The sequence below is a fragment of the Anaerocolumna aminovalerica genome (assembly GCF_900115365.1).
Taxonomy (GTDB): Bacteria; Bacillota; Clostridia; order Lachnospirales; family Lachnospiraceae; genus Anaerocolumna; species Anaerocolumna aminovalerica.
In genome coordinates this window covers 1-54900 of sequence record NZ_FOWD01000030.1, presented here as the reverse complement: position 1 = coordinate 54900, position 54900 = coordinate 1, and the positions used below count along the sequence as shown (strand labels likewise).

General features: G+C 34.9%; 51 protein-coding genes, 2 tRNA genes, 1 rRNA gene and 1 riboswitch. Of the genes, 50 read left to right on the top strand and 4 right to left on the bottom strand.

Annotation, left to right across the window (positions count from 1 at the left end):
- The first annotated feature begins 476 nt into the window (after positions 1-476).
- From mreB to BM183_RS15075, 8 genes are all read left to right on the top strand, one after another.
- Positions 477-1466: a rod shape-determining protein gene (gene mreB / locus BM183_RS15110; protein ID WP_091687704.1), complete on the top strand. Its 990-nt coding sequence runs from the start codon at positions 477-479 to the stop codon at positions 1464-1466.
- A 118-nt stretch (positions 1467-1584) separates the two neighbouring features.
- Positions 1585-2358, top strand: coding sequence for a flagellar basal-body rod protein FlgF (gene flgF, locus BM183_RS15105; protein ID WP_091687703.1), 774 nt, complete (start codon positions 1585-1587; stop codon positions 2356-2358).
- A 69-nt stretch (positions 2359-2427) separates the two neighbouring features.
- Positions 2428-3243: a flagellar basal-body rod protein FlgG gene (gene flgG / locus BM183_RS15100; protein ID WP_091687702.1), complete on the top strand. Its 816-nt coding sequence runs from the start codon at positions 2428-2430 to the stop codon at positions 3241-3243.
- Positions 3244-3275: 32 nt separating this feature from the next.
- Positions 3276-3608, top strand: a complete 333-nt coding sequence (locus BM183_RS15095) for a rod-binding protein (protein ID WP_091687701.1) — start codon at positions 3276-3278, stop codon at positions 3606-3608.
- Positions 3609-3702: 94 nt separating this feature from the next.
- The gene (recD2, locus tag BM183_RS15090; protein WP_091687700.1) at positions 3703-5925 is read left to right on the top strand and encodes an SF1B family DNA helicase RecD2; all 2223 of its coding nucleotides are present in this window, start codon (positions 3703-3705) and stop codon (positions 5923-5925) included.
- Positions 5926-6050: 125 nt separating this feature from the next.
- Entirely contained in the window at positions 6051-6962 is a 912-nt protein-coding gene (locus BM183_RS15085) for a nucleotidyltransferase family protein (protein WP_091687699.1), read from the top strand.
- 11 nt (positions 6963-6973) lie between these two features.
- Positions 6974-7723 (top strand): ComF family protein, encoded by a 750-nt coding sequence (locus BM183_RS15080; RefSeq protein WP_091687698.1) that lies wholly within the window; start codon positions 6974-6976, stop codon positions 7721-7723.
- Between the two features lie 60 nt (positions 7724-7783).
- The gene (locus BM183_RS15075) at positions 7784-8233 is read left to right on the top strand and encodes a flagellar protein (RefSeq protein WP_091687697.1); all 450 of its coding nucleotides are present in this window, start codon (positions 7784-7786) and stop codon (positions 8231-8233) included.
- Positions 8234-8321: 88 nt separating this feature from the next.
- Here the strand turns inward: BM183_RS15075 and BM183_RS15070 are convergent, their stop codons facing one another.
- Together BM183_RS15070 and BM183_RS15065 are read right to left on the bottom strand one after the other, a co-directional pair.
- Positions 8322-9158, bottom strand: coding sequence for a CvfB family protein (locus tag BM183_RS15070; RefSeq protein WP_091687696.1), 837 nt, complete (start codon positions 9156-9158; stop codon positions 8322-8324).
- A gap of 111 nt (positions 9159-9269) precedes the next feature.
- Positions 9270-9974, bottom strand: a complete 705-nt coding sequence (locus tag BM183_RS15065; RefSeq protein ID WP_091687695.1) for an acyl-[acyl-carrier-protein] thioesterase — start codon at positions 9972-9974, stop codon at positions 9270-9272.
- Positions 9975-10327: 353 nt separating this feature from the next.
- Here BM183_RS15065 and BM183_RS15060 point away from each other — a divergent pair, with 353 nt between their 5' ends.
- A complete protein-coding gene (locus tag BM183_RS15060) occupies positions 10328-10924 on the top strand; it encodes a class I SAM-dependent methyltransferase (RefSeq protein ID WP_091687710.1) in 597 nt (198 codons plus the stop codon).
- A 73-nt stretch (positions 10925-10997) separates the two neighbouring features.
- Positions 10998-12071 (top strand): CPBP family intramembrane glutamic endopeptidase, encoded by a 1074-nt coding sequence (locus BM183_RS15055; RefSeq protein ID WP_091687694.1) that lies wholly within the window; start codon positions 10998-11000, stop codon positions 12069-12071.
- A 66-nt stretch (positions 12072-12137) separates the two neighbouring features.
- Here the strand turns inward: BM183_RS15055 and BM183_RS15050 are convergent, their stop codons facing one another.
- On the bottom strand, positions 12138-12314 hold the full coding sequence (locus BM183_RS15050; RefSeq protein WP_091687693.1) for a YjfB family protein: 177 nt from the start codon (positions 12312-12314) through the stop codon (positions 12138-12140).
- 351 nt (positions 12315-12665) lie between these two features.
- On the opposite strand from BM183_RS15050, the gene trxB reads away from it, so the two are divergent.
- The 10 genes from trxB (at position 12666) to BM183_RS15000 (ending at position 25888) form a co-directional block, all read left to right on the top strand.
- Positions 12666-13589, top strand: coding sequence for a thioredoxin-disulfide reductase (gene trxB, locus BM183_RS15045; RefSeq protein ID WP_091687709.1), 924 nt, complete (start codon positions 12666-12668; stop codon positions 13587-13589).
- A 232-nt stretch (positions 13590-13821) separates the two neighbouring features.
- Positions 13822-15126, top strand: a complete 1305-nt coding sequence (locus BM183_RS15040) for an NlpC/P60 family protein (protein WP_170848035.1) — start codon at positions 13822-13824, stop codon at positions 15124-15126.
- Between the two features lie 749 nt (positions 15127-15875).
- A complete protein-coding gene (gene hpf / locus BM183_RS15035) occupies positions 15876-16403 on the top strand; it encodes a ribosome hibernation-promoting factor, HPF/YfiA family (RefSeq protein ID WP_091687691.1) in 528 nt (175 codons plus the stop codon).
- Positions 16404-16745: 342 nt separating this feature from the next.
- Entirely contained in the window at positions 16746-19313 is a 2568-nt protein-coding gene (gene secA / locus BM183_RS15030; protein WP_091687690.1) for a preprotein translocase subunit SecA, read from the top strand.
- Between the two features lie 253 nt (positions 19314-19566).
- Positions 19567-20704 (top strand): peptide chain release factor 2 gene (gene prfB, locus BM183_RS15025; RefSeq protein WP_097014369.1). Its coding sequence is split into 2 segments (ribosomal slippage): positions 19567-19641 and positions 19643-20704, totalling 1137 coding nucleotides; the frame shifts between segments, so codons are not numbered across the junction.
- 37 nt (positions 20705-20741) lie between these two features.
- A complete protein-coding gene (locus BM183_RS15020) occupies positions 20742-21212 on the top strand; it encodes a chemotaxis protein CheW (protein WP_091687688.1) in 471 nt (156 codons plus the stop codon).
- A gap of 211 nt (positions 21213-21423) precedes the next feature.
- A complete protein-coding gene (locus tag BM183_RS15015) occupies positions 21424-21864 on the top strand; it encodes an ACT domain-containing protein (protein ID WP_091687687.1) in 441 nt (146 codons plus the stop codon).
- Between the two features lie 93 nt (positions 21865-21957).
- Complete coding sequence (locus BM183_RS15010) at positions 21958-23175, top strand: homoserine dehydrogenase (RefSeq protein WP_091687686.1); 1218 nt, start codon at positions 21958-21960, stop codon at positions 23173-23175.
- A gap of 242 nt (positions 23176-23417) precedes the next feature.
- On the top strand, positions 23418-24620 hold the full coding sequence (locus tag BM183_RS15005; protein ID WP_091687685.1) for a cofactor-independent phosphoglycerate mutase: 1203 nt from the start codon (positions 23418-23420) through the stop codon (positions 24618-24620).
- A gap of 59 nt (positions 24621-24679) precedes the next feature.
- Positions 24680-25888: an aspartate kinase gene (locus BM183_RS15000; protein WP_091687684.1), complete on the top strand. Its 1209-nt coding sequence runs from the start codon at positions 24680-24682 to the stop codon at positions 25886-25888.
- 892 nt (positions 25889-26780) lie between these two features.
- Here the strand turns inward: BM183_RS15000 and BM183_RS14995 are convergent.
- Complete coding sequence (locus BM183_RS14995; RefSeq protein WP_091687683.1) at positions 26781-27233, bottom strand: 8-oxo-dGTP diphosphatase; 453 nt, start codon at positions 27231-27233, stop codon at positions 26781-26783.
- Positions 27234-28092: 859 nt separating this feature from the next.
- Between BM183_RS14995 and BM183_RS14990 the strand changes: the two genes are divergently transcribed.
- From BM183_RS14990 to BM183_RS14850, 30 genes are all read left to right on the top strand, one after another.
- Entirely contained in the window at positions 28093-30237 is a 2145-nt protein-coding gene (locus tag BM183_RS14990) for a Tex family protein (protein WP_091687682.1), read from the top strand.
- Positions 30238-30742: 505 nt separating this feature from the next.
- Entirely contained in the window at positions 30743-31630 is an 888-nt protein-coding gene (locus tag BM183_RS14985; protein WP_091687681.1) for an ATP-grasp fold amidoligase family protein, read from the top strand.
- Positions 31631-31700: 70 nt separating this feature from the next.
- Positions 31701-32105, top strand: coding sequence for a hypothetical protein (locus BM183_RS14980; RefSeq protein WP_091687680.1), 405 nt, complete (start codon positions 31701-31703; stop codon positions 32103-32105).
- 7 nt (positions 32106-32112) lie between these two features.
- Positions 32113-32442: a hypothetical protein gene (locus tag BM183_RS14975; protein WP_091687679.1), complete on the top strand. Its 330-nt coding sequence runs from the start codon at positions 32113-32115 to the stop codon at positions 32440-32442.
- A gap of 85 nt (positions 32443-32527) precedes the next feature.
- Positions 32528-32689 carry a hypothetical protein gene (locus BM183_RS20775; protein ID WP_170848034.1) on the top strand — a complete coding sequence of 54 codons (162 nt, stop codon included), beginning with the start codon at positions 32528-32530 and terminating at the stop codon, positions 32687-32689.
- 11 nt (positions 32690-32700) lie between these two features.
- Positions 32701-33504 carry a sugar transferase gene (locus BM183_RS14970; protein ID WP_091687678.1) on the top strand — a complete coding sequence of 268 codons (804 nt, stop codon included), beginning with the start codon at positions 32701-32703 and terminating at the stop codon, positions 33502-33504.
- A gap of 46 nt (positions 33505-33550) precedes the next feature.
- Entirely contained in the window at positions 33551-34069 is a 519-nt protein-coding gene (gene pssD / locus BM183_RS14965; protein WP_242961017.1) for a PssD/Cps14F family polysaccharide biosynthesis glycosyltransferase, read from the top strand.
- Positions 34066-34578: a glycosyltransferase gene (locus BM183_RS14960; RefSeq protein WP_091687677.1), complete on the top strand. Its 513-nt coding sequence runs from the start codon at positions 34066-34068 to the stop codon at positions 34576-34578. The genes pssD and BM183_RS14960 overlap by 4 nt, the downstream gene beginning before the upstream one ends.
- 26 nt (positions 34579-34604) lie before the next feature.
- Positions 34605-35714, top strand: a complete 1110-nt coding sequence (locus BM183_RS14955; protein WP_091687676.1) for a glycosyltransferase family 4 protein — start codon at positions 34605-34607, stop codon at positions 35712-35714.
- 64 nt (positions 35715-35778) lie between these two features.
- Positions 35779-36717 carry an ATP-grasp fold amidoligase family protein gene (locus tag BM183_RS14950; protein ID WP_091687675.1) on the top strand — a complete coding sequence of 313 codons (939 nt, stop codon included), beginning with the start codon at positions 35779-35781 and terminating at the stop codon, positions 36715-36717.
- A complete protein-coding gene (locus BM183_RS14945) occupies positions 36710-37783 on the top strand; it encodes a glycosyltransferase (protein WP_091687674.1) in 1074 nt (357 codons plus the stop codon). The genes BM183_RS14950 and BM183_RS14945 overlap by 8 nt, the downstream gene beginning before the upstream one ends.
- Positions 37784-37794: 11 nt before the next feature.
- On the top strand, positions 37795-39003 hold the full coding sequence (locus tag BM183_RS14940; protein WP_091687673.1) for a sugar-transfer associated ATP-grasp domain-containing protein: 1209 nt from the start codon (positions 37795-37797) through the stop codon (positions 39001-39003).
- A 115-nt stretch (positions 39004-39118) separates the two neighbouring features.
- Complete coding sequence (locus BM183_RS14935) at positions 39119-40300, top strand: O-antigen ligase family protein (protein ID WP_170848033.1); 1182 nt, start codon at positions 39119-39121, stop codon at positions 40298-40300.
- Between the two features lie 4 nt (positions 40301-40304).
- Positions 40305-41786, top strand: a complete 1482-nt coding sequence (locus BM183_RS14930) for a lipopolysaccharide biosynthesis protein (protein ID WP_091687671.1) — start codon at positions 40305-40307, stop codon at positions 41784-41786.
- Positions 41787-41827: 41 nt separating this feature from the next.
- Positions 41828-43120, top strand: a complete 1293-nt coding sequence (locus tag BM183_RS14925) for a UDP-glucose dehydrogenase family protein (RefSeq protein WP_091687670.1) — start codon at positions 41828-41830, stop codon at positions 43118-43120.
- Positions 43121-43152: 32 nt separating this feature from the next.
- A complete protein-coding gene (locus tag BM183_RS14920) occupies positions 43153-44154 on the top strand; it encodes an SDR family NAD(P)-dependent oxidoreductase (protein ID WP_091687669.1) in 1002 nt (333 codons plus the stop codon).
- Between the two features lie 75 nt (positions 44155-44229).
- Positions 44230-45648 (top strand): tyrosine-protein kinase domain-containing protein, encoded by a 1419-nt coding sequence (locus BM183_RS14915; RefSeq protein ID WP_091687668.1) that lies wholly within the window; start codon positions 44230-44232, stop codon positions 45646-45648.
- Positions 45649-45908: 260 nt separating this feature from the next.
- Positions 45909-46646 carry a CpsB/CapC family capsule biosynthesis tyrosine phosphatase gene (locus BM183_RS14910; protein ID WP_091687667.1) on the top strand — a complete coding sequence of 246 codons (738 nt, stop codon included), beginning with the start codon at positions 45909-45911 and terminating at the stop codon, positions 46644-46646.
- Positions 46647-46820: 174 nt separating this feature from the next.
- Positions 46821-46972: riboswitch (FMN riboswitch) on the top strand.
- A 130-nt stretch (positions 46973-47102) separates the two neighbouring features.
- Entirely contained in the window at positions 47103-47753 is a 651-nt protein-coding gene (locus BM183_RS14905; RefSeq protein ID WP_139221539.1) for an ECF transporter S component, read from the top strand.
- A 103-nt stretch (positions 47754-47856) separates the two neighbouring features.
- Complete coding sequence (gene tsaE / locus BM183_RS14900) at positions 47857-48285, top strand: tRNA (adenosine(37)-N6)-threonylcarbamoyltransferase complex ATPase subunit type 1 TsaE (protein ID WP_091687666.1); 429 nt, start codon at positions 47857-47859, stop codon at positions 48283-48285.
- A 2-nt stretch (positions 48286-48287) separates the two neighbouring features.
- Entirely contained in the window at positions 48288-49013 is a 726-nt protein-coding gene (gene tsaB, locus BM183_RS14895; protein WP_091687665.1) for a tRNA (adenosine(37)-N6)-threonylcarbamoyltransferase complex dimerization subunit type 1 TsaB, read from the top strand.
- Positions 49014-49135: 122 nt separating this feature from the next.
- Entirely contained in the window at positions 49136-49564 is a 429-nt protein-coding gene (rimI, locus tag BM183_RS14890) for a ribosomal protein S18-alanine N-acetyltransferase (RefSeq protein ID WP_091687664.1), read from the top strand.
- Positions 49565-49649: 85 nt separating this feature from the next.
- Positions 49650-49916, top strand: coding sequence for a hypothetical protein (locus BM183_RS14885; RefSeq protein WP_242961015.1), 267 nt, complete (start codon positions 49650-49652; stop codon positions 49914-49916).
- Between the two features lie 354 nt (positions 49917-50270).
- A complete protein-coding gene (locus BM183_RS14880; protein WP_091687663.1) occupies positions 50271-51185 on the top strand; it encodes a ribonuclease Z in 915 nt (304 codons plus the stop codon).
- Between the two features lie 94 nt (positions 51186-51279).
- A complete protein-coding gene (locus tag BM183_RS14875; RefSeq protein ID WP_091687662.1) occupies positions 51280-51906 on the top strand; it encodes a DUF6715 family protein in 627 nt (208 codons plus the stop codon).
- Positions 51907-52289: 383 nt separating this feature from the next.
- Positions 52290-53312, top strand: coding sequence for a tRNA (adenosine(37)-N6)-threonylcarbamoyltransferase complex transferase subunit TsaD (gene tsaD, locus BM183_RS14870; RefSeq protein WP_091687705.1), 1023 nt, complete (start codon positions 52290-52292; stop codon positions 53310-53312).
- A 69-nt stretch (positions 53313-53381) separates the two neighbouring features.
- Positions 53382-54086: a 2-C-methyl-D-erythritol 4-phosphate cytidylyltransferase gene (gene ispD, locus BM183_RS14865; RefSeq protein ID WP_091687661.1), complete on the top strand. Its 705-nt coding sequence runs from the start codon at positions 53382-53384 to the stop codon at positions 54084-54086.
- A 75-nt stretch (positions 54087-54161) separates the two neighbouring features.
- Positions 54162-54247 (top strand) — tRNA-Ser (locus BM183_RS14860).
- Between the two features lie 68 nt (positions 54248-54315).
- Positions 54316-54404 (top strand) — tRNA-Ser (locus tag BM183_RS14855).
- 373 nt (positions 54405-54777) lie between these two features.
- A 16S ribosomal RNA gene (locus BM183_RS14850) occupies positions 54778-54900 on the top strand; the annotation flags it as partial.

The following is a 54900-nucleotide window of genomic DNA, read 5'->3' as shown; positions in this document are numbered from 1 at the left end:
GTAAAGTTGCTACTATCGTTGAGTAATGTAACCTTTTCATTTACGAATTTCGTTAATGAATTTAGATAACTGATAAAAATGAAATCCCCTGCTTTTGCAGGGGATTTTTTTGAATATTCTAATGTCTCTACAGCTAGATATTTCCTTATTTCTAACAGAAAACTTAAATTTGTCAAATTTCTTCGAAAATATAAAAATTTCCTTTGAATTATTCCAAAAATATGTATATAATGATATAGAGTATGTTTAAACGGTATGGTATTGGAAAAAATAGAAAAGAAGACAAAAACGAATAATGAAATTTTGTGTAATTGAAGTCCAATTAATAATGTAACCAACTATATTTAAACAGCGTAAAAGAATAGATTTGAAAAATAAAAAACTAAAAAATTGATAAATCCGATAGACAAGCTAGTTATACATTTATACTCAGAAGAAAAAACGGGTATCACAAGAATTGAAAGGAGAACTATAATATGCTAGGCAGTGATATAGGAATTGATTTAGGTACCGCAAGTGTTTTAGTTTATATGAAGGGCAAAGGTGTTGTATTAAAAGAGCCCTCAGTTGTTGCATTTGACAGGGATACCAATAAGATAAAAGCAATTGGTGAGGAAGCAAGATTAATGCTTGGTAGAACACCCGGTAATATTGTTGCAGTAAGACCTTTAAGACAAGGTGTTATTTCTGATTATACAGTTACAGAAAAAATGCTTAAGTACTTCATTCAAAAAGCTGTAGGTAAGCAACGCTTCCGCAAACCCAGAATCAGCGTTTGTGTTCCAAGCGGTGTTACTGAAGTTGAGAAGAAAGCAGTAGAAGATGCAACCTATCAGGCTGGTGCAAGAGAAGTTGCGATTATAGAGGAACCAATTGCAGCTGCTATTGGTGCTGGTATTGATATATCCAGACCATGCGGTAATATGATTGTTGATATAGGCGGCGGTACTTCTGATATAGCGGTTATTTCTTTAGGCGGAACAGTAGTAAGTACTTCCATAAAAATAGCCGGTGATGATTTTGATGAAGCTATAGTTAGATATATGCGCAAAAAGCACAATTTATTAATTGGTGAGAGAACAGCAGAAGATATTAAAATTAAAATAGGTTCTGCTTATAAAAGACCGGAAACCGTAACAATGGATGTTAGAGGCCGTAACCTGGTTACTGGTTTACCTAAAACCATTACTGTTTCCTCCGATGAGACAGAAGAGGCTTTAAGAGAAACCACCTCTCAGATTGTAGAAGCTGTTCATAGCGTGTTAGAAAAAACCCCCCCTGAATTAGCAGCAGATATTGCTGACAGAGGCATTGTGTTAACAGGCGGCGGATGCTTATTGTATGGTTTGGAAGAATTGATTGAAGAAAAGACCGGAATTACAACTATGACGGCAGAAGATCCTATGACCGCAGTTGCTATTGGAACCGGTAAGTTTGTTGAGTTTTTAAGTGGGAAAAGAGACTAGCAGATATAATAAGTTAAAAGAGATAAAATCATAAAAAGATTAATAAAAATTTCATTTTGTACGATATATATATTAAGTTATTTTAATACGAAAGCATAACCATGGAAAGGGAGAGCATATGGTAAGAGGATTATATACTGCATGGACCGGAATGGCAAATGAACAGAAACGTTTAGACATTATATCAAATAACTTAGCCAACGCTGCTACAGTAGGATATAAACAAGACAATGTTACTACACAGTCATTTGACGATGTTCTGACTATTAAGATTAAAGATGCATCTGAATTATACCATGAAAGACCAATAGGTAAGATGAATTTAGGTGTAAAATTAGGTGAGGTTTATACTAATTTTGAACAAGGTTCTTTACGAGAAACCGGTAATACCTTTGATATAGCTTTAGAAGGAAAAGGATTCTTTCAGGTAGCCGTAGCCAATAACAATGGTAATGAACAAATCTTTTACACTCGTGACGGTTCATTTACTATGACCCATGAAGGGAATATTGTTGACATGAACGGTAACAGGCTGATAGGTGAAGGCGGTAACATTTCAGTTCCTGTTGATGCATCGGATATTGTAATAGACAGGGACGGCTCCGTGTATGCAGATGGTGTACTTGTAGATAAAATTTTAATTACTGATTTTGAAGATTATAATTATCTTAAAAAATATGGTGAAAATATGTACAGTATGGTTGAGGGTGGGACCCAGATACCCGCAGAGGCTTCCGTACACCAGGGATTTACTGAACAATCCAATGTGAATGTAGTATCTGAAATGGTTAATATGATTGCTATAACAAGAGCTTATGAAGCAAATCAAAAAGTAATTCAAACCGTAGACAGTACGCTGGACCAGGCAGTTAATTCAGTGGGTAAGGTTTGATAATTAGTACAATAAAGTGACTTGAGATAATATTTAATAGATGTACAAAAGAAAGGACTTGAGAGGATTATGATGCGTTCACTTTGGACAGCAGCATCTGGTATGCAGACACAGCAAACCAATGTTGATACTATATCTAATAATTTAGCCAATATTAATACAACAGGTTATAAAAAAGAAGCAGCACAATTTAAATCTTTATTATATCAAACCATTCAGGCAAACTCTACGGATGCCAATGGTGAATTAAAGCCGGTAGGAATTCAGGCAGGCTTAGGTGTAAGAACCTCAGCTATCCTATCCCAGTATTCCCAGGGAACATTGCTCGAAACAGGCAATGATTACGATTTTGCAATACAAGGTAATGGATTTTTCATGATCCAAATGGAGGACGGTAGTGTGGGATATACCCGAAACGGTTCCTTTATTCTTTCCATCGGAGCAGAAGGTACAACTCTGGCAACCGCAGAAGGACGCCCTGTATTAGATAAGGAGGGGAATCCAATTGTATTTCCTTCCGATTATAATACTTCTTTAATTGAGGTAGATGATAAAGGCAACTTTACTTATAAAGGTGAAACCGGAGATGAAGAGCAACTTAAAATGCGAATCGGACTTGCCCAATTTAATAATCCGGCTGGCTTGGAAAAGGTATCAAATAGTATATTAAAACCTACAGATAACTCGGGAGAAGCCAGACTGGAGACTGAAGATCCTAACCTGGCAGAAAGTAAAGTGGTTCAAAGATATTTGGAAGGTTCTAATGTGCAGGCAGTTAATGAGATGGTAGATCTAATTGTTGCCCAAAGAGCTTATGAAATGAATTCAAAGACAATAATAGCAACAGATGAAATGCTGCAACAGGCCAACAATTTACGCAGATAATATACGATAAGAGGAAAGTCGGGGTTACTATTATGAGTATATCAATCGGAAGCGGTTCCATGTTTCAGCTCCCTGTTTCCAATATGGAGAATTCAGGCACAAAGAAACTGGAATCCAAATTAAAAGATAATAATATAGATAAGATGCCGGACGAAGATTTAATGGAAGCTTGTAAGAGCTTTGAAACATATTTTGTAGAGCAAGTAATCAAAGCAATGAGAAAAACTGTTCCAAATAGCGAAGAAGAAAATGATTATATGAATTATTTTGGTGATATGCTCTATCAGAAGTATTCGGAGAATATTACGGAAAGCGGAGAATTAGGCATCGCACAAATGCTTTATGAATCAATGAAAAGAAGCTAAAAAAGTATGCTATCAGATAGTATGCTAATAGGATACATAAAAGGAGCAGTTATCTACATAGCTGTTCCTTTTTTACTCTTAAGGAGGTGACTCGGTGGCTGAAATTTTAGAAGGCTGTGTGGAAAAAATAGTCTTTCGGAATACGGAAAACGGATATACGGTACTGTCTTTGGTAAACGATGATACGGAGATTACTTGCGTTGGTTCTTTTACTTTTATTGGTGAAGGGGATTTTATCAAAGCCAGTGGAAGTTATATAGAACATCAAATATATGGAGAACAATTTCAGGTAGAAAGTTATGAATTTAAGAAGCCGGAAGATATACAGTCTATGGAGCGTTATTTAGGCTCCGGAGCCATTAAAGGTATCGGAAATGCCCTTGCTGCCCGCATTGTCAGAAGGTTCAAGGAGGATACCTTTCGAGTAATGAAAGAGGAACCGGAAAGACTTTCAGAAGTAAAAGGTATCAGCGAGAAAATGGCAAGAGAAATAGCAAATCAGTTTGAAGAAAAACAGGATATGCGTGATGCCATGTTATTTTTACAACAATATGGCATATCAAATACTTTTGCAGTTAAGATATATAAAGAATACGGACAAAAGATGTATGATGTGGTAAAAGAAAATCCCTATAGATTGGCAGAGGATATCAGTGGGATTGGTTTTAAGTTAGCCGATGAAATTGCCGCTAAAGTAGGAATTGGAATTAATTCGGATTATAGAATTAAGGCAGGCCTTTTGTATGTGCTTTTGCAGGCCAGCGGTGCTGGGCATGTCTACTTACCAGAAGAAATACTAAAATATAAGACCACAGAGTTATTAGGAATAGCTGCCCAGAGCATGGATTATCATATTACAGATCTGGCTATGGATCGGAAGATCATGATCCGTGAAGCTGAAGGTAAGAAATTAATCTATGGCACCAGCCTTTATTATATGGAACTAAATACAGCAAAGATGTTGTGTGACTTAAATATAAAGCATGATTTTACAATTACAGAAATTGAGCAAAGGTTAGTTTCTGTAGAGAAACAGTTTAAAATTGAACTGGATGAGTTGCAAAGGACTGGGGTAATAGAAGCTGCCAGAAATGGCATTTTAATACTTACTGGCGGACCCGGTACCGGTAAGACCACCACCATAAATGCCATAATCCGTTTTTTTGAAGCGGAAGGAATGGATATTCTATTAGCTGCACCTACCGGAAGAGCAGCCAAGCGAATGACCGAAACCACAGGCTATGAGGCCAGAACCATTCACCGATTGTTAGAAATTTCAAGAATGTCCGGTGATTTAGACAGTAAATTACTTTTTGAAAGAAATGAAGCAAATCCACTAGAAACGGATGTTATTATTATAGATGAGATGTCAATGGTGGATATTACTCTTATGAATTCCTTATTAAAGGCTATTACCGTAGGAACACGTTTGATATTGGTTGGGGATGTTAACCAACTTCCTTCCGTTGGTCCAGGAAATGTATTAAAGGATATTATAAATTCCCATAATTTTAACGTAGTTAAGCTTACTAAGATTTTCAGACAGGCATCTGAAAGTGATATTATTGTTAATGCACATAAAATAAATGCAGGAGAAAGTATAAAGCTGGATAATAAAAGCAAAGACTTTTTCCTGCTAAAAAGAGATAATACCAATATAATTATCCAAAATATAATTACCTTAGTCAGCCAGAAAATCCCGAAGTACGTTAATGCCACTACCTTTGACATTCAGGTATTAACCCCCATGAGAAAAGGGGAATTAGGAGTAGAGCGGCTAAATCAAGTATTGCAGCAGTACATTAATCCACCTAATTCAAATAAAAAAGAAAAAGAATTCCACAACTGTATCTTCCGGGAAGGGGATAAAGTGATGCAGATTAAAAATAATTATCAGCTTACTTGGGAATCGAAGAGTAAATATGGTATTACAACAGAAAGTGGAACCGGTGTATTTAATGGTGATATGGGAATCATTAAAGAAATCAATCTTTTTGCAGAGCTGGTTATCATTGAATTTGATGAAGGAAGAATGGTGGAGTATACCTTTAGCCAGTTAGAAGAGCTGGAATTGGCATATGCCATTACTATTCATAAATCTCAAGGCAGTGAATATCCTGCCGTTATAATGCCGCTATTATCAGGACCTCGAATGTTGTTTAATCGAAATCTTCTGTATACTGCTGTAACACGTGCCAAAGACTGTGTAGTTATAGTTGGCAGTGAGAATACGGTACAGGTAATGATTGATAACGAAAGCGAACAGCATAGATACTCCAGTTTATCTGATCGGATAAAAGAATTAGAAGCCATATAATAGAATGTAATTATGGGCCAGTGACTAAAAATATAGGTGCATTTTTAATGATAATAAGGTATAATATAATGAAATAGCAAGGTATTAATAAAATGATATAACAAGGATTGGAAAGGAATAGTATTATGAAAAAGACAGCATTGGTTATAATGGCTGCTGGATTAGGCAGCAGATTTGGAGGAATTAAACAGTTAGAACCTGTAGGACCCAGTGGAGAAATCATTATGGATTATTCCATTCATGATGCTATAGAAGCTGGATTTAATAAGGTAGTGTTTATTATAAGAAAAGATCTGGAAAAAGATTTCAAAGAAGTTATAGGCAATCGTATAGAAAAAAAAATTGAAACAGAATACGTATTCCAGGAAATTGACAATCTTCCTCAGGGCTTTACAAAGCCGGTTGAAAGAACAAAACCATGGGGAACAGGACAAGCTGTATTAAGCTGTATTGATGTAGTAAAGGAACCATTTGCAGTTATTAATGCAGATGATTATTATGGTAAAGATGCTTTCGTTAAGATTCACGATTATTTAGTAAACAGTACAAACAATTCTGATAAATATGATGTATGCATGGCTGGTTTTATACTTGGCAATACCTTAAGTGAAAACGGTACTGTTACCAGAGGTGTATGCAAGGTAAATGAACAGGGAATCTTAGTAGACATTGTTGAAACAAGCGGAATAAAACAAGAAGGGGATAAGGCAGTAGCTGTTGATAAAGCAGGAAATCCAATTGAAATTGATATTGAAAGTGCTGTATCAATGAACATGTGGGGCTTTACTCCGGATTTCTTAAAAGAGTTAAAAACAGGATTTGTTGAATTCCTTCAGAAGAACGGAACAGAATTAAAAGCAGAATATTTACTTCCGGAAGTAGTTGGTTCACTCATTAAGGAAGATAAAGCAGTGGTACACGTGCTAAGAACTACAGACAAATGGTTTGGTGTAACATATAAAGAAGATAAGGAATTGGTTGCAGAATCAATTCAGGCGTTGGTTGATAAAGGGGTTTATCCTGCTAAACTTTATTAGAATAGGTGAAGATGAGGGAGAATATTTTACTAAAGACAATTACCAATATACTGTATCCAAGAAGATGTCCCATTTGTGGGAAAATAGTAGTTCCTAGGGGAGAATTAGCTTGTCCCCCATGTAAATCAAAATTAATACCTATAGAAGAACCTCGATGTAAAAAATGCAGTAAACCTATAGATTCAGAAGAAATTGAATATTGTCTGGACTGTTTTACAAAACATCACCAGTATGAAAAAGGTTTTGCATTATGGGTTTATGACGCCAACATGAAAAAATCCATTGCGGAGTTTAAGTTTCATGGGAGGCAGGAGTATAGTGATTTCTACGCAGAAGAATTAGTTAAAAAATTTCGTGCAGAAATCCAAAAAATTGCACCAGATGTTTTAGTTCCAATTCCCATTCATAAATCCAAACAAATTCAAAGAGGATACAACCAAGCTGAAGTCCTGGCAAAAGGAATCGGTGAAAAGCTAAATATACCGGTTATTTCTCATCTTCTAAAAAGAGACCGTAAAACGTTGCCTCAGAAACAATTAAATGATAAAGAAAGATTAAAGAATCTTTTGAAAGCATTTACTTTTTCTAAAAAAGAGCTGCTTCAATACGAAGTGAAATATAATAGAAAAGTTCGTAAAGTATTGTTGGTCGACGATATATATACTACAGGAAGCACCATGGAAGCGTGTACAGGAATTTTACTGCAAAATGGAATAGAAGAAGTTTATTTTATTAGTATTTGCATTGGGAAAGGATACTAAGGAGAAAAGGTTGAAAGAATTTTGTTCTTTCAATACTTTGAAAGGAGCAAGGTTATAGAAATGGATGTTAGAAATTGTAATGAATGTGGTAAATTATTTAATTATATAGGGGTATCAAGTTTATGTCCTAATTGTTCAAAAAAACTGGATGAGAAGTTCGGGCAAGTAAAATCATATCTATATGATCATCCTGGTGCCGGTATACAAGAAGTTTCCGAAGAAAATGATGTAACACCCGGTCAAATCAGAAAATGGATAAGAGAAGAACGCCTTGCCTTCGCTGATAATTCAGTAGTAGGAATAGAATGTGAAAAATGTGGTACCATGATTCGTACCGGACGTTTTTGCCAATCCTGCAAAGATAAACTGGCAAATAATTTAAGTAATATTTATAGAGAACCGGAACCACAACCGAAACCAAAAAGAAAAGATTATAAAGACAATGCCAAAATGCGTTTTCTGGATAATAAAGATGTGGAAAAACCAAAGAACAATAACAATATGAGTTAAATTATAAACTCCGAAAGTGCAGAATTGCTTTATAAGCAGGAACAGCATTTTCGGAGTTTTATTTCATTTATGGAATTATAGCAAAATTTTATTTTATTTCACTAATACCGGAATCGGTAATATGGATGCGGCCTTCTTTAAGAAGGCGGCCGATTCCGCGTTTAAAAGCATTTTTACTCAGATTGAATTGATCCTTAATTACTTCGGAATCTGTTTTATCATGGTAGGGTAAAAAGCCGCCGGCTTCTTGAAGCTTTTTGAAAATCATTTCAGCATCTGCGTCCATTTGTACATAGGCTTTTTCACGAAGGCTTAAATCTAATTTACCATCCTCTTTTACATGGATTACTCTTGCTTCTACACTATCACCTGGTTTTAACGGACGATGCAATTCTTTTAAAGGTATTAAACCGCAATAAAGGTTATCAACAGCAACAAAAGCGCCAAATGCATCTATGATTTCGTATACAATTCCTATAACACGGTCATCTTTTTTATATGGAGAATCACATGAAAGATAATCATATACTTTCATGGTAGCACATAGACGGTTACTTTTGTCGATATAGAGGGCAACTAACACATCTTCCCCCGTATGAACTCGTGCAGTCTGTTCTTTAAATGGAAGTAATAAGTCTTTTGCCAGTCCCCAATCAAGGAATGCACCAATGGAGGTTACTTCTTTTACTCTTAATAGCGCTGTTTTACCCAATGTTAATTGGGGAATGGTAGTTGTTGCTATGATTCTGTCTTCAGAATCTTTGTATATAAATACTTTAATTTCCTCACCAATCTTTATATCCTTTGGTACCTGATTTTTTGGTAAGAGTACTTTTTCTTCACTGTTTGCAAATTCTCCTAGATATACTCCAAAATCAGAAGTTTTAATAACCTTCAGAATTTGAATTTCTCCTAATTTTATCATAAAGCCTCCTATTGTAACATTTTATTATGAAATACTATAACTAATATGTGTTCAAAAAACAATCTAAATGCGGTTTTCCGAAGATTTTCTAACGTAGATTAGTATTATTCCTCACTGTGTAAATTCTATTATGGCATAAGGCTTGTCCTCTGTGTTTGACAGCACTAGGGTACATTTATTATCTTCTTTTGAAATGTAAGGTATTATAGTATCACCCAGAACAGCAGGCATTTTATATTCTGCACGCATTTGTTTGATCTGAAAGCCCAAAGGTAAAAATTCTTCTGCCATTTTAATATATTGCCCATTGTTTACATGATTATTAGTATCGATATTAGAACGGATAACAGGGAATGATGTTAATCTGGTGAGCTTCTCAGGTATATCTATTTTACGGGGGGCATATTCCATATTGTATTTCTCTTCAGCTAAGTAACCACGCACCTCTTCCTCAGTAACCTTAACAGGGCGGTAGGTTTCAGAGTCAAGATATACCCAGATGGAATTGGCAACCGCTGCAACTTCTCCATGAGAATCCTGAATCATAAAATTACGATAGCCGTACATACTTTTAAAATCATAAGCCCAGGTTGAAGTAGTAATATCCTCACCTAAAACAGGATAGCGGTTCACAATAATCTGCCAGGAATTTAATAACCATACACGTTTCTTATCTGAAAGATAGCCTATACCTAATCCAATGTCTTCTGATTGAAATGTACTACAATCTTGAAAATAATTTATTATTGAGGTTAAATCCATTTTTCTATTTCTATCAACCTCGCTATAGCGAACACGGCTTTTGAAACTATACATTGTAATACTCCTTTTATTATTTACCATGTATTATTGAAGTAAAGTGTGTTTATAACCTTGACACATCCCTTACTCCCTTTCTATTATATTCATGGATAAAAAGTCGTTCATGATCATGGTACTCCACTTAGAATTGCATATAAGGGTGCAATTTTTTCATTTCCCTTCTATTATATCATTATTCTAAATTATTTGATATATTTTTTTAAAAGAAGAAGGTATATTTAGGAATTATATAGATAAGACTAAATTTATTCCATAAAGTTAATGAAATTCTTGACCATATAGTATATAATTAGAATATCGTATCAAAATAATAGGAGTATTGGTTTAATTTGAAAGGATGGTTTTGGTTGGACTCGATTGATTATTATAATAAGAACGCCAGTATATATTTTGAAAATACAGTGGATTTGAATATTGAAGATATCTTGGAGAAGTTTATTTCTTACCTGCCGGAAGCGGGTAATATATTAGATTTAGGCTGCGGTTCAGGAAGAGATAGTCTTTATTTTATTAATAAAGGTTTTGACGTTACTGCAATGGATGGTTCAGAGGAATTATGCCAGCTTGCATCCATACATATTGGACAGGATGTACTTCATATGCAGTTTAGTGAGTTGGATTTTCAGGAAGTTTTTGATGGTATTTGGGCCTGTGCTTCTTTATTACATACTACGCCGGAACAATTACATGAAATCTTGGGCAAGATATCGGACAGTTTAAATCCTGGCGGAGTATTATATATGTCTTTTAAATATGGAGATTTCCAAGGATATCGTAATGGCCGTTATTTTGCTGACTATAAATTTCATGATATTGAAGAAATTTTGGAAGAACATAGAGACTTGACAATTATGGAGATATGGAAGACTTCCGATATTAGAACAGAGCGTGATGAAAGCTGGTTAAATATTATAGTAAGGAAAGCAGAGAAAGAAGTACTATAATGAAAGGTTTCTATATAAGCTTATGTTATAATTAAAATACGCAGTTACAAAATGGGAAGACAGGAGTAAGTCAATGAATAGAGTAAGAACAATTAATTTCGTGTTTTTTGCCACAGTATTACTTTCTTTAGTGGGAAATTTCATAAACCAATGGATTTTTAATTATACAGATAATTATTTTATAATACTGCTGGTTTCGCAAATAATTTTAGTGCTTCCCTCAGCAATATATCTGGCACTTAGCAAAAACAGCATAGGAAAAGCCATTCGGTTTAATAAAATTAAAGGGTCTAATATAGTTTTAATTATTATATTTTCTTATTTAATTTCGCCTTTGATGACTTTAATCAATGCTATATCAATGCTTTTTGTAAAGAATGATACAGCCGGGCTTATGGAGAATATTGTTACAAATAATGGCTTTATCATTAGTTTGTTTATTATTGCCTTTATACCATGTGTACTGGAAGAAACGGTTTATCGCGGGATATTTTATAATGAGTATAGAAAAGTCAGTCCCATAAAAGGCATCCTATTAAGTGCATTTCTTTTTGGCATCATGCATATGAATTTTAATCAATTTTCTTATGCATTTATTATGGGTATTATATTTGCCCTTCTGATAGAAGCTACGGATTCCATCTTGTCAACTATGATAGTACATTTCTTTATCAATGGAAACTCCGTATTAATTATGTTTTTATACCCAAAGATGATGGAATACCTTGAAAAAGTTTATGGATCAGGATATTTTAATTCTGCAGAAACCATAGAAGGTATTCAGGCAAACTTCCAAATGGATTTTAGCTTAGTTTTACGGACTTACGCTTTTCCCGCACTTGTTGGAAGTGTTCTGGCATTTATTGTTTATCGTGCCATAGCAAAGAATTCAGGAAGATGGACCTTTATAAAAGGATTATTTAAACCAGGCGGAAACATGGAAATGAGTTCTTTTCAGGATACCGGGGAAAACAACCTGTCTTATCAACAAAAGAAGCGGTTAATGACAGCAAGTCTGTTAATAGGTATTCTTGTATGTGTAACCTTGATGATTTGGGGAGAGATCATCAGTCAGATGCCCAGTCCCTCTATAAACGAGGTAAATAATACATCCCTGTCAATTTATATCAATCATATTCTTTCATAATATATGAAAAGGCTATTGTAATAACATTTGTTATTACAATAGCCTTTTTACCTAACATTTTCGATATTATAATTTAATATCAATAGTTTGACCTACGTTAGGGGTAACAGACTGTTCCATCATTTTTATCATGCTGTCTGCGGAGACCTCCACCGTATCCATACTATTTTTCAGTACTGCAATACTAACGCTGGTCATTAATTGAGATTGACTAAGTGCCATTGATGCCAATGCAACATCCATGAGTACACCTCCTCTTTAGTAGAAAATTAGGTACTGCGAAACATACATCAAAGAAAAATCGAATAGGATTGTTCTTGATTGTTATAATATGTTATAATATATTATATCATGAACAAGAGAGTGTTCATAATCTTTGTAAACTACGCTCAGGATTTTGCAAGCAAGCTTGCAAATCCTTTACTCTATTTTTATTATAATATATTTTCTATAATAGGAAAAGAGTTTTTTAGTCCCAGAAGAAGGTGTTAAAACACCAGGGCGGAGGTAGTGAGAAAAATTGTTGATTTTTCTCACACCAATTTGTGCCTGGGCTTAAAGTTTGCAGGTATTGAAGAAAGGCGGGTTATTTATATGAATAAAATTTATGATTTAATTATTATAGGATCCGGTCCTGCAGGTCTGGCAGCAGCAATTTATGCAGGAAGAGCAGAATTAGACACTATAATTATTGAGAAGGCCCCTATGAGCGGGGGACAAATTATCAATACCTATGAAGTGGATAACTATCCTGGAATTCCAGGCATCAGCGGGTTTGATTTAGGTACTAAATTCAGGGAGCATTGTGATAAGTTAAATATGAATTTCATTACCGGCGAAGCAGTGAAATTTGAGGTAGAAGATGATATTAAGAAAGTAACCCTGGATGAGGGTACTTCCTATTCTGCTAAAGCAGTAATTATTGCAGCAGGTGCAAAACCACGTAAGCTAATGGTAGAGGGAGAAGAAAAACTATCCGGTTTAGGTGTATCTTATTGTGCTACATGTGACGGTGCTTTCTTTAGAAATAAAGTAACTGCAGTAGTGGGCGGCGGAGATGTAGCGGTGGAGGATGCAATTTTCTTGGCAAGGCTATGTAAAAAAGTATATGTAATTCACAGAAGAGATGAATTCAGAGCTGCAAAAAGCTATACCTCCAAACTGGTTTCTATGGAAAATGTTGAAATACTTTGGGATACGGTAGTAGAAAAGATACTTGGTCAGGAACAGGTATCTCAAATAGAAGTAAAGAATGTAAAAACAGAAGAATCTAAGGCCCTGGAGGTAGATGGCATATTTATTGCAGTTGGCAATATTCCAACCTCAGAAGTTTATAAAGATATCATTAATATGGACAAAAACGGATATATTATTGCAGGGGAAGATTGCAAGACCAATGTATCCGGTGTTTTTGCAGCAGGGGATATCCGTACAAAAGAACTGAGACAAATCATAACTGCAGCATCAGATGGTGCCAATGCCATTACAGCGGTAGAAAAGTATTTAAATACTCTTTAATCTAATTTTTTGCATTATAACTAGAAATATTCTGAATAATTAAAATAATTGGTCATAATTAACCATGTTTTTACCAGTTTAATAGTTGACAGACGTAGTATAGTTTGATATAATGACCTCAGAAATTTAATAGATTTGTAACAATTAATTTTAATTTGTAAAACTTATTTAAACTAATGAGATGATTTTAAGATTTTCACTTGTGAAATCTTTTAAGGAGGTCAACTTTCATATGATAAATGGAACTGTGGTTAAAGTATCCCTTTTCGCTGCCGGAGCATTTCTGTCACTAGGTACTACAGTAACTGCGAAAGCTTCTACAATTACATCTGATAAACCTATAGCCGGAATTACACAAAAGATTGATGAGTATTATGATGTGGTTCCGGAAGACCAGGTAGGAGAAGCGGAAGCAGTATTAGAAACTATATCTTCAAAAGAAAATCCTAAAGAGAAGATGACAGAAGTTGTTTCCCCATATGCCAATTTGGGTATATCCGTTGCCAATGATTATGTTAATATAAGAACAGAACCGAATACAGAAAGTGAAATTGTAGGTAAATTATATCGTGGCTGTGCAACGGATATTTTAGAAACTGAAGGGGAATGGGTTAAAATTCATTCCGGTAAAGTGGATGGCTATATTAAGGCAGAATATTTAGCAATCGGAGAAGAGGCAGAAAGCTTAATCGAAGAATTTGCAACTAAGTATGCTACGGTCAATACAGAAACTCTTTTTGTAAGAGAAGGGCAAGGTACCGATACTAAGATAATTAATATGGTTCCATTAGGAGAAAGTTATTATATTATTAAGGAATACGAAGAATGGGCGGAAATCATGATTGATGATGTGGAAACAGGCTTCGTTTCTAAAGAACTTATTAATATAGATGTTAAATTTGATTATGCAATCTCCATAGAAGAAGAACAGGCTAAGCTGGCAGCAGAAGAAGCAGCTAAGCAAGCTGAGATAGAAAGATTAGAAGCCCTTGCTAGGGAACAGGAAGCAGAAAGAGCGGAAGCAGCAGCCAGAAAGGCAGAAGCCCAAAGGCAGGCGGAAGCAGTTCAGAAAGCGGCAAATTCAAATACTACTAATACTACTAATACATCCAATACATCCAACACTCCAAAAGAACCAGCAAAGGAAACACAGAAACCTTCCAGCAGCGGTTCCGGAAACGGTCAGCAGATAGCGGACTACGGTGTTAAATTTGTTGGTAATCCATATGTTTATGGTGGAGAAAGCTTAACCAATGGTGCAGACTGTTCCGGTTTCGTTCGAGCTATTTATTCCCATTTTGGAAAGAGTATTAGACGTACATCAGGTGAACAATCTCAGTCAGCAGGATATGTTGTGGATATATCAGAACGTCAGCCGGGAGATTTGATTTTCTATCGTAACAGCAGTGGTAATGTAAACCATGTTGCAATCTATATTGGAAATGATAGAATTGTACATGCCTCTAACCAAAGAGATGGAATTAAGATATCCAATTATAAATATCGTACACCTTATATTGTAAGAAGAGTATTTTAGGGTATATAGATGGTAATTAACGAATAATATACAAGTAATAAAACATAATAAAAGAACAATATATAAATGTCATTCTAGGCTTAGGTTTAGAATGACATTTTTTTATTTAAAACTGTTTCGACCCATAAAAGGGAAATAATCGTGGATAAAATGGTATAAAGGGCAGAGTTTTTTGAATTGTAGTTAAATATTTTGAAAATTGATTAATATTTGGCAAATAGTATATAATTTTGCTTTTTACAAAAAGAAAAAAAGCCCTATTGACAAATAGGGACATGTACAAAGTGCACAAATAATAAAAAAGTGCTCTTAAAAAATAAAGTTGGACAAAAATGGTTCCCCATTCATCCAAAAGTTATCCACAATTTTAAGCGTTCATTTTTAACGAAAAGAGAGTTATACACCGAGTTATCCACATTATCCACATTTATCAACCACCCCTGTCGAATATAAAATCCTTGTCAAGGACGAAAATCTGTTTTGTAAGTAATGATAAATATGACAAAAATAAAGGAAAATGAATTGTTGAGACAGTTAACCTATATTGTCAAATAAAAAGATAATTTGTTTTCTAATTATTCGAATTTTGGGTAAATAATGACAGATTAAATAGAATTATCAATAATAATAAAATAAAATGGAAGAAAGAAAGATAGGAGGGGTGTTTTTTATTTGCTTGTCACATAATCAGCCATGTGATATAATACTTATATAGTAATACAATATGAATTAAAAAGGAGTTGGTCATAATGCGTTATATAATTAGCGGTAAAAATATTGATGTGACAGAAGGTTTAAAATCAGCTGTTTATGAGAAGATTGGCAAGCTGGAACGATATTTTACTCCTGATACTGAAATTCATGTAACTATGAGTGTGGAAAAAGAAAGACAGAGAATTGAAGTAACTATCCCTATGAAAGGAACTATTATTCGTGCCGAACAAGTTAGTAATGACATGTATGTTTCCATCGATTTAGTAGAAGAGATTATTGAACGTCAATTAAGAAAATACAAAAATAAATTAATAGAACAAAAACAAGCGGCAGTTAATTTTAATCAGGCTTTTATTGAAGACGATTATGCAGAAGATGATTCTATTAAAATTGTTAAAACGAAAAAGTTTGCAATCAAACCTATGGATCCGGAAGAAGCTTGTATTCAGATGGAATTATTAGGCCATAATTTCTTCGTATATCGTAATGCGGAAACAGACGAAGTTAATGTAGTTTACAAACGCAAGGGGAACACTTACGGTCTAATTGAACCAGAATTCTAATAGTGGATTTAATTACAACAAAACAAAATTTAATTGCTAAGGATTAGTAATGAGCTGTCGTATCAGAAGCTTTGCTGGAGACAACCAATCAGTTGAATCCGTAAGTTCAATACGGCAGCTTTTTCTGTTGTATGTTTCATTATAATTTGATATATTTTAAACAAAAGATTACGGTATTGTGTACAGAAAGAAAAAATGTGAACGGAAAATGAACAATTATAAAAAGAGTTGATTACTATCTATGTAAATGTTACAATATATGCTGAAATGTAAAATATATAAATATAATGAGGGAAGTTGTAATTTAGCGAACCAATCCAAATAATACAGGAGTGAAAAAATATGGGTTTTTTAGAAAAGATATTTGGTACACACAGTGAAAGAGAATTAAAATTAGTTTATCCAATCGTTGATAAAATAGAAGCATTAGAGCCTTCAATGGAAAAACTTTCAGATGAAGAATTAAGAAATAAAACAGTAGAATTTAAAAATAGACTAAAAAATGGGGAAACGCTAGACGACGTATTAGTAGAAGCTTATGCCGTAGTAAGAGAGGCGGCAAAAAGAACTCTGGGCATGAGACATTACCGGGTACAGTTAATAGGTGGTGTGATTCTTCACCAGGGAAGAATTACGGAAATGCGTACCGGTGAAGGTAAAACATTAGTTTCTACTTTACCGGCTTATCTGAATGCTTTAGAGGGTAAAGGTGTTCATATCGTTACCGTTAATGATTACTTAGCAAAACGTGATGCTGAGTGGATGGGACAAATACATGAATTCTTAGGTTTAAAAGTAGGCGTAATTTTAAACAGTATGAATAATGATGAGAGAAGAGAAGCCTATAATTGCGATATTACCTATGCTACCAATAACGAGTTGGGATTTGATTACTTAAGAGATAACATGGTTATTTATAAGGAGCAATTAGTACAAAGAGGCTTACCTTATGCCATCATTGACGAAGTGGACTCTGTATTAATTGATGAAGCAAGAACACCTCTTATAATTTCCGGCCAAAGCGGTAAATCAACCAGATTATATGAAGCATGTGATATTCTTGCAGGACAGTTAGTTCGTGGTAAGGAAAGTGCAGAACTTACCAAAATGGCTGCAATTATGAAGGAAGAAATTGAAGAAACCGGTGATTTTATTGTAAATGAAAAAGACAAGAATGTTAACTTAACCGAAGAAGGTGTAAAGAAGGTAGAAGAATTCTTCCATATAGAAAACCTTGCTGATCCTGAGAATCTTGAAATACAGCATAATATCATATTGGCATTACGTGCCCATAATTTAATGTTTAGAGACAAAGACTATGTAGTAAAAGATGACGAGGTTTTAATCGTAGATGAATTTACCGGACGTATTATGCCCGGAAGACGTTATTCCGATGGTCTTCATCAGGCTATTGAAGCAAAGGAAAAAGTTAAGGTAAAAAGAGAAAGTAAAACTTTAGCTACGATTACATTCCAGAATTTCTTTAATAAATATGATAAAAAATGCGGTATGACAGGTACAGCATTAACAGAGGAAAAAGAATTCAGAGAAATATATGGAATGGACGTTATTGAGATTCCAACCAATTTGCCGGTTGTCCGTAATGACAGACAAGATGCGGTATATAAGACTAAGAAAGAAAAACTGAATGCAGTTGTTAATGAAATCGTGGAATCACACAAGAAAGGTCAGCCGGTATTAGTAGGTACTATTACTATCGAAGCTTCCGAAGAATTAAGTGATTTATTAAAGAAAAAAAATATTCCTCATAAAGTATTAAATGCGAAATTCCATGAATTAGAAGCAGAAATCATAGCAGATGCAGGTCAGCTTGGAGCAGTTACTATTGCAACCAATATGGCCGGCCGTGGTACTGATATTAAACTTGGTGAAGGGGTAAAAGAAGCCGGAGGCCTTAAGATTATTGGTACAGAACGTCATGAATCCAGACGTATTGATAATCAGTTAAGAGGACGTGCCGGACGTCAGGGAGACCCGGGTGAATCCCGCTTCTTCATTTCCTTGGAAGATGATTTAATGCGTCTATTCGGTTCTGAAAGATTAATGGGTATGTTCAATTCCTTAGGCTTACCGGATGGAGAACAAATTGAACATAAGATGTTAAGCAGTGCTATCGAAAAAGCCCAGAAACGTATTGAAAATAACAACTTTGGTATCAGAAAGAATTTACTTGAATATGATCAGGTAAATAATGACCAGCGTGAGATCATCTATGCAGAAAGAAGGCGCGTACTGGACGGCGAAAGCATGAGAGATGCTATCTATAAAATGATTACTGATACAGTTGAAAAGGCAGTAGGCAGATCTATCAGTGATGATCAAAGTCCGGAAGAATGGGATTTAGATGATTTAAATAATCACATTCTGCCTATTATACCTTTAGAGCCAATTACCTTAGACCAGGTAACCGGATTAAAGAAGAATGCATTAATGCAAAAGTTAAAAGAAGATGCAGTAAAACTTTATGAAGCAAAAGAAGCAGAATTCCCGGAAAAAGAACAGTTAAGAGAAATTGAACGTGTTATTTTGCTTAGAGTTATTGATAGAAAATGGATGGATCATATCGATGATATGGATCAATTACGTCAAGGAATTGGTTTACAGGCATATGGACAAAGAGATCCACTGGTAGAATATAAATTCATGGGATTTGAAATGTTCGATGAAATGACAGAAGCAATCAGTGAAGATACGGTAAAAGCTTTAATGCATGTAAGAATCGAGCAGAAAGTAGAACGTGAGCAAGTTGCTAAAGTGACCGGAACCAACAAGGACGATTCTGTTCAACAAGGACCGGTTCGCAGAGTCGGTAAAAAGATTCAGCCAAACGATCCATGCCCATGCGGCAGCGGCAAGAAGTATAAGTATTGCCATGGAAAGAGTGCTTAACCATATTTATGCTCCGTGAAAGCATTTAGTTTAGTAAAGTATATAAGCTGACATGTTATGTCAAGGAGAGTAAAGTATGCTGATCCGGGCAATATATCAACCGGAATAAGCCATTAATCTGAGTAAAAACGATGTCATTCTGAGCGAAAATTTAGCGTTGCTGAATTTTCGCTCAAATCTCTCAATCGTTGGATTCTTTGATTAAAATCAGTCTTTAGAATGAGAATAATAATATAATGAAAGTGGTGATATATTGGTAGAATTAGATCAATTAAAATATACTCTTAATTCTTATGAAAGGCCATTAAAAGAAGTGGGGGATTCACTTTGACCTGGTAAATAAACAGGAGAGAGTGACCATGCTTGAGCATATTATGGAGGAACCTAATTTTTGGGATTCAGCAGAGAAGGCTCAGGGCTATGTAAAAGAATTAAAAAATTTAAAAGATATAATAGACGGATACTGTTTTTTAAAAGGTCAATACGAAGATATTGAAACTTTAATAGAGATGGGCTATGAAGAGAATGATGAATCCCTTATACCTGAGATAGAAGAAACATTAAAGAAATTCATAGAGAATCTGGAAGAATTACGCCTTAATACCCTTCTATCGGATGAATATGACAAATATAACGCTATACTGACTCTCCATGCAGGTGCAGGAGGAACAGAAAGTTGCGACTGGGCAAGTATGCTTTCTAGGATGTACCAGAAATGGGCGGATAAAAAAGGCTATACTACTGAAGTACTGGATTATTTAGATGGAGAAGAAGCAGGCATTAAGTCCATAACCATACAAATCAACGGAGTCAATGCTTATGGGCACCTAAAGTCTGAGCATGGAGTTCACCGTTTGGTGCGTATTTCACCATTTAATGCAGCAGGAAAAAGACAGACCTCCTTTGTATCCTGTGATGTTATGCCGGATATTGAAGAAGATACCGGTATCGAAATTGATGAAGGTGATTTGAGAATAGATACCTATCGGTCCAGCGGTGCAGGAGGACAGCATGTAAACAAAACCTCCTCTGCAATCAGAATTACTCATATACCTACAGGAATTGTTGTACAGTGCCAGAATGAAAGGTCTCAGTTTCAGAATAAAGATAAGGCAATGCAAATGTTAAAAGCAAAATTATATTTATTGAAGAAACAGGAAAATCAGGAGAAGGAATCTGGAATCCGTGGTGAAGTGAAAGAAATCGGATGGGGCAATCAGATACGTTCCTATGTTATGCAGCCATACACTATGGTAAAAGACCACCGGACCAATGCAGAAGTTGGAAATGTTTCTAACGTATTGGACGGCTATATAGATCCTTTTATTAACGAATATTTAAAATGGATTAATATAAAAAGTACTAATGAAATCCAAAATCAAAATATATAAATAGTAACTTGCAGTATATGAGATAGGAGGAACGCAAATGATAAAGTCAGCACAAACAAAGCAGGTAATATTTGCATTGGGAGACGAAGAATACGGTTTGGATATTATGATTGTGAATGCTATTGAAAAATACACCGATATTGTCAGAGTTCCCAATGGACCAGAATGTATAAAAGGAATTATTAACCTTCGCGGAGATGTAATTCCTGTTTACAGCTTACGCAAAAAGTTTGGATTGGAAGAAAAGGGAATTGATGAAAATACCAAACTGGTAATTACCAAATCCAATAATATTATGATGGCATATGAAGTGGATGCGGTGAAAGAAATTATTGAAATTCCAGATGAAAATATCAGCGAAACGCCCATTATAGTAAAAGGCAAGAATACATCCTATATAAAAAGTATTGCTAATATAAACGGGCGTATGATTATACTTCTTGATCACAATGGAATATTAACGGAGAAAGAGCAAGAAAATATAGAACTTTTAATGGAAAATCAATAGTGAACTTTTCCGAATTCAAAAACCATATTTATAAGAAGGGTTGTCTCAATACGCAATTGGGATAACTCTTTTTGTATATTCTGCATATAGAATGAAAATTTATTCAAAAATTAGTTGAAATTTAAAATAAAGTGTGATAGTATATCTTTCTATGAGAGACATGTGTACTTCCTGCAAAAACAAACCTCCCAGAGGATGAAGGGTGAATAGAATGAATGAAGGTAAATATTATATTGTAAAGAAAAAAGCAGTACCAGAAGTATTGCTGAAAGTGGTAGAAGCAAAAAGACTATTAGATTCTGAAAAAGTTATAACAGTTCAAGAAGCAGCAGATATAGTGGGAATTAGCAGAAGTTCTTTTTATAAGTATAAGGATGATATATTTCCATTTCACGAGAATGCAAGAGGTAAAACAATTACCTTTATGTTACAGGTAGATGATATTCCTGGCCTCCTATCCTGTGTATTAAACTGCGTTGCAAAGAATAACGCCAATATACTAACTATACATCAAAGTATTCCGGTAAATGGTATTGCTTCCTTAACTTTAAGTATTGAAATTCCACCCCAGATATTAGATGCCGCAGTCATATTTGATGAAATCGAAGCTTTAGATGGAGTTCATTATATTAAGATACTAGCAAGAGAATAATAAGTAATAAATAGATCAGATAATCAATTAGCAGGAATAATGACATTTTATAGAGCTTGGCAATAATTTGTCTTATGCAGAAAAGAGGCGAATATGGTAAATATAGCAATACTAGGTTATGGCACTGTAGGATCAGGTGTTGTTGAAGTGTTAGATATAAATGGAGACAGTATTAATAAGCGGTGCGGAAAAGAAATAAATATAAAATATATTCTAGATTTAAAGGAATTCCCAGGAACCCCTATAGAAAATAAGATCGTCCATGATTATAATATTATTGTAAATGATCCGGAAATTCAAGTGGTAGTGGAGGTTATGGGTGGTGTAGAACCGGCTTATTCCTTTGTAAAAGAAGCTATTTTAAAGGGAAAAAGTGTATGTACCTCCAACAAAGAGCTGGTTGCAAAACATGGTGCTGAATTATTAGCACTTTCCAAAGAGAAAAAGGTCAACTTTTTATTTGAAGCAAGTGTTGGTGGAGGCATCCCAATTATTCGTCCTTTAAATCAATCTTTAACAGCAGACGAAATAGAAGAAATCACCGGCATCTTAAATGGAACTACCAATTACATCTTAACCAAAATGAGTGAAGAAGGTGTGGATTTTGAGTCAGCATTAAAAGAAGCCCAGGAGAAAGGATATGCTGAACGTAATCCGGAAGCAGATATTGAAGGATATGATGCATGCAGAAAAATTGCAATTCTTTCTTCTCTTGCATTTGGCATGCAGGTGGATTTTGAAGATATTTATACAGAAGGGATCTCCCAAATAACAGATATTGATTTTAAATATGCGAAAGAATTAGATGCAAGAATAAAACTCCTAGGTACAAGCAGAAAAGAGGGAGAAGGGGTTTGTGCAATGGTGGCACCAATGATGATAAATGCCAATCACCCACTCTATAGTGTAAATGATGTATTTAATGGAATATTTGTCAGAGGTAATGTAATTGGCGATGTTATGTTTTATGGCAGCGGTGCCGGCAAACTTCCTACCGCCAGTGCAGTAGTAGCTGATGTAGTGGATGCAACAAAACATCTGGGCACTAATATTATGACTATATGGAGCAGTAAGAAACTAGATTTAATAAGTATAAAGGAAAGTTCCCATAGATTTTTTGTACGAATTGGCAGAGATAATGAAGAGACCAAAGCAGAAGTTTCTAAAATTTTTGGCCAGTTTCAAGTGGTAAAACCCAAGGATGTTATGGGAGAATTTGCATTTATTACAGAACCTATGACGGAAGCGGAATATAGTGAAAAAGCAGCTGCATTAAAAGATATTGTAAGCATGATTCGGGTTAGATTCTAGAATTACTGTTGTGGATAGAGAATGGATTGAAGTTATATCCATGGAAATATGCGGATATGTAAATATCCGCTTGACTTAACTATGTCTGAAGTGATAAAAATTACTTGTAAAAGAATACATTAATAAAATATAAGGATATTTAAAGAAGAAGTTTTCATAAAGAATAAGTAAGCAAGTAAAAGTAAAGTTAACTGTATAAAAGGTAAACTAAGATACATAAAGGGAGAAGGAAGGATTTCATCATGAAATATATTATTGTGCTAGGTGACGGTATGGCAGACGAACCCATTGAAGGGCTGGGTGGAAAAACGCCTTTAGAGTATGGAGAGACACCAACCATGGATGAATTATCAAAGAAGTCTGAGATTGGATTATGTTATACCATACCGGAAGGAATGAAACCGGGAAGTGATACTGCCAATTTATCGGTGCTGGGATATAATCCGAAAGTATATTACACTGGACGTTCTCCTTTGGAAGCATTAAGTATTGGAGTTGACATGAAGGATGAAGATATTGCTTTAAGATGCAATATAGTAACCCTGTCTGATGATACTCTTCCTTATGAAGACAAGAGGATTTTGGACCATAGTGCAAGTGAAATATCTACGGAAGATGCGAAAGTTTTGTTGGAAGCGGTTCGCAAAGAATTAGAAAATGATATTTATAAATATTATTTAGGCACAAGTTATAGACATCTGACCATATGGGACAAAGGGGAGGTTGTTGATTTAACAGCTCCTCATGATATATTAGGTAAGGTAATAGGCACATATTTACCGAAAGACGCATATTTAAAAGATATGATGAAAAAAAGTTATGATATATTGAACAACCACCCATTGAATATGGAGAGAGCTGAAAAGGGACTAAATAAAGCCAATTCCATATGGTTTTGGGGTGCAGGGACAAGGCCTCAATTAACATCTTTTGAAGAAAAGTTTCATAAAAGAGGAGCAATGATTTCGGCAGTTGACCTTTTAAAAGGCATTGCTGTTGGTGCCGGAATGAAGGTGGTTCCTGTAGAAGGTGCAGATGGTACCTTACATACCAATTATGAAGGGAAAGCTATAGCAGCAGTAAAAGAACTTACCGAGAACAATCAGGATTTTGTATATATTCATGTGGAAGCCCCGGATGAAATGGGCCATCAAGGTAATATTTCCAATAAAATAAAGGCCATTGAATATTTAGACCGCAAAGTTATAAAAGTGGTAAAGAGCCAAATGGAGGCTGCCGGTGTGGAATACAGAATGCTGATTATGCCGGATCATCCCACTCCAATCAGTTGCAGAACCCACACAAGCAATCCGGTTCCTTACATGCTTTACGATAGTTCAAACCAATTGGATAAAAAGTGGAATTACAATGAAAAGGAAGCTGGAAACAGCGGTAATGTAGTCAAATACGGATATGAAATAATCAATAAATTATTTGAATTATAAGGGAAATTAGAATCTACAAAGATTTTAGCTTGTTTGAATATAATTATAGGAGGCATTGTATGTTAATTGTAAAAAAATTCGGCGGAACATCTGTAGCCGATAAGGAAAAAATTTTTAATGTTGCCAGAAGGTGTGTTGAAGATTATAAAAATGGCAATGAAGTTGTTGTTGTACTATCTGCAATGGGAAAGCAAACTGACCTGCTTTTAGCCCAGGCCAGAGAAATTAATCCCAATGCATCAAAGCGTGAAGTTGACATGCTTTTAACAACAGGAGAGCAAATTTCAGTTTCATTAATGGCAATGGCCATGAATTCTTTAGGAGTTCCAGCTATTTCTTTAAATGCCTTCCAAGTGGCCATGCATACAACCTCAGTTTATGGCAGTGCAAGAATAAAAAGAATTGATGTAGATAGAATCCATAGTGAGCTTGCAAATAATAAAATAGTTATAGTTACAGGCTTTCAGGGCATTAACAGCTTTGGCGATTATACCACCTTGGGCAGAGGGGGTTCTGATACCACCGCAGTTGCTATTGCAGCTGCCCTTAATGCAGATGCCTGTGAAATCTATACCGATGTAGACGGTGTATTTACAGCAGATCCAAGACTTGTTCCAAATGCAAAAAAACTAAATGAAATCACCTATGATGAGATGCTTGAATTATCATCACTAGGGGCAGGTGTTTTACACAATAGATCAGTAGAAATGGCAAAGAAATATGGAGTACAATTAGTTGTACGCTCAAGTTTAAATAATTCAGAAGGAACTGTGGTGAAGGAGGAAATAAAAATGGAGAAGATGCTAGTGAGTGGTGTAGCGGCTGATAAGAATACAGCCCGTATTGCAGTTATAGGTTTAGAAGATCAACCAGGGGTAGCATTTAAATTATTTAATCACTTAGCAAGACATAATATAAATGTTGATATCATATTACAGTCAGTAGGCCGTAACGGCACAAAAGATATTAGCTTTACAGTTGCAGAAGACAGCGTAGAAGAAGCGGTAGAAATCCTGGAACGCCACAGAGCAGGCAGCTTAAAGTGCCATAAAATCGATGTTGAGAAATCCGTTGCTAAAGTATCCATTGTTGGTGCCGGTATGATGTCTAACGCAGGTGTAGCTGCTAAAATGTTTGAGGCACTTTATGATGTAGGAGTAAATATTAAGATGATTTCTACCTCTGAAATCAGAGTTACAGTATTAATCGATGAAATTTATGTTGAAAAGGCTATGAAGGCTGTTCATGATAAATTTAGTCTGGCTTAGATTATTGAATTAGGACGCTTTGCCTATGTAAATATAGAGCCCTTCGAGAGTATGGGAGATAGATTTTTTGGTTATGACCCTTGGAGAATTCGATTGGTTCTAATACGATAGGAATCGCTTAAAGCATATTTAGAAATTGCGAACTCGTCGGGGGTTGTACCCCCTCCTCAAACATCACAATTTCTAAATATTGGCGCGATTTCTATCGTATAAGAACCATGACGAATTCTTCCAAAGTCACAAAAAACCTATCTTCCATACTCACGAAGGTCAATTTACTTTGTGAGGGCAAAGCTGGGTATTGGATATATTATTGCTTTGGATAAATTCTGTTTCAGAAGTATTATATAGAAGTAATGATATATGAATATGCAACTTCTCAATAGAATTTATGATCGATTTTTTCTATAGACAAATAGTGGTTTGAAAATGAAGACTCTTTGAATGAAATATCATTATAGTATTAAGTAATAAAAGGATATAGTACAAAATATATAAACTGCAGGAAAATTATAACAATAGCCAATTGACAGAAGATGCCTAAAATGATATGTTTTAACTAAAATGCAAGGAGGTTATTATGTCGGGGTTTAGTGTTTTAACTTATTTTGGTGTATTCATGGGTATAGTTCAATGGGCTTTCTATTTACTTGGTATTGTTTGTATGATTAAGTATTTAAAAGATAAGAAATGATAAAGTAATTAATATATAGTATTAAAAAGCGGCTAAAGAAAAATTGAAAGATAATGATTACTCTATTGCCTTGGCTTTAGGTATATCAAGCAGACTGGGCGAATTTTGTACAGTCTGTTTGATAACTGAACTTATACTTTTATTATTAAATAGTAAAATCGCAAAAACTTATTTAGCTCTGCGATTTTAGTTTTTATTTTATAGCAATTTCTTTTTCCAATCATCCAGTTCCCTATAGTAATAGAATTCACTAAGTTCATCCGATTCAAAAACAGAAACCATATCTAAAAAATCATTAGCAAGTGAGTATTGTTTTAACTCATCTTTCTTTATCCAAAACACATCACCTTCTTTAGAGGACCTTAAATCTCCTTTAAATTGATTGGTCTTAAAAAATAAAACCACATATCTCTCATCCTCCTTTGTCTGAAACTGCTTTATTCCACATAAAACAGGATTTTCAATAGTAAGTCCGGTTTCTTCAAAAACCTCTCTCTTAACAGACTCAACAAAAGATTCACCATATTCAACATGCCCACCAGGAAATGTAACTCCAGGCCAATCTGGATTGCGTCTATCTTGAACTAAAATAGAATCCTCCTTATAAATCATACACATATTTGTAAATATAGCTTTTTCATTTCTACTCATTTTTGTACCTCTTTCGTTATGTAAAATTTAAGTCACACTTTGCAATATGTCTGCCCCGGTATCGGCAAAAGCCTTATGAAAATTCAGGGGAAAAAATAGATTTTATTACAAAACAATATTAATAATATAATAAGACAAACAATTTGTATACTGCATTAAATAAACCTTAATAATCTTATGAATCAGAAGTTACAACCTAAAAGAAATGAAAACACCTAGATTCCAATTACTTCTATATCCCCGTTAAGTATTTAAAATATTATAGATTTAATAAAATTAGTTATTATACCCTAAAGAATATAATGTTCTAATCTTATTAACCCATTAAAATTAATCAATAAATTAACATCATTTAAAAACAGTCCATCTAATCTGATAAACTCATCCATTATTCTTACTTGTCTTACCATTAAACATATTATAATACGACCAGCTTTGCCTCACAACGTAAATTACTCCGAAAGTGGTGGCTGGTTTTTACATTGTCTCTCAACCTAAATTCAGATAACATGTGGCTTGCTTCAATTTGGCGTAATCCGTCTGACAAGGCTGCTTATGGCCGACTAGAGACTCAGTGACAAGTATCGCCCTCTGCGATACTTGTCATGCGTTTTGAGGCTCTACAAAGGACATGCCGCAGGAAGGAAAGGTAGCTAAATTGAAGCAAGCCACATGTTATCCTTCGATACCAAACAGGACAATGTAAAAACCAACCGCCACTTTCGGAGCTCTCTACCTCCCCCCAGCAAAGCGTCCTTACAGTTTTACATTATATTCTTGAAATTCCCCCTATTCAGTGGTATTATAGATAGGTAAAGTTTTACAAAGAATAGAAAGTTGTAGTCTAAAGGAGTATAAGATGGATATTTTAAAACAACTAAGTGAAGAGCTGAATATTAAATTAGGACAAGTAGAAGCTGCCGTAAAATTAATCGATGAGGGCAGCACGATTCCTTTTATCGCAAGATATCGTAAAGAAGTAACCGGATCTTTAAATGATGAGGTTTTAAGAGACTTACATGAAAGATTATTATACTTACGTAATCTGGAAGATAAGAAGGCAAGTGTTTTAGCAAGTATTGAGGAACAAGGTAAATTAACAGAAGAGTTAAAGGCTCAGATTCTGGAAGCTACTACCTTAGTTGTGGTGGAAGATTTGTACCGTCCATATCGTCCGAAGAGAAGAACGAGAGCAACTGTTGCAAAGGAAAAAGGTTTAGAACCCTTAGCTAATATAATATTGCTTCAGATGACAACTCAGCCAATTGAGGAAGAGGCCAAGAATTTTATCTCAGAGGAAAAGGAAGTAAATACTGTAGAAGAGGCTATTGCAGGGGCTTTGGATATTATTGCGGAGAATATTTCAGACGAAGCAGATTACCGTATCTATATCAGAAAGATTACTTTTGAAGAAGGTATTATTGCATCTACCGCAAAAGATGAAAATCAGGAAAGTGTCTATGAAATGTATTATAACTTTGAAGAGAAATTAACAAAGCTTGCAGGTCATAGAGTTTTAGCATTAAATCGGGGTGAAAATGAGAAGATACTGACAGTTAAGGTTGTGGCACCGGAAGACAGGATACTTAGATTCCTTGAGACGAAAGTGATTATTCGTGAGAATCCATATACCACAAATCTTTTAAAAGCAACTATTGAAGACAGTTATAAACGTCTTATTGCACCGGCAATTGAGCGGGAGATTCGTAATGATTTAACAGAAAAAGCAGAAGATGGTGCAATTAAAGTGTTTGGAAAGAACTTAGAACAGCTTCTTATGCAGCCTCCTATTGTTGGACAGGTGGTATTGGGATGGGACCCTGCTTTTCGAACAGGCTGTAAACTGGCGGTTGTAGATGAAACCGGTAAAGTTCTTGATACTACCGTAGTTTATCCAACAGCACCTCAGAATAAAATAGAGGAAACAAAAAAGACAGTTAAGGAGCTTATAAAAAAATATGGTATTACCTTAATCTCCGTAGGTAACGGTACCGCATCCAGAGAATCTGAACTAATTATTGCAGATATGTTAAAAGAAATGAATTCCAATGTATCTTATATTATAGTAAATGAAGCAGGTGCTTCTGTATATTCCGCAAGTAAATTAGCAACAGAAGAGTTTCCTAATTTTGATGTGGGACAAAGAAGTGCGGCATCCATAGCAAGAAGGCTTCAGGATCCATTAGCAGAACTGGTTAAAATAGATCCCAAATCCATAGGTGTAGGACAATATCAACATGATATGAATCAGAAGAAATTATCGGAAGCTCTGACCGGTGTTGTGGAAGACTGTGTAAATAAAGTAGGAATAGACTTAAATACTGCCTCCGCTTCTTTGCTGGAATATATATCCGGTGTATCAAAAGCAATCGCCAAAAATATTGTTTCCTACCGTGAGGAAAATGGGCGTTTTACCAACCGAAGCCAGCTTCTTAAGGTATCAAAGCTTGGACCTAAGGCTTTTGAACAGTGTGCCGGTTTCCTGAGAATTTTAGATGGAGATAATCCTTTGGATTTTACCAGTGTTCATCCGGAATCCTATGAAGCAGCCAAAAATCTTCTTCAGAAGTTATCCTATTCACCGGAGGATATTAAAGCTGGAGGCCTTGGTAATTTAGGAAAGCAAATCAAAGATAAAAAAGCACTGGCCGATGAATTAGGTATTGGAGAAATAACCTTAGAGGATATTATTAAGGAATTGGAGAAGCCAGGAAGGGATCCTCGTGACGAGATGCCAAAACCAATTCTTAGAACGGATGTATTGGAAATGAAAGACCTGACAGAGGGCATGATATTAAAAGGTACCGTTCGTAACGTAATTGATTTTGGTGCCTTTGTAGATATTGGAGTTCATCAGGACGGTCTTGTTCATATTTCACAATTAACTAATAAAAAATTTGTAAAACATCCGCTGGATGTGGTCAGTGTTGGAGATATTGTAGATGTTAAAGTAATGAGCGTGGATTTGGCAAAGAAGAGGATTCAATTGACTATGATAATATAGACTCTTAACGCTTCTTAAGATAAAAAATGATTTTAAAGTTTAGCCTATATCCAAAGCAATTAAATAGGACGTAAGGAATCAGAAATATAACAAATAGAAGGCATCTGGACTGAATCACTCCCTGTTATGAAGACAGGAAATGGTTCAGTCCAGATGCTTTTTTGCAATTTCTAATTTAAAAAAGTAATCATAGTAAGTAATTGCAAAGTATTATAGTAAGTACTTTGCAAAAGTAAAAAGAATTTGCAAAGTATTATAAAAAGAATTTGCAAAGTATTATAAAAAGTAATTGCAAAAGTATTATAAAAAGTAATTGCAATAAATTAACTAAGCAAAGATTATTCAACATTGAGGTAAAAAAATAAATATTTATATCATAATAGAAAGTACAAAGTACTATTATATATTTTCTCCTCATATATTGTGTAAAGAAAGTTAACCGAACCAAAAGCAGTTATATTATATAACTAGCTGGTGTTTAATACATATTTAGGGAATTTATAAAATGAATAGAAGAATAAAGAAAACCATATTAGCACCCATGGACTTATTATATAAAATTAGTCCGGAATCAACTACAAAAATCCTATACCGTTTAAAAACCGGTAGGAAGTTGAATTTGAATAACCCCAGGACATATTCTGAAAAACTTCAGTGGATTAAGCTTCATTATAAGGATAAATTAGCGCCAAGGTGTGCAGATAAATATACTGTAAGGAAATTTGTAAAACAATGTGGCTGTGAAGAGATACTGATTAAATTACTTTGGCAAGGATATAACCCCTATGATATTCCTTTTGATGAACTTCCGCAGAAATTTGTAATAAAAGTCACTCATGGAAGTGGAGGAAATATTATTTGCAGGGACAAATGCCAGTTAAATATTCCAAAAACCATTAAAACATTAAAACGAAGATTAAATGAAAAATATCTACCCTGTTATGGCGAATGGTTCTATGGAATTATAAAGCCCAGAATTATCATAGAAGAATACCTGGAGGATGAAAAAGGCTGTTCACCTATTGATTATAAGATATATTGTTTTCACGGGAATCCAAAATATATCATAGCACATGTTGACAGATTTACAAATCACAGAAGTAATATGTATGATTTGGATTGGAATCCTATTCAGAATATAACCATGAAAGAAATAGATTCCAGTTTAAATGTTGAAAGACCAGAGAAATTAGAACTATTATTAGATTATGCAAGAATTTTATCTGAAAAATTTATACATGTAAGAGTAGATTTATACCTATTGCAATCAAAAATATATTTTGGGGAATTGACTTTTACCAGTGATGCCGGATTTGTAGTTATTGATCCTATAGAAATAGAGGAAAAGATAGGGAGTTGGATTAAACTTCCCAAATTTAACTTTATGGAGTGACTCATAGATAGAGGTGATAATCTATCTGCATCCTCAATACAATAATAGAATCAAAACGAGGTGCTTTTCTTTGAAACAACGTAATACACTTCTAAAAATAACAATGTGTGTGTTACTGCTTATTACAGTAATAATTATAACTGAGATAAACAGTACTTTTAGAAATGTGGATATAAGTACAAAAGCCTTTGGAAGGACAATATATATAGCAATAGCTAAGGAAGAAGCAGAACCCGGAATAGATAATCTAAATAAAGTAGCAGATAAAAAGCAGGATATGACTGAAACTATGAATCCGGAGAAGGGAAGTTATTTAAACTTAGGTAACAGACTGCCCCATAAGGAAGTTTTTGATTTGGGCGTATTTACAACAGTATTGGCAATTTGGCTCCTGTTGTTTATTACAAGTTTGCTTATTGCAAAGAAAAATCAACTATATGTAAAAATAAAAGAAGGGAGTAATAAACCTGATTAGAGAAAATATGCCTAATAAATATCTGCTTTTAGCAGATTTATGCTGCATTGTATTATCTTTCTTTATTACCACATGGATACGGTACGGAGGTATAACAGGAGATTGGGCTAAATATGTGTACGGAACAGCCTTCATATTTATCCTTTTGCTTTATATAGCAATTTATTATGCATATGATACCTATGGGGGAATCTTTAAAAGAGGCTTTTTGGAGGAATTCATTACGGTAATCAAAATAAATAGCCTCCTAGGAGCTGCTCTTTCCTTTTTGATGTTTGCTTTTCAGGAAGGAGAGACCTATTCCAGAATATTTTTTTTTAACTTTCTTTATGCTTAATATATTGATAACGTATTTAGCAAGACTATATTTTAAGATTCTTCTGTTGGCAGTTTATAAAAAAAGCGGATGGAGTAGTAAACTTATGATAATAACTACTTCTGACCAGGTGAAAGAAGTACTAAGAGAAATCCGTAAAGAAAATGACTGGAGGTATCAGGTTACATATATAACCATATTGGACAGGCAATTAGTAGGGGAAGTCATAGATGGAATTCCTGTTAAAGCTGATATAAGTAGTAAGTAGCAAGGCAGGAAGTGGTAGATGAAGTATTTATTTATATTCCTGGTGGCTCACCTCTATATATGAACTTGGAAGAAACTATATTGCAATTTGAAAACATGGGGGTAACAGTTAATTTAAGCATTCATACATTTGGATTAAAAGTACATGAAAAAATTGTGGGGGAATTAAGCGGATATTATGTGCTCACCTTTAGTACACGTCTGTTCAAGGAATCTCAGTTACGTTTAAAAAGGTTTATGGATATTGCAGGCGGAATAATCGGTTGTATATTGACCCTCCTATTAACCCTTTTTCTGGCTCCGGTAATCAAAATAGAATCTCCCGGACCAATTTTTTTCTCACAAATACGGGTAGGGAAAAATGGACGGCGTTTTAAAATATATAAATTTCGTTCTATGTATATGGATGCTGAAGAACGTAAGGCAGATTTAGTGTCCTGCAATGAAATGAAGGGTTTTATGTTCAAAATGAAAGATGACCCCAGAGTAACAAAAGTAGGAAAATTTATGCGAAAAACAAGCATTGATGAGTTTCCCCAGTTCTTTAATATCTTAAAGGGGGATATGAGTCTGGTAGGAACCAGGCCGCCTACAGAATCCGAGTTTCTTATGTATGAAGGAAGACATAAACGGCGGCTGGCGCTTAAATCAGGATTAACCGGATTGTGGCAGGTTAGCGGAAGAAGTGATATTGCAAATTTTGAAGAAGTAGTCAAGTTGGATTTGGAGTATATTGACAACTGGTCTTTTAAATTGGATATAAAGATATTGCTAAAGACAGTAGTGGTTGTTTTATTTGGAAAAGGCTCCAGGTGAAGAAAGATATTCTAAAAGTAAAGGATATGATTGAGGTAAAAGAATAATGAAGATGAGAGATAAAATAGAGGAAAAAGATAAACCGAAGTCAAGTAGATATAAAGGGAAACATATCCGAATGCCAAGACTATGCATGGTTTCTTCTTCAGGTGGACATTGGGAGCAGCTTAAAAAGCTGCAGCCCCTTATAGATAAGTACAATGGTTTTTATGTTACTGAAAAAACTCAGATTCATGAAAATGCTAAGTATTTTATGAAACAAACAGATTTAAAAGATAAGTGGATGCCGGTAAAAATGATATATAACTCCATTTATACTATATTTATATGGATAAAAGAACGGCCTGATTTTATTATTACCACCGGTACCATGATTGCATACCCTTTTTACTTATTATCAGTCTTATTTCGAAAGAAATTTATATTTATAGAAACCTTTGGAAGGGCTGATATGCCCACAGTAGCAGGAAAAAGAATGGAAAGGCATACGGATTTATTTATTGTTCAGTGGGAATCACAGAAAAAGTTTTATAAAAATGCAGTATATGGGGGGTGTTTATATTGATTTTTGCATGTGCAGGTTCCAGAAACTATCCCTTTAACCGCCTTTTTGTTAAGCTGGATGAATTGTGGGAAGAGGGAGTTATTAAAGAAGAGATATTTGCTCAGACAGGTACCTCCACATATAAACCAAAACATTACCCATATAAAGATTTTATATCGGAAGAAGAGTTTCAGGATAAAATCAATAAGGCTCATATTGTAATCAGCCATGGTGCATCCGGTTCCATTATGAAAGCTTTAAATGCAAAAAAGAAGGTAATCGCGGTAGCAAGGCTGGAGAAATACGGCGAGCACATAAATGATCATCAGATACAAATGAACGAGGCCTTTGCCTCCAACAGATATTTGTTGTCCGTTTCTGATATGGAGGACTTAGGAGCAGCTATTAAGACCTATTATGAAGACAGGGCAGATATAGTTCCATGGGAGAATACGGATCCTAGGGCAATCGTGAACTTAGTTGATAACTTTATTGAAAAGAATTGGTATTCTAAAGCAGTAAATAAATAAAGGTGTAGAGGAATGGTATGAATTAAATGAAAACTAAGAAATATTTATTTCTAATTAACGGAATGGTAATGGGCGGTGCGGAACGGGTAATGGCCACTATAGCTAATGAATTCGTAAAAAGAGGAAATGAAGTTTGCATCGTGACTTTAAAAGAACCCAAGAGTGCTTATAGACTTGATCCAAGGATAAAGATAGTAGGTGCAAAAGGCTGTGTTCAATCAAATAATAAAGTGTTACGTTTAATCCAACTTATTTATAGTGGTATTAAGGGATTTTTTTACTACCTGTATTATTTAAAAACCTATAGGCCAGATGCAGTATTGTCCTTCTTGACCTATTCCAATTTGTTGGCAATTATGACCCGTAGGATATTTGTAAAGAATGTACCTGTGGTGGTATCGGAACGGTGCGATCCTCAAAAAAGAGGATATGTACTGAAAAAACTATGTGAATTTATGTATCCCATGGCAGACTGTCTGGTGTGTCAAAGTAAACAAGTAGGAAGTTATTTTAAAAGAATCTCCCGTAAGTCAAATATAAGAATTATCCCTAATCCGGTAAATCCCGAATGTATAGCACCAACTCTGCTGAATAAAAGACGAAATGCAATTATTTCAGTAGGAAGGCTAAGTCCACAAAAAAATTTCGATTTATTAATTAAGAGTTTTCATGAAATAATATGTGATTATCCGGACTATATTGTAGAGATATATGGACAGGGACCAGAATATAATAATCTAAACAAAAAAATACGCACTCTAAACTTAGAGAATAATGTATTTTTAATGGGAACCAAAAAAAATGTAATGCAAAGTGTTAATAATGCCCGGCTTTTTGTTATTACTTCCAATTATGAAGGCTTTCCTAATGTTTTAATAGAGGCTATGGCTTCAGGATTGCCTGTTATTTCTACAGATTTTCCTACAGGAGCTGCAAGAGAATTAATTAAAGACGGTATCAACGGATATGTAGTACCAAGGAATAATAAAAAAGAACTGGCAAGGGCCATGGCCCAAATTCTAAGCAATCCACAGCTGCAAGATTCTATGAGCGAGGCAAATAAAAAAATAGTCAGATGTTTTGATTTGAATAAAATTATAGACCAATGGAATGCAGTGCTGAATAAAGAGTATTAGAAGTCAATCTGTAAAAATAAATGATATTAATAAAAAATAAATTTTAATAAGGTTAAAGGAATGCATGAGTGAACGATTAAAACGCTTTAGGAAAGAACCGGGTCTGTATTTTATTTATGCTTTGGGCAGGATATTATACGGTTCTTTATGGTTAGACAAAATATACCTTAAAATACTGTTTAAACACCGAATGGGAAAATCATTAAATCTTGAAAATCCTAAGACATATAATGAAAAGATACAATGGCTGAAACTATATGACAGAAATCCGGAATATACCCTATTAGCAGATAAGTATGAAGTGAGAAACTATGTTGCCAATACCATAGGGGAAGAATATATAATTCCTTTACTGGGAGTTTGGGACCGGTTTGAAGATATAGATTTTAATACTCTACCCAATGAGTTTGTATTAAAATGTACCCATGATTCGGGAAGTGTTATTATATGCAAAGATAAGAATACATTTGATGTAAAAGAAGCGGGAAAAAAAATCAAAGGGTGTCTAAAAAGAAACTATTTTAGAAACACAAGAGAATGGGCATATAAGAATATAAAACCAAGAATTATAGCTGAAGAATACATGGCAGATGAATCGGGAGCAGAATTAAAAGATTATAAATTTTTATGTTATCACGGTCAGCCGAAAACAGTAGATATTATTTCAAACAGAGAGTCAGACCCCAGATCTGACATATTTGATATCAACTTTAAAAAATTGCCTGTAAGTAATTATTATAAGAACAGTGAAACACGTCCTCATAAGCCAAAGGGTTATGAGGAAATGATTGAATTGTCCAAAAAGCTTTCAAAGGACCTTATTCATGTAAGATGCGACTTTTATGATATAAATGGCAAGGTGTATTTTGGAGAAATAACTTTTTATCAAGGAAGCGGCCTTGAAAAATATGTACCCTATAAGTACGATATCAGGTTTGGGAACTGGATTGACCTTCCCTTAGAAAGAAAAAATAAAAAAGGACAGATCCTTAATAATGAATAAGAAAATCCTATTTATAAATGCATGCCTTACAGGAGGCGGCTCAGAGAAAGTAATGTCAACCCTTGCAAATTATTTCGCCCAAATGGGCTTTGACGTTACCATGATATTAGTAAGAAATAAGGAGCATACATATGAAATAAATAAAAGAATAAACATTATTCAATTAACCTGCCGGCATAACAATAAATTATTAATATTATGTAAAAGGCTATATGAGATCAGAAAGAAAGTAAAAAGTTCCAATGCGGACACAGTCATATCATTTATGACAGATATTAATTTATTCACTATCCTGTCCTGTCTAAAATTAAAGAAAAGAATCCTTATTTCAGAACGTGCACACCCTTTACTTATCAATGTTAATCAAAAGAAACCACTTTATATTAGAATTCTCAGAAAAATATTATATCCTTTAGCAGATGGTATGGTATTTCAAACTAAATTTGCAAAAGAGTGCTATCCTGGCAAAATACAAAAGAAAGGTTACCTGATACCCAATCCCATACCCCATGATTTACCCAGTATACATAAAGGTCCCAGAGAAAAAGTAATTGTTGCAGCAGGACGTCTATCGGAAGAAAAGAATTTCAGTATGCTGATTTCTGCCTTTCATGAGGTGTCCCAAATACATAAAGAGTACCAATTAATCATTTATGGCAGAGGTCACATGTTAGATCATTTACTATCACTGCGAAAGAATTTAGACCTTGAAGAAAAAGTGAAATTTCCTGGTTATGTTGATGACCTGACAGAGCGAATAAAGGATGCCTCTATTTATGTTTCTTCTTCTGATTTTGAAGGCATTTCCAACTCCATGCTAGAGGCAATGGCAATGGGCATACCTTCCGTATGTACTGATTGCCCTGTTGGAGGAGCCGCCATGGTAATAGAGAATGATAAAAATGGTATCTTGATTCCAGTAGGAGATGTTTTAGCACTGCGAGATGGAATGTTAAAAATAATTGAAGATAAGAAATTTGCTGAAAATCTATCGGAAGAGGCAGTTAAAGTAAGAGAGAAATATAGTGTATCAAGTATTGGAAATATGTGGCTTGATATTATTTGAAAGGATAAAATATGGGTATTTTGAAAAAAGAACGGGCTTTGCTGAATTATCTTATTGATAAAAGTTTTTGCATGGGGCTGAAAGTGGGAGAATATAAATATCTTTGGGAACAAAGAGATTTATGGAAAAAGGTAATTCTTACAAATACGCAGAGGAATACAATACAAAATAATTTTATTAATTATTACGGAAAAACTTATTCTGGAAAGTGGCATCGCCTTTATCAAAGTTATACCGGAAAGTTTGATAAAGATTACTTTCCGGAAATTTTATTTTCAACAAAACTGGAGCCATTATTAAATCCCCGTAGTATTAGTTTAGCACTGGAGGATAAAAATCTTCTGGAGCCTTTATATCAATCGGTAGAAGGACTTCGAATTCCCAAAACACTGATTGGAAATAGCAGGGGAATTTTTTATACCTGCATAGAGCCTACTTACAGGGAAACCACCTTGGGAATATCTCATAGGGCTACTTATCAATTGGACATTTCCCAATTCGGGAATGGAAGAAGGATTATAAATTGTAAGGAAGCTTGTGAATTAATAAGTAATGCCGGCTATGTAGTTATGAAACCTTCCATCGGGGCCCATTCAGGAGCCGGATTTATAATATGCAAGTTTCATAACGGTGTAGATATAATCACAAATAGATCAGTAAAAGATATTGTTAAATCATACAAAGAGAATTTTATTGTACAAGAGTTGATTGTGAATTGCCGGGAATTGAAAGACCTTTATGGTGAAGCTTTGAATACAATCCGGGTAATTACATATATGACGGATAATAAATTGTATCATCTTCCTTTAGTCCTCCGTTTAGGCTGTAATGGAAGTAAAGTTGATAATATAGGAGCAGGAGGGCTTTTCATAGGAATATCAGATGGGGGATATTTAAAACCATATGCCTTTGCTGAAACAGGAGAAAAATATCGCTGCCATCCCAATAGTAAAGTAACATTTTACCGCTATTGCATACCCAATATACCTAAAGTGCTTGAAATTGCATATTTGTGCCATCTAAATACACCTCAGGTAAAAATGGTTTCCTGGGATTTTACTATAGATGAGAACTTGGATGTAGTACTGATTGAGGCTAATATGCTGGGGCAAAGTTTGGGATTTCCCCAGATGGCCAATGGGGAAAGTGCTTTTGGTAAGAACACCAAAAAGATGTATGAGTTAATTAGAATGAAGGGAAAGGCAGGAAAAAAGAAGTAAATAGGATAAAATGAACAATCTCAATTATAATGCAATCCTTTGTAATAAAAAATACATAATAAGAATTCCCAAGGACATATCCGCCTTACTAATTTTTGGTGTGGCAGCTGCCTTTATGGCTTTACGCACAATTGTCCCGCTTTTATATGGTATTCAATTAATTTTTTTGATGTATATGGGAGTAAAGGGATTTTATAATGCCAATCAGCTATTTACCAATAAATATGTAATTGTATACGGACTTTTTCTAATATGGTGCTGCTTTTCCTTTCTTTGGTCGCCGGCAATGGATAAAACTATGAAGGCAACAATAAGTATAGCCCAGATCATAGTTATTTGCTCCCTTATGACACTCTACCTGGTTAATCTTGAGAATTTGGAAAGAGTACTGTTTGGTTTTGCAATCGCCAGTCTGCTTATGATTGGCTTCTTACTCTTAAGGACCCGGTTATCTGAATGGATGTATGTTTTAAAGGGTTCTTTTTCTGCGTCAACAGATAAGGGAAGAATAGGATATTCCATAGGGCACCATCCAAATGCCATGGGTAATCTATGTGCTTCCCTGGCTCTGGTATGGTTATATTTTTATGATAAGAAAAAACGTAAGCGGTATTTAATTTGTATGCTGCTATTATGTCTCATTCTTTTATTTACAAAATCCAGAGGAGCTATTTTAATGGTTGCTATGCATTTTTTTGGATATGCTTTTCTTCGTAAAAAAAGAAGGTTTACGTTGATTAAAATTATTCCGTTAATAATTGTCTCATCTTTCTTATTATATAAAGCAATCTTTCATATTCCATTCTTATATGAATTGATTGGTTTTAGGATAGAGGGAATTTTCGGGCTCTTTAGTTCTTCTTATTCCATTGATGCAAGTTCTTATACCAGAATAAACATGATGAAATATGGGCTAGACATGTTTATAAAGCATCCTGTTACAGGAGTGGGCTTCGGGAATTATGGATATTACGCCTATAATTATTATGGTTTATTCACGGAAACCTATGCTCATAGTAACTATATTGAGATTTTGGCAGGACTGGGGGTAATAGGTATATTCCTTTATTATATTTTACCTGTACTAAGTTGTATTACACTTGGATTGGCCTTAAAAAAGACAGATGGGAGCAACAGGAAGCTATGTGCTTTCTTATTTGTGGCAATTTCGGTCAGATTAATAACAGATCTTATAAAAATTACTTATAACGATGAAGTGACCCAAATGTTAAATGTGATTTGTATCTGTGGGGGAAGTTTAATAAATAATTACAATAAGCAGGCGGGTGAAACATAGAACAATGATTGAAAATATAAATGTGAAAATAGTAAAAGCTACAAAATGGTCAACCTTAACTGAAGTTATAGTAAAGCTCCTATCTCCCATTACCAATATGATTCTGGCAAGAATACTTACACCGGAAGCATTCGGAATAGTTGCTTCTATAACAATGATAACCAGTTTGGCAGAAATATTTGCAGATGCGGGTTTTCAAAGTTATCTGGTGCAGCATGAATTTAAAACAGAGGAGGATTTAAACAATAGTACAACGGTTGCCTTTTGGTCTAATTTTACTATTTCATGTTTGATATACATACTGATATTCATTACAAGGAATCATATTGCAAATATGCTGAGAAATCCAGAGTTAGGATTTGCAATCAGCATAGCCGGTCTTAATATACTATTAACTGCTCTTTCAAGTATTCACATAGCAAGATACCGTAGGAATTTTGATTTCAGAACACTTTTTTTTATTCGGATTATAAGCTCTGGAGTTCCTTTTTTTGTAACCATTCCCATGGCATTGATTTATAAAAATTACTGGGCTCTGCTGATTGGTACTTTGGTATCCAACATAATTAATGCAGTGGGGCTTACACTTTGTTCAGACTGGAAACCGGAATTCTATTTTAGTATAAAACATTTTAAGGATATGTTTTCCTTTAGTATGTGGACATTTTTAGATATCATTACAATGTGGCTGGTATCTTATACAGGAACTTTTATAGTAGGATACTATCTGAGCGAATATTATCTTGGAATATATAAAATATCAATTACAACGGTAGACAGTTATATGAATATTATTACAGGTTCCACTGCAACGGTTTTGTTTTCTGCATTATCGCGGCTAAAAGACCATAAGCAGGAATATGAAAGAACACTTTTTAAATTTCAAAGAATGATCTCTATGTTTGTTATGCCTATGGGCATTGGACTATTCCTATACCGAAGTCTGGCAACGGATATTTTACTTGGGCCTAAGTGGTCGGAAGCAAAAGATTTTATCGGAATATGGGCGCTTATCAGTGCAATTAATGTTATATTCGGACAGAATATCAGTGATGTATTTCGAAGCAAAGGGAAACCTCAGTTAGCACTTTTGACTCAATTTATACATTTCATTATACTGGTTCCTGCTTTATACATCACTTCACAGATTAACTTTAGGGTATTGTATATATCCCGTTCCCTGATAAAACTGGAATATGTCCTGATAGGTCTGGTTTTTCTTTGGATAGTATTAAGAATTTCCTTTATAAAGATACTTAAAAATGTAGCACCTACTATGATTGCCTCTTTAGTGATGGGGGGTATAGCGTTGTTTTTACAACAGATGGGCAGTTCTGTTATTTGGCAATTTATTTCTATTATTATTTGCGCCTTGGTGTACTTTGGAATTGTTATGTCCATTCCCTCTCTACGTGATGATTTAATAGAAATTACATTTTTCAGGAAGATGGCAGGCAGGTTAAAGTTTCTAAAGAGTAAGTTGTAAAGCAGAAACGGGAAAGTAGTTTAAAGCAGGAGGGGAAAAAATTGAACATAGCTGTTGCAGGAACCGGGTACGTAGGATTAGTGTCAGGAGTATGCTTTGCTGAAAAAGGGCATAAAGTAATATGCGTTGATACAGATAAGGAGAAGATTGATCTGATGATAGCAGGAATTTCACCTATCTATGAAGCAGATTTGGAAGAAATGATGAAAAAGAATTATGCAGAAGGCCGGCTTAACTATACTACAGAATATGCTGCAGCTTACAAGAACGCGGACGCAATCTTCATTGGAGTTGGAACACCTGAACTTCCGGATGGATCTGCAAATCTTTCCTATATAGCCACTGCAGCACGGCAAATTGCAGAATCTGTAGAACAGGATTGCCTTGTAGTTGTTAAGTCCACCGTTCCCGTTGGCACCAATGATAAAGTGGAACAGTTTATTAAAGATTTTCTTACTCATGATGTGAAAGTGGAGGTGGCAAGTAACCCGGAATTTTTGGCACAGGGGACTGCCGTACGGGATACCCTAAAAGCCTCCAGAGTCATAATAGGAACAGAAAGCAAAGGTGCTGATGACAAACTGAGAAAAATTTATGAGCCCTTTGGCCTTCCCATTGTGTCCGTAAGCAGAAGAAGTGCGGAAATGATTAAATACGCAAGTAATAACTTTCTCGCCTTAAAGATTTCCTACATAAATGATATTGCAAATCTATGTGAATTGGTTGGAGCAGATATTGAGGAGGTAGTAAAGGGCATGTCTTTTGATGGAAGAATTGGTTCGAGTTTCTTAAACGCGGGTATCGGCTATGGTGGAAGTTGTTTCCCTAAAGATACCAAAGCACTAAAGTATCTTGCTAAACAATATAGTTATGATTTAAAAACAGTAGGAGCAGCAGCGGAGGTAAATAAGAAGCAAAAAACAAAACTATTTATGAAATCCTGTAAACGCCTGATTACCTTTCAGGGACTTAAAGTTGCCGTATTAGGGCTTGCTTTTAAACATGGTACAGATGATTTAAGAGAAGCACCGTCACTGGATAATATAGCCCTGCTTCTGGAACAGGGAGCTGATATCTACGCATATGATCCAGCTGCTTCCGGTAATTTAGAAAAAAAGTATCCAAATGAAATCGTATATGTACACGCTCCTGAGGAAGCACTGAAAGGAGCTAATGTATGCTTTATATTTACGGAATGGAAAGAGATTAAGGAAATTACACCTGACACCTATAAAAAATACATGAAGACACCTTTGGTGTATGATGGCAGAAATATATATAAGACCGAAGAAATGAAGAATGCCGGTGTAGAGTATTATTCCATTGGAAGATAAAGAATCATAAATATAATATAAAGGGAAGAGCTATGAGAAGGGTTAATAATAAGCTGGATTTAACAAGGACATATTTGGTAACAGGAGCAGCAGGTTTTATCGGATTTCATCTGGTAAAATCTCTTTTAGAGCAGGGAGCAGCAGTTGTAGGTTATGATAATATAAATGACTATTATGATACAAAACTAAAATATTCAAGGCTTGAGCTTTTGGAAAAGCATAATAACTTTACTTTTATAAAAGGTGACCTTGGGGATAAACAAAAAGTGGTTAAAGTATTTATGGAGTATAAGCCTCATATAGCGGTAAATCTGGCAGCCCAAGCAGGAGTCCGGTATAGCATTGATAAACCGGAAGCTTATATAGATTCTAATATCACAGGGTTTTTTAACTTTTTAGAGGCATGCAGGCATAATCCGGTGGAACATCTTATTTATGCTTCTTCCAGTTCGGTATATGGAGCTAACGAGAAAGTACCTTTTTCAACCTGTGATAAAACAGACAATCCGGTCAGCCTCTATGCAGCTACAAAGAAATCCAATGAAATAATGGCATATGCTTATAGCTATCTTTATGGATTACCTGCTACAGGGCTTCGCTTCTTTACCGTATATGGACCCTATGGCAGACCAGATATGGCATATTATTCTTTTACAAAAGCCATAATGGAAGGCATGCCAATCAAAATATTTAATAATGGAGATTCCTATAGAGATTTTACCTATATCAGTGATATTGTAAAAGGAATGGAGCATATATTGTGTAATCCCCCGGAAGAAGATGAACATAATGTAAGAAATAAAATTTATAACATTGGTAATAATAAACCAGTTAAATTAATGGATTTTATAGATATTTTAGAAAATTGTATCGGAAGAAAAGCGGTGAAAGAATACCTTCCCATGCAGCAAGGAGATGTATATGGTACATATGCGGATATCAGCGGTTTGGAGGAAGACTTTCATTTTATGCCGTCCACTTCTGTTGAACAGGGGCTAAGAAGGTTTGTGGAATGGTATAAAGGTTATATTTAATCTGCAGTTTATGAAATAACAAGATCTTACAGAACAAAAGAATAAGTATATTTATGATGGGGAAGGAGCAAGTATATGCCAAATAATAATGATATTGAAATCGATATTGGTGACTTATTCTTTTTATTATTACATAAAATGTGGTTTATTCTATTGTGGGGCATTCTTAGTGCTGCAGCAGCAATCTTTATAAGCAAGGTTTTCATAACACCAGTTTATACTTCCAGCACTAAGCTTTATATTATTAACCGGCAGAACAAAGATACAATTACCTCCAGTGATTTACAAACAGGAAGTCAATTAACCCAGGACTACAAGATACTTGTTCTAAGCAGACCAGTAACGGAGCAGGTTCTCAGTAAATTGAATTTAGATATGACACATGAAGAATTGGTATCTAATATAACCGTAAAGGTTCCGGAAAATACCCGGATATTAGAAATCAGTGTCCAAAATCCCAATCCTGAAACGGCAAAACAACTGGCAGATTCCATTGCAGAAGAATCTGCAGAGAGAATGGTATCCATACTTGAAATGGAGAAGGTCAATATTGTGGAGGAAGGAGATATTCCCTCTTTCCCAACCAGCCCCAGTATAATAAAAAATGCAATATTAGGAAGTTTAGCAGGAGCATTCATCAGTACTTTTATCATTATACTTATACATATTATAGATGATACCGTTAAGGATGTTGAGCAGATCGAAAAATATCTCGGCTTAACAGTATTGGGAACAATACCTTTGGAAACAAAGTACGCCGGAAAGATTAAGAATAAGAAAAAAGCTATAAAAAAGAGAAAAAAAGAAGAGAATATATACCCTGAAGGGATCAGCATTGAAAAAGCTTCTTTAGAATTTTCCGTGAACGAGGCATATAAAACCTTACGAACAAATATACAGTTTTGCGGAAAAGATATAAAAACAATATGTATAACAAGCAGCCTTCCTGATGAGGGCAAGACAGTGGTAGCTTTCCGTTTGGCCACCGCTTTGTCTGAAAGTGGTAAAAAGGTGTTATTTATCGATGCAGATTTACGCAAATCGGTTATTGTAAACAGATTAAAAATCAGCAATGGGGCCAATGGTCTGTCACAATATTTATCAGGTATGAGTACATTAGAAGAGGTTATTCATAAAACCAATGTGGAGAATGTTGATATTATATTTACGGGGATATTACCGCCTCATCCATCGGAAATGTTAGGAAACGAAGAATTCAAAGACTTGGTTCGAAGTCAAAGAGAAATATATGATTATATTATTATAGATACGCCTCCTCTTGGAGTTGTAATTGACAGTGCAAATGTGGCAGAGATATGTGATGGTACTATTCTGGTTATCGAATCGGGCAAAATCAGTTACCGTCTGATTCAAAGAGTGTTAAAACAATTAATAACAGGCAAAAGCAGGGTTCTGGGAGCAGTTCTTAATAAAGCAAATATTTATGGAAAAGGGTATAAGAAAAACTATTATGGAAAATATTACGGGAGATAGTCCGGTAAAGCATTGATTCCTCTTATGTATTTGTATAACTTTTTAGTACATAAATCCAGATAATTTTTTTTATAATTTATCTCTTAATTAATAAAAAGATGGGATAAAGAAGAATGCTGTTCCTTTTTGCGACCGAAAGTAGTATTTGACAACAAGGAATTTCTTGTTAAATAGAGGAAAGTAAATTATACTTTATGAGTTCTTTGTCTAAAAGCAGGCTTTGCCTATATATTAGTAATTCGAATAAAGGAGAGATTTACTTGAACCAATGGATAGACATTCATAGCCACATTCTTCCGTCGGTAGATGACGGTTCGGTGAATATAGAACAAACAAGAAATATGTTAAAGATTGCATATGAAGAAGGTGTTATACATATGATAGCTACTCCTCATTATGGGGTAGGCTGCAGGAACCCTGACATAAGCGAACTTCAAAGAAAGCTGAAGCTGGTAAGAGAAGAGGCAAAGAAAATTGATGAGAACTTTCAGATAGAACTTGGAAATGAATTGTATTACAGCGAAGATATTATTGAACACTTAAGAAAGAAGATGGCGTTAACGTTAGCCGAAACAAGGTATGTTCTGGTTGAATTCCCTGTATATGAAAGCTTTCGGAATATAAAGACAGGTCTTCATCGTCTGCTGATCAATGGATATTTACCCATACTTGCCCATATTGAAAGATATGAAGCACTTTTTCAAAACTTTGAGGAAATAGAAGAATTAATTAAACTGGGGGTATATATGCAGGTAAATATAAAAAGCCTTCAAGGAAATGTTTTAGATTCAAGGAAAGGATTTTGCAGGAAATTATTATATGAGGGATATATACATTTTCTTGCTACAGATGCGCATTCTGACCATAACAGGGATTCCAGAATGAGAAAAGCAGTGGATTACATCTATAAAAGGTACGGAAGTGAATTAGTTGACCAATTGCTGGTAAAAAACACAAAACAATTACTGGATAATAAGTATATCTATGAAGGGGACTGAATAAAGCCCTGCTTTCAATTCTTAAAAAGGGAATAAGCTATACGCTGAGAGTTCTTTTTATGAAACCGGCAGAATTAGATGTAGCTTACCTTTCAAAGCCTTTTAATCATAAATATAGTTGACATTTTCTATGATAGGTTGTAAAATATAAGTGTAAATAGAAAATAGAATAAGGAAATTCTTCGGGGCAGGGTGTAATTCCCGACCGGCGGTATAGTCCGCGACCCGAATGACAAACATGGAGGTAATAAGCTACATGATAGTCGTTCGGCTGATTTGGTGTAATTCCAAAACCGACAGTAAAGTCTGGATGTGAGAAGAAAAAGCATGTTTTTGATATGCAATTTATTGGATAATAGCCCCGATTCATAATGAATCGGGTTTTTTATTTCCAGAACATACCAAGCCGCATGATGGAACCAAGAATTTTCCTTTAAGTCAAAAGGAGATAGGAATATGAAAACAACGAAACATGAAGTTAATGCAGATGTAAGTAAAAATCATGTTAATAAGTCGGTTGCATCCGCAAAAAGTAAATCCTTTACAACAAAGGCAATGGTAACAATCAGTTTACTATCCGCACTTTCTTATGTATTTATGCTTCTTGAATCACCGCCATTCATAGGTTTCTTAAGATTGGAACTTAGCGATATTCCCGCAATTATCGGTGGATTTACCTACGGGCCAATAGCCGGCATTACAATTGAATTAATTAAGAATTTAATCAAAGCAATTACAGCTACCAAAACAGCAGGGATTGGAGAATTAGCAAACTTTGCAATCAGTGTTGCTTATGTTTTTCCCGCTTCTTTCATTTATAAAAAAATGCAGAGCAAGCATAAAACTTTTATAGCATTTGGTGCAGCAACTATATCTATGACAATTGCCGGTTTTTTAGTAAACTACTTTGTAACGGTTCCATTATATGCTTCTCTTTATGGCGGCATGGAAAATGTACTTGCAGGAGCAGCTGTAATTCCAGCTATTAAAGATAAATTTACCTTAATACTTTATGGAATTACTCCCTTTAATATTGTAAAAGGTATCTTTACAGGTCTAGTAGGTCATTACACTTATAGATTTTTAAAAAATAAGTTAGGTTCATAATAAATATTTAGTAACAAGAGACTGTACAAAACTGTCTCTTGTTTTTTTAGCCTAATCTGCTATAATTTCAACTAGAAAAGAAGATGGGAGCCCATAAAAAATTATGATAGCAGAAAGTTTTAAAACGGAAGATACCTATCAGTTGGGTATGGAATTAGGAGAGAAGGCAAAGGCAGGAGAAGTATATTGCCTTTTAGGAGATTTGGGTACCGGAAAAACTGTTTTCACCCAAGGCTTTGCCAAGGGGTTAGGTATTGAAGAACCGGTTAATAGTCCTACATTTACAATTGTTCAGGTTTACGAAGAAGGCAGGCTTCCCTTTTATCATTTTGATGTATATCGCATTGAGGACATTGATGAAATGCAGGAAATTGGATATGAAGATTATTTTTATGGACAAGGTGTCTGCCTGATTGAGTGGTCCAATTTAATTGAGGAGCTCTTGCCCGTCAATAGAACTGTAATTACTATTGAAAAAGATTTGGAAAAAGGCTTTGACTATAGAAGAATATCTATAGGTGGAATGGAGTAAACATGAAAATATTAGCGTTAGACAGTTCCGGCTTAGTTGCATCTGTGGCAGTTGTATCGGAAGAACAACTATTGGCGGAATATACAATTAATCACAAGAAGACCCATTCACAAACATTATTACCTATGCTTGATGAAATTGTGAAGATGATAGAATTAGATATTAAGGATATTGATGCTATTGCGGTGGCAGCAGGACCGGGTTCCTTTACAGGTCTTAGAATCGGATCTTCCACAGCAAAGGGATTAGGTTTGGCATTAAATAAACCAATCATTCCCGTTCCAACATTAGAAGGAATGGCTTTTAATTTATTTGGAACGGATAAATTAATCTGCCCCATTATGGATGCAAGGCGAAATCAGGTTTATACAGGCTTGTATGAATTTAAGAATACAGAATTTGTATCTGTGGAACCCCAGCAGGCAATTGGAATTGATGAAATTGCCGAAAAGATTAATGGAATTGGACGGGCTGTTATATTCTTAGGAGATGGTGTAGAAGTTTATCAGGAACAATTAAAAACACTTATGAAAGTTCCCTATAGTTTTGCGCCCCTTCATTTATCAAAACAACGTGCTGGAGCAATTGGCGCTTTAGGGGTAATTTATTTTAAGAAGGGGTTAGGGGAGGATGCGGACTTGCATCAGCCAACCTATCTAAGACTGTCACAAGCAGAGAGAGAACTGGCGGAAAAACAGCAAAGCAATAAGTGTGAACAGAAATTCTAAGTCAGCAAAGTACGATGACTAGGTATTTCTAAGTTTCGCACTGGAAGGACGCCAAAGCAGCGTTCTTCTCACTGGTTGTTTGTGCCGCTGAAGCGACATGTTTGGAAGTGAGGAAAAAGCAGATGGTTATAAGGCCTATGGAAGAAGCAGATATTCCATTTGTACATGAAATGGAATGCAGAATATTCTCCAGACCCTGGAGCAAAGAAGATTTTAGTAAATCAATACAAGAGGCTCATAATATCTACCTGGTAGTAGAACAGGATAGTAAAATCATAGCTTATTGCGGATTGTGGGGAGTTGCCGGAGAAGGACAGATAAATAATGTAGCAGTAGATTACTCCTACCGAAACAAAGGCGTTGCCAGGGAAATGCTGCAAACTCTGATAAGTATTGGAAGAAGCAAAGAGCTGGAATCTTTTACTTTGGAAGTGCGGGTAAGTAATCTGTCTGCAATTGCCTTATATCATGGGCTTGGCTTTCAGGATGCCGGAATCCGTAAAAACTTTTATGAAGCACCAACAGAAGATGGGTTAATCATGTGGCTATAGTGACAAGAATTCCCACTGTAAAAATACCACTAATAAAGGTATAATGAGAGTAAGCAGTTGGTCCAAGTTCGTAGGAGGGATAAGGATGGAAAGGAACATGAGCGCATTAAGTGGTGTAAAATCAAAGGATATAAAGTTAATCGATATGTATTGCAATGTTTGCGGAAAGAAAATAAAAACGAAGAATGGAATATTAGAAGAAGATGTATTTGAAGCTTCTAAGGAGTGGGGATATTTTTCAAAGAAAGATCTTGAAGTTCATAAATTTAATATTTGTGAAGAATGCTATGAAGAATTAATTTCAACATTTAAGATACCAATTAAAGTAATAGATAAGAAAGAAGTTTTATAATTATTAATAAAAGAAATTTAATTCATATACAAGTAAAAGGAGAAGGGAAACAGGAATAATCCCTTCTCCTTTTTCTATAAATAAATTGATTATAAATACAGGTTGTGTTACTATTTTGTATTGTAAAAAAAGTTCTCTATTCATGAACCCTTTATTGATTCTACCTATTGGTTATGCTATTATGGTGCTAAAGACAGTAAGGGGTAATCTCTTTGTTTACAGTCCCAAAAAGCGTAAGCTGGTGGAAAGAATATAAACGTTTTATAACAGATAAGGGAAATTTGAGAGTATAAAAGCAATGAAAGAGTGTATAAATATTTGAATATATAATTTGAAAATAAGTGAGGTAATTACATGTTAGATGTTTGTTTGCTTGGTACAAGCGGCATGATGCCATTGCCAAACCGATGGCTTACGGCGTTAATGACTAGATACAATGGTTCCAATCTATTAATTGATTGTGGGGAGGGGACCCAAATTACCATAAAAGAAAAGGGATGGAGTTTTCATTCCATAGATATTATTTGTTTTACCCATTATCATGGGGATCATATAAGCGGTTTGCCGGGTTTGTTATTATCTATGGGGAATGCAGACAGAACAGAGCCGGTTACCATGATTGGCCCGAAAGGTCTGGAAAGGGTTGTTAATTCACTTCGTGTCATTGCACCGGAACTTCCATTTGACATTCGCTTTATTGAATTATCGGGTCCAATGGAGGAAATACGGATAAACGGTTATGTTATTCAGGCATTCCGTGTTAATCATAATGTAGTTTGTTATGGATATAGTATTATTATAGAACGTACTGGAAGATTTTTTCCGGAGAAAGCACAGGAAAACAACATTCCTCAGAATTTATGGAATCAGCTGCAAAAAGGCACTACTATTGAGGCAGATGGGCAAATCTATACACCTGATATGGTATTGGGACCAAAGCGTAAAGGAATAAAATTAACTTATTGTACAGATACCAGACCGGTTTCTTCTATTGTGGAAAATGCAAAAAATGCCGATTTATTTATATGTGAAGGCATGTATGGTGAAAAGGACAAAGAAGACAAAGCAAGAGAGCATAAGCACATGACATTTCATGAAGCCGCTCAATTAGCAAAAGAAGCAGAGGTTCAGGAACTTTGGCTGACTCACTATAGCCCGTCTTTAATTAGACCGGAAGAATTTATAAAGGATATTAAAGATATCTTTCCTAATGTAAAAGCCGGAAAAGATAGAAAGAGCATTACGTTGCAGTTTGATCCCAATGAATGATTCTTTGTAAATTACCTTATTTGATCTTCTTAAAGACAAAATAAATAATTACAAATCCCAACTAATTTAAAAACTGGGGTGATGGGAGGCAAATATGAAGAAATCAAAAAGAAGAACCGCAAATACCAGTATGAAGAAATCAAAGAGAAGAACCGCAAATACCTTTGGAATGATGCTTATATTTGGCATAGCTATAGTAGCGATCTATTTTAGGCTAAGTACTAGTACAAAACCGATTATAGAAAAATCTTCTTCCAACAAGACGGAATTAGAGCTATTATTAACTAAGGATTTTGAGGAGGATTATCCCTCTTCTCCAAGGGAAGTCATAAAGCTATATACAAGAATTATAAAGTATTTTTATAATGAAAACCTTACAGATGAACAAGTGAATCAATTAGCTAAACAAATCTGTAATTTGTATGATGAGGAACTATTGGCTAATAATTCTTATGAAGATTATCTGTTAGAATTAAAAGTTGAAATTACTGAATATAAAAGTGCCAAACGAAATGTTATGAATGAGATAATTGAAGACAGTAATAATGTTAAATACTGGACCAAAGATGACAGAGAATATGCTTCCCTTACCGCAGGGTATACCATTAAAGAAAAAGACAGTTATTCTAAACTATATGAAGATTTTATTTTAAGAAAAGATGAACAGGGGAGCTGGAAAATATTGGGATGGAAGGCATCAGAAAAAACAAGTGCAGAATAAAACATTCCTGAGATTAGTTCGAATAAAACTTCTTAACAATAGGGGATCATGTTCCATTTCGAAGAATTCATATTAATTTCATTTTGAATTTCTTCACTCAGCATGACCATGTTTAGAAGTGGTATCATATTGAAAGAAAAATAGAAAGGTTGTCACAAAGAGATTCTTTCAAAGGTAGAAAGAAAATGTATGTATAAAAAGATGCTACAAAATTATTCTTTCAAAAGTAGAAGAAAATATATATGTAGAAAGATACTACAGAATTATTCTTTCAATGGTTGAAGGAAAATATATATGTAGGAAAATGTTACATAATTATTCTTTCAACCGGATTATTTGTGGCGGTATCATATTTACAAGGTATGATATGAATGGGTATAAAAATGAATAATAATATTAATATATTAGCCATAGAATCTTCCTGTGATGAAACAGCAGCAGCAGTCGTCAAAAATGGAAGAACTATTTTATCCAATGTAATCTCCTCTCAGATTGCTCTGCATACTTTATATGGCGGAGTAGTTCCGGAGATAGCATCCAGAAAGCATATTGAAAAAATAAATCAGGTAATAAAACAAGCGCTTTCTGAAGCCAATGTTACCCTTCAGGATATAGATGCAATTGGTGTAACTTATGGCCCGGGGCTGGTTGGTGCACTATTAGTAGGAGTGGCTGAGGCAAAAGCCATTAGTTACGGAACCGGGAAGCCATTAGTAGGTGTGCATCATATAGAGGGTCATGTATCGGCCAATTATATTGAACACAATGATTTACAACCTCCATTTTTATGTCTGATTGTATCCGGGGGTCATACCCATTTAGTGATAGTGAAAGATTATGGAGTTTATGAAATTATAGGAAGGACCAGGGATGATGCCGCCGGAGAGGCCTTTGATAAAGTGGCAAGAGCCATAGGTCTAGGCTATCCCGGCGGACCTAAGATTGACAAGCTGGCTAAAGAAGGGAACAAGAAGGGGATTGTATTTCCAAGAGCTCATATAGAAGGTTCCCCCTATGACTTTAGTTTTAGCGGAGTTAAGTCTGCGGTATTAAATTACTTAAATTCTTGTGAGATGAAAAAGGAAGAGGTAAATCGTGCCGATATTGCCGCCTCTTTTCAAGATGCAGTTGTTGATGTGTTGGTTAGGAATACTATAGCAGCAGCAAAAGATTTTAATTTAGATCAAATAGCCATAGCAGGAGGAGTGGCTGCTAATTCGGCACTGCGTAAAGCTATGAGTGATGGCTGTAAGGAGCAAGGTATAAAATTATGTTATCCTTCCCCTATTTATTGCACCGATAATGCGGCAATGATTGGGGTAGCAGCTTATTATGAATTTATAAAAGGGACAAGACATGGATTAGACTTAAATGCGGTTCCTAATCTAAAGATTGGACAGAGATAAAAACGGCATACTTTTTAACGTGTTAATATGAGGGTAAAATGATGGAAACATTATCTGAAAGGATTGACAATGGAACATAAAAAGATTGTGGCTATAATTTTGGCAGCAGGTACTGGGAAGAGAATGGAAAGTAATATACCAAAGCAATACTTGGTTCTGCAGGATAAACCAATACTGTATTATTCTTTGAAAACCTTTGAAGAAAGTAATGTAGATGAGATAATTCTTGTGGTAGGCAATGGTGAAATAGAATATTGCCGTGAAGAAATTGTTGACAAGTTTAAATTTAAGAAGGTCAGGAAGATCTTAGAAGGTGGATCAGAACGGTATCATTCTGTTTTTAAAGGATTAAATGTTATAAATTATGCAGATTATATTTTAATACATGATGGGGCAAGGCCTTTCATAAGTTTAGAAACTATTAATAGAACCATTGAAGAAGTAGGGACCTATAATGCTTGTGTTGTTGGAGTACCTTCAAAAGATACAGTGAAGATTGTTAATGAAGAAGGTATAGTAATGGAGACTCCTAACAGAGACAAGGTGTGGGCAGTTCAAACTCCTCAAGCGTTTTCTTATGAGATTATAAAAAGAGCATATGAAATGTTATTTAAGAATAATCAAGAGAACCTGAAGATAACAGATGATGCTATGGTAGTGGAATATACACTAAATTTCCCGGTTAAATTAGTTATGGGAGATTACACTAATATTAAGATAACCACTCCAGATGACCTTATAATTGGACAAAGTATTCTTAGTAGAATGTGGTAAAAAATAGTATTAAAAAAGTTTTGAAAAATACTTGACATATTCTTTTACGTTTGTTATACTGTTCAAGCAACGTCCGGAGAGGTGTCCGAGTGGTTTAAGGAGCCGGTCTTGAAAACCGGTGACTCCGTAAGGGGCCGTGGGTTCGAATCCCACCTTCTCCGCTAACAATAAGCACCAATTAATTGGTGCAATTTTATTGTTGAATATGACTTAATTATCAGCTTAATTTGGAGAAGTACCCAAGAGGCTGAAGGGGCTCCCCTGGAAAGGGAGTAGGTCGTTAATAGCGGCGCGAGGGTTCAAATCCCTCCTTCTCCGTTATAACTTATCAAGTAAAAAACTTTTAAAAAAAGTTGTTGACAAGTCCCTTTAAGTGTGATAAGATAGTCGAGCTGGTGTGAGACACCAACAATGCTTACTAAGAAGACAAGCAGTAAAAAGGTAAGCAGAAAACCTGTTTCTAACAGGTTAGAACATTGATAACTGAACAGTGAAACAACCCTGAAAATTCTAATAAAATTTTCATATTATAGAAAAGCATTGAACTTGATTCAATGACTGATTTATAACGAACCGTATCTATTTATTATAGGTACAACCTTAAAAACAGTAATGAATTAATAATTCATTGGATTTAACGTTTGTTTTAATTCTTAAAACAAGCCAATGTTAATTCTGAACGATTAAACTTTAATTTGAGAGTTTGATCCTGGCTCAGGATGAACGCTGGCGGCGTGCTTAACACATGCAAGTCGAACGGAGTTAATAAGCGGAAGTCTTCGGATGGAAGCTTGTTAACTTAGTGGCGGACGGG

Bases quoted from the DNA above. Each gene is read 5' to 3' on its own strand.
- mreB (WP_091687704.1), top strand. From the start codon at position 477: ATGCTAGGCAGTGATATAGGAATTGATTTAGGTACCGCAAGTGTTTTA.
- flgF (WP_091687703.1), top strand. From the start codon at position 1,585: ATGGTAAGAGGATTATATACTGCATGGACCGGAATGGCAAATGAACAG.
- flgG (WP_091687702.1), top strand. From the start codon at position 2,428: ATGATGCGTTCACTTTGGACAGCAGCATCTGGTATGCAGACACAGCAA.
- BM183_RS15095 (WP_091687701.1), top strand. From the start codon at position 3,276: ATGAGTATATCAATCGGAAGCGGTTCCATGTTTCAGCTCCCTGTTTCC.
- BM183_RS15085 (WP_091687699.1), top strand. From the start codon at position 6,051: ATGAAAAAGACAGCATTGGTTATAATGGCTGCTGGATTAGGCAGCAGA.
- BM183_RS15080 (WP_091687698.1), top strand. From the start codon at position 6,974: ATGAGGGAGAATATTTTACTAAAGACAATTACCAATATACTGTATCCA.
- BM183_RS15075 (WP_091687697.1), top strand. From the start codon at position 7,784: ATGGATGTTAGAAATTGTAATGAATGTGGTAAATTATTTAATTATATA.
- BM183_RS15070 (WP_091687696.1), bottom strand. From the start codon at position 9,158: ATGATAAAATTAGGAGAAATTCAAATTCTGAAGGTTATTAAAACTTCT.
- BM183_RS15065 (WP_091687695.1), bottom strand. From the start codon at position 9,974: ATGTATAGTTTCAAAAGCCGTGTTCGCTATAGCGAGGTTGATAGAAAT.
- BM183_RS15055 (WP_091687694.1), top strand. From the start codon at position 10,998: ATGAATAGAGTAAGAACAATTAATTTCGTGTTTTTTGCCACAGTATTA.
- BM183_RS15050 (WP_091687693.1), bottom strand. From the start codon at position 12,314: ATGGATGTTGCATTGGCATCAATGGCACTTAGTCAATCTCAATTAATG.
- trxB (WP_091687709.1), top strand. From the start codon at position 12,666: ATGAATAAAATTTATGATTTAATTATTATAGGATCCGGTCCTGCAGGT.
- BM183_RS15040 (WP_170848035.1), top strand. From the start codon at position 13,822: ATGATAAATGGAACTGTGGTTAAAGTATCCCTTTTCGCTGCCGGAGCA.
- hpf (WP_091687691.1), top strand. From the start codon at position 15,876: ATGCGTTATATAATTAGCGGTAAAAATATTGATGTGACAGAAGGTTTA.
- secA (WP_091687690.1), top strand. From the start codon at position 16,746: ATGGGTTTTTTAGAAAAGATATTTGGTACACACAGTGAAAGAGAATTA.
- BM183_RS15020 (WP_091687688.1), top strand. From the start codon at position 20,742: ATGATAAAGTCAGCACAAACAAAGCAGGTAATATTTGCATTGGGAGAC.
- BM183_RS15015 (WP_091687687.1), top strand. From the start codon at position 21,424: ATGAATGAAGGTAAATATTATATTGTAAAGAAAAAAGCAGTACCAGAA.
- BM183_RS15010 (WP_091687686.1), top strand. From the start codon at position 21,958: ATGGTAAATATAGCAATACTAGGTTATGGCACTGTAGGATCAGGTGTT.
- BM183_RS15005 (WP_091687685.1), top strand. From the start codon at position 23,418: ATGAAATATATTATTGTGCTAGGTGACGGTATGGCAGACGAACCCATT.
- BM183_RS15000 (WP_091687684.1), top strand. From the start codon at position 24,680: ATGTTAATTGTAAAAAAATTCGGCGGAACATCTGTAGCCGATAAGGAA.
- BM183_RS14995 (WP_091687683.1), bottom strand. From the start codon at position 27,233: ATGAGTAGAAATGAAAAAGCTATATTTACAAATATGTGTATGATTTAT.
- BM183_RS14990 (WP_091687682.1), top strand. From the start codon at position 28,093: ATGGATATTTTAAAACAACTAAGTGAAGAGCTGAATATTAAATTAGGA.
- BM183_RS14985 (WP_091687681.1), top strand. From the start codon at position 30,743: ATGAATAGAAGAATAAAGAAAACCATATTAGCACCCATGGACTTATTA.
- BM183_RS14975 (WP_091687679.1), top strand. From the start codon at position 32,113: ATGCCTAATAAATATCTGCTTTTAGCAGATTTATGCTGCATTGTATTA.
- BM183_RS20775 (WP_170848034.1), top strand. From the start codon at position 32,528: ATGATAATAACTACTTCTGACCAGGTGAAAGAAGTACTAAGAGAAATC.
- pssD (WP_242961017.1), top strand. From the start codon at position 33,551: ATGAAGATGAGAGATAAAATAGAGGAAAAAGATAAACCGAAGTCAAGT.
- BM183_RS14955 (WP_091687676.1), top strand. From the start codon at position 34,605: ATGAAAACTAAGAAATATTTATTTCTAATTAACGGAATGGTAATGGGC.
- BM183_RS14950 (WP_091687675.1), top strand. From the start codon at position 35,779: ATGAGTGAACGATTAAAACGCTTTAGGAAAGAACCGGGTCTGTATTTT.
- BM183_RS14945 (WP_091687674.1), top strand. From the start codon at position 36,710: ATGAATAAGAAAATCCTATTTATAAATGCATGCCTTACAGGAGGCGGC.
- BM183_RS14940 (WP_091687673.1), top strand. From the start codon at position 37,795: ATGGGTATTTTGAAAAAAGAACGGGCTTTGCTGAATTATCTTATTGAT.
- BM183_RS14935 (WP_170848033.1), top strand. From the start codon at position 39,119: ATGGCTTTACGCACAATTGTCCCGCTTTTATATGGTATTCAATTAATT.
- BM183_RS14930 (WP_091687671.1), top strand. From the start codon at position 40,305: ATGATTGAAAATATAAATGTGAAAATAGTAAAAGCTACAAAATGGTCA.
- BM183_RS14920 (WP_091687669.1), top strand. From the start codon at position 43,153: ATGAGAAGGGTTAATAATAAGCTGGATTTAACAAGGACATATTTGGTA.
- BM183_RS14915 (WP_091687668.1), top strand. From the start codon at position 44,230: ATGCCAAATAATAATGATATTGAAATCGATATTGGTGACTTATTCTTT.
- BM183_RS14905 (WP_139221539.1), top strand. From the start codon at position 47,103: ATGAAAACAACGAAACATGAAGTTAATGCAGATGTAAGTAAAAATCAT.
- tsaE (WP_091687666.1), top strand. From the start codon at position 47,857: ATGATAGCAGAAAGTTTTAAAACGGAAGATACCTATCAGTTGGGTATG.
- tsaB (WP_091687665.1), top strand. From the start codon at position 48,288: ATGAAAATATTAGCGTTAGACAGTTCCGGCTTAGTTGCATCTGTGGCA.
- rimI (WP_091687664.1), top strand. From the start codon at position 49,136: ATGGTTATAAGGCCTATGGAAGAAGCAGATATTCCATTTGTACATGAA.
- BM183_RS14885 (WP_242961015.1), top strand. From the start codon at position 49,650: ATGGAAAGGAACATGAGCGCATTAAGTGGTGTAAAATCAAAGGATATA.
- BM183_RS14880 (WP_091687663.1), top strand. From the start codon at position 50,271: ATGTTAGATGTTTGTTTGCTTGGTACAAGCGGCATGATGCCATTGCCA.
- BM183_RS14875 (WP_091687662.1), top strand. From the start codon at position 51,280: ATGAAGAAATCAAAAAGAAGAACCGCAAATACCAGTATGAAGAAATCA.
- tsaD (WP_091687705.1), top strand. From the start codon at position 52,290: ATGAATAATAATATTAATATATTAGCCATAGAATCTTCCTGTGATGAA.
- ispD (WP_091687661.1), top strand. From the start codon at position 53,382: ATGGAACATAAAAAGATTGTGGCTATAATTTTGGCAGCAGGTACTGGG.